This window comes from Maritimibacter sp. UBA3975, assembly GCF_002384975.1.
GTDB lineage: Bacteria > Pseudomonadota > Alphaproteobacteria > Rhodobacterales > Rhodobacteraceae > Maritimibacter.
The window spans coordinates 1-55,291 of record NZ_DGCP01000004.1; the positions used below are offsets into that span (position 1 = coordinate 1).

57 protein-coding genes (1 of these 57 cut by a window edge) are annotated in these 55,291 nt (G+C 64.5%); 30 read left to right on the forward strand and 27 right to left on the reverse strand.

The window, feature by feature from the left end:
• Positions 1-105 precede the first annotated feature (105 nt).
• Together B2585_RS03560 and B2585_RS03565 are read left to right on the forward strand one after the other, a co-directional pair.
• Positions 106-474 (forward strand): hypothetical protein, encoded by a 369-nt coding sequence (locus B2585_RS03560; protein WP_292020078.1) that lies wholly within the window; start codon positions 106-108, stop codon positions 472-474.
• An 8-nt stretch (positions 475-482) separates the two neighbouring features.
• Positions 483-1,262 carry a hypothetical protein gene (locus B2585_RS03565; protein ID WP_292020080.1) on the forward strand — a complete coding sequence of 260 codons (780 nt, stop codon included), beginning with the start codon at positions 483-485 and terminating at the stop codon, positions 1,260-1,262.
• A gap of 357 nt (positions 1,263-1,619) precedes the next feature.
• Here B2585_RS03565 and B2585_RS03570 read toward each other — a convergent pair whose 3' ends face one another.
• From B2585_RS03570 to B2585_RS03590, 5 genes are read right to left on the reverse strand one after another with little or no spacing between them, the layout of a single operon-like run.
• Positions 1,620-2,375, reverse strand: coding sequence for an SDR family NAD(P)-dependent oxidoreductase (locus B2585_RS03570; RefSeq protein WP_292020082.1), 756 nt, complete (start codon positions 2,373-2,375; stop codon positions 1,620-1,622).
• Positions 2,372-3,235: a TIM barrel protein gene (locus tag B2585_RS03575; RefSeq protein WP_292020084.1), complete on the reverse strand. Its 864-nt coding sequence runs from the start codon at positions 3,233-3,235 to the stop codon at positions 2,372-2,374. Before B2585_RS03575 ends, B2585_RS03570 begins: the two co-directional genes overlap by 4 nt.
• The gene (locus tag B2585_RS03580) at positions 3,232-4,383 is read right to left on the reverse strand and encodes an alpha-hydroxy acid oxidase (RefSeq protein ID WP_292020086.1); all 1,152 of its coding nucleotides are present in this window, start codon (positions 4,381-4,383) and stop codon (positions 3,232-3,234) included. Before B2585_RS03580 ends, B2585_RS03575 begins: the two co-directional genes overlap by 4 nt.
• Positions 4,383-5,360 (reverse strand): 2-hydroxyacid dehydrogenase, encoded by a 978-nt coding sequence (locus B2585_RS03585; RefSeq protein ID WP_292020088.1) that lies wholly within the window; start codon positions 5,358-5,360, stop codon positions 4,383-4,385. Before B2585_RS03585 ends, B2585_RS03580 begins: the two co-directional genes overlap by 1 nt.
• Positions 5,357-6,673 (reverse strand): Rieske 2Fe-2S domain-containing protein, encoded by a 1,317-nt coding sequence (locus B2585_RS03590; protein ID WP_292020090.1) that lies wholly within the window; start codon positions 6,671-6,673, stop codon positions 5,357-5,359. The genes B2585_RS03585 and B2585_RS03590 overlap by 4 nt, the downstream gene beginning before the upstream one ends.
• 273 nt (positions 6,674-6,946) lie before the next feature.
• Here B2585_RS03590 and B2585_RS03595 point away from each other — a divergent pair, with 273 nt between their 5' ends.
• The 5 genes from B2585_RS03595 (at position 6,947) to B2585_RS03615 (ending at position 11,203) form a co-directional block, all read left to right on the forward strand.
• A complete protein-coding gene (locus B2585_RS03595) occupies positions 6,947-8,170 on the forward strand; it encodes a Rieske 2Fe-2S domain-containing protein (protein WP_292020092.1) in 1,224 nt (407 codons plus the stop codon).
• A 63-nt stretch (positions 8,171-8,233) separates the two neighbouring features.
• Positions 8,234-9,226 (forward strand): PDR/VanB family oxidoreductase, encoded by a 993-nt coding sequence (locus tag B2585_RS03600; protein ID WP_292020094.1) that lies wholly within the window; start codon positions 8,234-8,236, stop codon positions 9,224-9,226.
• A 16-nt stretch (positions 9,227-9,242) separates the two neighbouring features.
• Positions 9,243-10,040 carry an SDR family NAD(P)-dependent oxidoreductase gene (locus B2585_RS03605; RefSeq protein ID WP_292020096.1) on the forward strand — a complete coding sequence of 266 codons (798 nt, stop codon included), beginning with the start codon at positions 9,243-9,245 and terminating at the stop codon, positions 10,038-10,040.
• Positions 10,037-10,963, forward strand: coding sequence for an alpha/beta hydrolase (locus tag B2585_RS03610; RefSeq protein WP_292020097.1), 927 nt, complete (start codon positions 10,037-10,039; stop codon positions 10,961-10,963). The genes B2585_RS03605 and B2585_RS03610 overlap by 4 nt, the downstream gene beginning before the upstream one ends.
• Before the next feature lie 15 nt (positions 10,964-10,978).
• Positions 10,979-11,203 carry a hypothetical protein gene (locus B2585_RS03615; protein ID WP_292020100.1) on the forward strand — a complete coding sequence of 75 codons (225 nt, stop codon included), beginning with the start codon at positions 10,979-10,981 and terminating at the stop codon, positions 11,201-11,203.
• 4 nt (positions 11,204-11,207) lie between these two features.
• On the opposite strand, the gene B2585_RS03620 is transcribed toward B2585_RS03615, so the two are convergent.
• Complete coding sequence (locus B2585_RS03620; protein ID WP_292020102.1) at positions 11,208-11,723, reverse strand: MarR family winged helix-turn-helix transcriptional regulator; 516 nt, start codon at positions 11,721-11,723, stop codon at positions 11,208-11,210.
• Positions 11,724-12,181: 458 nt separating this feature from the next.
• On the opposite strand from B2585_RS03620, the gene B2585_RS03625 reads away from it, so the two are divergent.
• The 5 genes from B2585_RS03625 (at position 12,182) to B2585_RS03645 (ending at position 16,716) form a co-directional block, all read left to right on the forward strand.
• Positions 12,182-13,279 (forward strand): ABC transporter substrate-binding protein, encoded by a 1,098-nt coding sequence (locus B2585_RS03625; RefSeq protein ID WP_292020260.1) that lies wholly within the window; start codon positions 12,182-12,184, stop codon positions 13,277-13,279.
• A 90-nt stretch (positions 13,280-13,369) separates the two neighbouring features.
• Complete coding sequence (locus tag B2585_RS03630; RefSeq protein ID WP_292020103.1) at positions 13,370-14,248, forward strand: branched-chain amino acid ABC transporter permease; 879 nt, start codon at positions 13,370-13,372, stop codon at positions 14,246-14,248.
• Positions 14,248-15,267: a branched-chain amino acid ABC transporter permease gene (locus B2585_RS03635; RefSeq protein WP_292020105.1), complete on the forward strand. Its 1,020-nt coding sequence runs from the start codon at positions 14,248-14,250 to the stop codon at positions 15,265-15,267. The genes B2585_RS03630 and B2585_RS03635 overlap by 1 nt, the downstream gene beginning before the upstream one ends.
• On the forward strand, positions 15,264-16,028 hold the full coding sequence (locus B2585_RS03640; protein ID WP_292020107.1) for an ABC transporter ATP-binding protein: 765 nt from the start codon (positions 15,264-15,266) through the stop codon (positions 16,026-16,028). Before B2585_RS03635 ends, B2585_RS03640 begins: the two co-directional genes overlap by 4 nt.
• A complete protein-coding gene (locus B2585_RS03645) occupies positions 16,021-16,716 on the forward strand; it encodes an ABC transporter ATP-binding protein (protein ID WP_292020109.1) in 696 nt (231 codons plus the stop codon). Before B2585_RS03640 ends, B2585_RS03645 begins: the two co-directional genes overlap by 8 nt.
• Here B2585_RS03645 and B2585_RS03650 read toward each other — a convergent pair.
• Positions 16,713-17,180, reverse strand: a complete 468-nt coding sequence (locus tag B2585_RS03650) for an Lrp/AsnC family transcriptional regulator (RefSeq protein WP_292020111.1) — start codon at positions 17,178-17,180, stop codon at positions 16,713-16,715. The genes B2585_RS03645 and B2585_RS03650 overlap by 4 nt on opposite strands.
• Before the next feature lie 134 nt (positions 17,181-17,314).
• Here B2585_RS03650 and B2585_RS03655 point away from each other — a divergent pair, with 134 nt between their 5' ends.
• Genes B2585_RS03655 through lpdA form a run of 5 tightly spaced genes read left to right on the forward strand, consistent with a single transcriptional unit; the run spans position 17,315 to position 22,416 of the window.
• Positions 17,315-17,554 (forward strand): hypothetical protein, encoded by a 240-nt coding sequence (locus B2585_RS03655; protein WP_292020113.1) that lies wholly within the window; start codon positions 17,315-17,317, stop codon positions 17,552-17,554.
• The gene (locus B2585_RS03660; protein WP_292020115.1) at positions 17,551-18,777 is read left to right on the forward strand and encodes a 3-methyl-2-oxobutanoate dehydrogenase (2-methylpropanoyl-transferring) subunit alpha; all 1,227 of its coding nucleotides are present in this window, start codon (positions 17,551-17,553) and stop codon (positions 18,775-18,777) included. The genes B2585_RS03655 and B2585_RS03660 overlap by 4 nt, the downstream gene beginning before the upstream one ends.
• A 1-nt stretch (position 18,778) precedes the next feature.
• Positions 18,779-19,792, forward strand: a complete 1,014-nt coding sequence (locus B2585_RS03665) for an alpha-ketoacid dehydrogenase subunit beta (protein ID WP_292020117.1) — start codon at positions 18,779-18,781, stop codon at positions 19,790-19,792.
• A 1-nt stretch (position 19,793) separates the two neighbouring features.
• A complete protein-coding gene (locus B2585_RS03670) occupies positions 19,794-21,038 on the forward strand; it encodes a dihydrolipoamide acetyltransferase family protein (protein WP_292020119.1) in 1,245 nt (414 codons plus the stop codon).
• 1 nt (position 21,039) lies between these two features.
• Positions 21,040-22,416 carry a dihydrolipoyl dehydrogenase gene (lpdA, locus tag B2585_RS03675; RefSeq protein WP_292020120.1) on the forward strand — a complete coding sequence of 459 codons (1,377 nt, stop codon included), beginning with the start codon at positions 21,040-21,042 and terminating at the stop codon, positions 22,414-22,416.
• Between the two features lie 66 nt (positions 22,417-22,482).
• Here lpdA and B2585_RS03680 read toward each other — a convergent pair whose 3' ends face one another.
• The gene (locus B2585_RS03680; RefSeq protein ID WP_292020123.1) at positions 22,483-23,817 is read right to left on the reverse strand and encodes a Rieske 2Fe-2S domain-containing protein; all 1,335 of its coding nucleotides are present in this window, start codon (positions 23,815-23,817) and stop codon (positions 22,483-22,485) included.
• A gap of 402 nt (positions 23,818-24,219) precedes the next feature.
• On the opposite strand from B2585_RS03680, the gene nirK reads away from it, so the two are divergent.
• A complete protein-coding gene (gene nirK, locus B2585_RS03685; protein WP_292020125.1) occupies positions 24,220-25,338 on the forward strand; it encodes a copper-containing nitrite reductase in 1,119 nt (372 codons plus the stop codon).
• 70 nt (positions 25,339-25,408) lie between these two features.
• Entirely contained in the window at positions 25,409-26,194 is a 786-nt protein-coding gene (locus tag B2585_RS03690; protein WP_292020126.1) for a formylglycine-generating enzyme family protein, read from the forward strand.
• A 4-nt stretch (positions 26,195-26,198) separates the two neighbouring features.
• Here B2585_RS03690 and B2585_RS03695 read toward each other — a convergent pair whose 3' ends face one another.
• From B2585_RS03695 to B2585_RS03725, 7 genes are read right to left on the reverse strand one after another with little or no spacing between them, the layout of a single operon-like run.
• Complete coding sequence (locus tag B2585_RS03695; protein ID WP_292020128.1) at positions 26,199-26,891, reverse strand: NnrU family protein; 693 nt, start codon at positions 26,889-26,891, stop codon at positions 26,199-26,201.
• Positions 26,888-27,109, reverse strand: a complete 222-nt coding sequence (locus tag B2585_RS03700; protein ID WP_292020131.1) for an NnrT protein — start codon at positions 27,107-27,109, stop codon at positions 26,888-26,890. The genes B2585_RS03695 and B2585_RS03700 overlap by 4 nt, the downstream gene beginning before the upstream one ends.
• On the reverse strand, positions 27,106-27,279 hold the full coding sequence (locus B2585_RS03705) for a hypothetical protein (RefSeq protein WP_292020133.1): 174 nt from the start codon (positions 27,277-27,279) through the stop codon (positions 27,106-27,108). The genes B2585_RS03700 and B2585_RS03705 overlap by 4 nt, the downstream gene beginning before the upstream one ends.
• 1 nt (position 27,280) lies before the next feature.
• Positions 27,281-29,155, reverse strand: coding sequence for a nitric oxide reductase activation protein NorD (locus B2585_RS03710; protein WP_292020135.1), 1,875 nt, complete (start codon positions 29,153-29,155; stop codon positions 27,281-27,283).
• Positions 29,156-29,160: 5 nt separating this feature from the next.
• Complete coding sequence (locus tag B2585_RS03715; protein ID WP_414674034.1) at positions 29,161-29,955, reverse strand: CbbQ/NirQ/NorQ/GpvN family protein; 795 nt, start codon at positions 29,953-29,955, stop codon at positions 29,161-29,163.
• 15 nt (positions 29,956-29,970) lie between these two features.
• Positions 29,971-31,317 (reverse strand): cbb3-type cytochrome c oxidase subunit I, encoded by a 1,347-nt coding sequence (locus B2585_RS03720; RefSeq protein WP_292020139.1) that lies wholly within the window; start codon positions 31,315-31,317, stop codon positions 29,971-29,973.
• A 21-nt stretch (positions 31,318-31,338) separates the two neighbouring features.
• Complete coding sequence (locus B2585_RS03725; protein ID WP_292020141.1) at positions 31,339-31,791, reverse strand: c-type cytochrome; 453 nt, start codon at positions 31,789-31,791, stop codon at positions 31,339-31,341.
• Between the two features lie 125 nt (positions 31,792-31,916).
• Between B2585_RS03725 and B2585_RS03730 the strand changes: the two genes are divergently transcribed.
• The gene (locus tag B2585_RS03730; protein WP_292020142.1) at positions 31,917-32,132 is read left to right on the forward strand and encodes a DUF1858 domain-containing protein; all 216 of its coding nucleotides are present in this window, start codon (positions 31,917-31,919) and stop codon (positions 32,130-32,132) included.
• Here the strand turns inward: B2585_RS03730 and B2585_RS03735 are convergent.
• Positions 32,129-32,821: a Crp/Fnr family transcriptional regulator gene (locus B2585_RS03735; RefSeq protein WP_292020145.1), complete on the reverse strand. Its 693-nt coding sequence runs from the start codon at positions 32,819-32,821 to the stop codon at positions 32,129-32,131. The two genes, B2585_RS03730 and B2585_RS03735, sit on opposite strands and share 4 nt — an antisense overlap.
• Positions 32,822-32,918: 97 nt before the next feature.
• On the opposite strand from B2585_RS03735, the gene B2585_RS03740 reads away from it, so the two are divergent.
• Complete coding sequence (locus B2585_RS03740) at positions 32,919-33,344, forward strand: pseudoazurin (RefSeq protein ID WP_292020147.1); 426 nt, start codon at positions 32,919-32,921, stop codon at positions 33,342-33,344.
• A gap of 75 nt (positions 33,345-33,419) precedes the next feature.
• Complete coding sequence (locus B2585_RS03745; RefSeq protein WP_292020149.1) at positions 33,420-34,613, forward strand: NnrS family protein; 1,194 nt, start codon at positions 33,420-33,422, stop codon at positions 34,611-34,613.
• A 26-nt stretch (positions 34,614-34,639) separates the two neighbouring features.
• On the opposite strand, the gene B2585_RS03750 is transcribed toward B2585_RS03745, so the two are convergent.
• The 4 genes from B2585_RS03750 to B2585_RS03765 form a co-directional block, all read right to left on the reverse strand.
• The gene (locus tag B2585_RS03750) at positions 34,640-36,991 is read right to left on the reverse strand and encodes a TRAP transporter permease (protein ID WP_292020151.1); all 2,352 of its coding nucleotides are present in this window, start codon (positions 36,989-36,991) and stop codon (positions 34,640-34,642) included.
• A gap of 113 nt (positions 36,992-37,104) precedes the next feature.
• A complete protein-coding gene (locus B2585_RS03755) occupies positions 37,105-38,175 on the reverse strand; it encodes a TAXI family TRAP transporter solute-binding subunit (RefSeq protein ID WP_292020154.1) in 1,071 nt (356 codons plus the stop codon).
• 31 nt (positions 38,176-38,206) lie between these two features.
• Positions 38,207-39,892 carry a sulfatase-like hydrolase/transferase gene (locus tag B2585_RS03760; RefSeq protein WP_292020156.1) on the reverse strand — a complete coding sequence of 562 codons (1,686 nt, stop codon included), beginning with the start codon at positions 39,890-39,892 and terminating at the stop codon, positions 38,207-38,209.
• A gap of 112 nt (positions 39,893-40,004) precedes the next feature.
• Entirely contained in the window at positions 40,005-40,916 is a 912-nt protein-coding gene (locus tag B2585_RS03765) for a LysR substrate-binding domain-containing protein (protein WP_292020158.1), read from the reverse strand.
• Between the two features lie 110 nt (positions 40,917-41,026).
• Between B2585_RS03765 and B2585_RS03770 the strand changes: the two genes are divergently transcribed.
• On the forward strand, positions 41,027-42,541 hold the full coding sequence (locus B2585_RS03770; protein ID WP_292020159.1) for a malonate--CoA ligase: 1,515 nt from the start codon (positions 41,027-41,029) through the stop codon (positions 42,539-42,541).
• Positions 42,542-42,550: 9 nt separating this feature from the next.
• Here B2585_RS03770 and B2585_RS03775 read toward each other — a convergent pair whose 3' ends face one another.
• The 5 genes from B2585_RS03775 to B2585_RS03795 are packed head-to-tail and all read right to left on the reverse strand — an operon-like array spanning position 42,551 to position 47,315.
• Positions 42,551-43,093 carry a helix-turn-helix transcriptional regulator gene (locus B2585_RS03775; RefSeq protein WP_292020161.1) on the reverse strand — a complete coding sequence of 181 codons (543 nt, stop codon included), beginning with the start codon at positions 43,091-43,093 and terminating at the stop codon, positions 42,551-42,553.
• An 18-nt stretch (positions 43,094-43,111) separates the two neighbouring features.
• Positions 43,112-44,347: a fumarylacetoacetase gene (gene fahA, locus B2585_RS03780; RefSeq protein ID WP_292020163.1), complete on the reverse strand. Its 1,236-nt coding sequence runs from the start codon at positions 44,345-44,347 to the stop codon at positions 43,112-43,114.
• 12 nt (positions 44,348-44,359) lie between these two features.
• On the reverse strand, positions 44,360-44,989 hold the full coding sequence (maiA, locus tag B2585_RS03785) for a maleylacetoacetate isomerase (RefSeq protein ID WP_292020165.1): 630 nt from the start codon (positions 44,987-44,989) through the stop codon (positions 44,360-44,362).
• On the reverse strand, positions 44,986-46,341 hold the full coding sequence (gene hmgA, locus B2585_RS03790; RefSeq protein ID WP_414674033.1) for a homogentisate 1,2-dioxygenase: 1,356 nt from the start codon (positions 46,339-46,341) through the stop codon (positions 44,986-44,988). Before hmgA ends, maiA begins: the two co-directional genes overlap by 4 nt.
• Before the next feature lie 23 nt (positions 46,342-46,364).
• Complete coding sequence (locus B2585_RS03795; RefSeq protein ID WP_292020167.1) at positions 46,365-47,315, reverse strand: MBL fold metallo-hydrolase; 951 nt, start codon at positions 47,313-47,315, stop codon at positions 46,365-46,367.
• A 186-nt stretch (positions 47,316-47,501) separates the two neighbouring features.
• Between B2585_RS03795 and B2585_RS03800 the strand changes: the two genes are divergently transcribed.
• From B2585_RS03800 to B2585_RS03815, 4 genes are all read left to right on the forward strand, one after another.
• Positions 47,502-47,933 carry a MarR family winged helix-turn-helix transcriptional regulator gene (locus B2585_RS03800; protein WP_292020169.1) on the forward strand — a complete coding sequence of 144 codons (432 nt, stop codon included), beginning with the start codon at positions 47,502-47,504 and terminating at the stop codon, positions 47,931-47,933.
• 156 nt (positions 47,934-48,089) lie between these two features.
• Positions 48,090-49,706 carry an FAD-dependent oxidoreductase gene (locus tag B2585_RS03805; protein ID WP_292020170.1) on the forward strand — a complete coding sequence of 539 codons (1,617 nt, stop codon included), beginning with the start codon at positions 48,090-48,092 and terminating at the stop codon, positions 49,704-49,706.
• A gap of 12 nt (positions 49,707-49,718) precedes the next feature.
• Positions 49,719-49,910 carry a DUF2783 domain-containing protein gene (locus B2585_RS03810; RefSeq protein ID WP_292020172.1) on the forward strand — a complete coding sequence of 64 codons (192 nt, stop codon included), beginning with the start codon at positions 49,719-49,721 and terminating at the stop codon, positions 49,908-49,910.
• A gap of 11 nt (positions 49,911-49,921) precedes the next feature.
• Positions 49,922-50,461, forward strand: a complete 540-nt coding sequence (locus B2585_RS03815; RefSeq protein WP_292020174.1) for a VOC family protein — start codon at positions 49,922-49,924, stop codon at positions 50,459-50,461.
• A gap of 19 nt (positions 50,462-50,480) precedes the next feature.
• On the opposite strand, the gene B2585_RS03820 is transcribed toward B2585_RS03815, so the two are convergent.
• Positions 50,481-51,332 (reverse strand): SMP-30/gluconolactonase/LRE family protein, encoded by an 852-nt coding sequence (locus B2585_RS03820; RefSeq protein ID WP_292020176.1) that lies wholly within the window; start codon positions 51,330-51,332, stop codon positions 50,481-50,483.
• Positions 51,333-51,427: 95 nt separating this feature from the next.
• Between B2585_RS03820 and B2585_RS03825 the strand changes: the two genes are divergently transcribed.
• A complete protein-coding gene (locus B2585_RS03825; RefSeq protein WP_292020178.1) occupies positions 51,428-51,904 on the forward strand; it encodes an RrF2 family transcriptional regulator in 477 nt (158 codons plus the stop codon).
• Positions 51,905-51,976: 72 nt separating this feature from the next.
• Here the strand turns inward: B2585_RS03825 and B2585_RS03830 are convergent, their stop codons facing one another.
• Positions 51,977-53,134 (reverse strand): S1C family serine protease, encoded by a 1,158-nt coding sequence (locus B2585_RS03830; RefSeq protein WP_292020179.1) that lies wholly within the window; start codon positions 53,132-53,134, stop codon positions 51,977-51,979.
• Positions 53,135-53,332: 198 nt separating this feature from the next.
• On the opposite strand from B2585_RS03830, the gene B2585_RS03835 reads away from it, so the two are divergent.
• Both B2585_RS03835 and B2585_RS03840 read left to right on the forward strand, forming a co-directional pair.
• Positions 53,333-54,004 (forward strand): response regulator transcription factor, encoded by a 672-nt coding sequence (locus B2585_RS03835; RefSeq protein WP_292020181.1) that lies wholly within the window; start codon positions 53,333-53,335, stop codon positions 54,002-54,004.
• Positions 53,997-55,291: the 5' portion of a sensor histidine kinase gene (locus B2585_RS03840; protein WP_292020183.1), read on the forward strand. It continues 43 nt past the right edge of the window; the window shows 1,295 of its 1,338 coding nt (coding positions 1-1,295); it begins with the start codon at positions 53,997-53,999; its stop codon lies off the right edge, out of view. The genes B2585_RS03835 and B2585_RS03840 overlap by 8 nt, the downstream gene beginning before the upstream one ends.

Consider the following 55,291-nt stretch of genomic DNA (forward strand, 5'->3'; position numbering starts at 1 on the left):
CATCTCCACTCCTTGGCGGTTACGATGAGCCAGAAACCCTCCATTACGAAATCAATTCAGATGTCCCAAGGGTGCTGACGGCAGACAAAGGATGATCTCATTGCCGTGTCGAGCGCAGCCTTGCTTTGCAAAAAGCTTAAAGGTTTTGCGTTCGAAAACGCCTACAAGCACCGAAGTGTTCTTGAGTTGGAATTGGAGGGACACAAAGTTATCCATTCAATCATGGACATGCTTTGGCCTGCCATCGTTAGCCGTGGCGACCCGCGGAAAGAGATCAAAGGACATCCCGGAACTCCTTTTGAGAAGTACGCCTACGGACGTATCTCGGAGAATTATCGGCGAGTTTTTGAAAGCCCAAACGAGGACCTGCCGTTGGGTTATCGCCGCTGTCAATTGCTCGCAGACATGATCTCTGGTATGACTGACGGCTTCGCACTAAGCTTTGAGCGGGAACTTAGAGAACTTCGCTGTTGAGGAGAGAGATGAAACCTGCGCTTGACCAGAAAGCTGCCAAGAAGCGCATCCGTCGCTTCTTCGATGAGCCGATGGCTGAGCGTCGGGCTGTTGGCTGCTTTATTAACGAAGTATCTGTTTGCGCAGATATTTTTGTATTTGGTGGAGCGCTCAGGGACATCTCCCTTCTTGGTGCTCCGAGCTTCGCCAGCGACGTAGATACGGTTGTTCAGGTGCATGATGTTGAAGCCTTCATGGACATCTTGGGTCGGTACGAAGCAGTGCAGAACAAGTTTGGCGGGCATCGTGTTCGTCTTGGAAGATGGAGCTTTGATATATGGGAGGTCTCGCGAACTTGGGCCTTTGCAGAGGGTGTTGTCGAAGCGCTCAGTCCGTTGTCCCTTCTCGAAACCACCTTCTTCAATTGGGACGCTATTCTATATGACTGGCGATCTGGTTCGCTTCACTACGGCCAGGACTATTTTTCTGATCTGTCTCAGAAGTATTTGGAACTCGTACTGGAAGACAACCCAAACGCCGTTGGCGCACTAGTCCGCACGCTGCGAACACTTTGCTTGACTGATGGAATTCAGACTGGGCCAAGGCTTTCTGCATTTGTTGTGAGTGGTCTTGAAGATATCTCCAATGAGGAGATTTTGTCCTATGAAGCAAATAGTTTTTCTCGCAAGCGGCTGTCTGAATCGTTGCTGTCAGACATGAGAGCCAGAGCTTGGGAGTGGGACCAGAGCAATGCATTTAGGTGGCTCCCCAGTCGGCAATTGTCTCTATTTGACAACTTCGCCAGCTAGCGGGCTTTTGGTCAGAGTGTTTGTCAATGCCGCTCTGCTTGAGCATCGATAGTTGTGGGTGGCTGACACGGGAGGCCCCCAAAAATCGGCATACAAACGGACCCACTTAGGCAGGTCATGAGCATCGAATTCTTCGGACACTAGATTTTGCATTCGCGGCGAAAGTCCGGAATGACGGGCTGCATCGCAGCGGGGGTGGAACCCGGTGATTGGCCGGTATGGGCCGGGAGCGACCGTTCGAAAATGGACGACGCAGAAAAAGGGTTCTTCGGCATCTTCATTCCGTCTTGGGCAGTAAACCACCGGCGTTGGGCTATGGTCAGATGATACCAACTGTATGTCAGGTGGAATAAGTGGCTAATGATAGACTGATCCACCGTCAGCCGCAATCACTTGTCCGGTGACAAACGATGCGTCGTCACTGGCGAGGAACAGGCCAACTCGAGAGACATCTTCTGGTTGGGCATCGCGCCTAAGGGCGCGAGTGTCGCGCGCAACGGAGCGGTAGACGGCGTCGAAATCGGTGTTTTCGAGGTTGCTCTGAGTCAGCGTGTACCCCGGTGATACCGCGTTCACGGTGATGTCGTCGGCGCCGAATTCGTTCGCGAGGGACCGGGTCATAGTGATTACCGCGCCCTTCGACGCAGTATAGGCGCAGAGGTTCGGCGCGCCTTTGAACGCGGTACCCGAGACGACGTTGACGATCCGGCCATAACGCCGCGCCCGCATGTGCGGTGAAACCGCCTGACAGCACAAAAGAACGCTCAGCGTGTTCACGTCGATCATACGGCGAAACTCGTCGACCATGACCTCTTCGAACGGCTTCAGCACCATGCCCCGCGAAATCGCGGCATTGTTGATGAGGATGTCCACTTGCCCGAAGGTCTCGATAGTGCGGGCGACCATGGCATCGACCTCGGCCTTTTCTGAGACGTCGGTGGTGGTGGCGATGGCTTGCGCTCCGGCGCCACGGGCCGCGTCGGCCCCGGCATCCGCATCCAGAATGTCGGCGGACACGATGTTCGCGCCGCCCTGCGCCAGCCGCGTCGCCAGGTCGAGTCCCAGTCCGGTGCCTGCGCCCGTGACGATCGCGGTTTTTCCTTCGAAGCTCATGATCCCGTCCTTTTGGCCTGTTTCAAATCGGTGTTGATGGCGTGGAGCCATTCTATGCCTGCCTCTTCGCTTGCGGCAGTCGGGTTTGCCCAGAGGTGTTCGAGTTCCACGAGACCCTCGAAACGCCGCGCGGCGAGCGCGTCCAGCACCGGGCGGATGCGAGCGTCGGCCTCTGGTTCGCACCGGCCTGGCTGTCCGGCGATCTGGACCGGACCGATGATGTCGGCGTCGCGGGTGAGCGGGGTCAACAGGTCTCCGTCTGTCGCGATCAGGTGTCCGGTGTCGTAGATCAGGCGCACGGCGGGGTGCCCAATCTGCCGGATCGCGCGGGCGGCCTGAGCAAAGCTCGTGAAGAGCTGGCCGGGGATCGCCGTGGGGTCGACGACTTCGACGTTCAGGGCCAGACCTGAGGCCGCTGCGCGATCCCCGAAGGCCGACAGTCGCGCGCCGAACGCCTCTTCCGCCTCCTCTTGACCCAAAGTGGTTGTTCCCGCGGGTACGATGGCAAGGTCGCGCGCGCCGATGCGTGCTGCGTCCGCAAATGCCAAGTCGCAGGCCTGGGCGAGGGCATCTTCTTCTGCCGGCGTTTGCGGAAACCATATGGGTCGGCGCAGATCAGGTAATCCGCCGATGCAGAGCGTGCCGGTGGCTAGGCCAGATGCCGCAATCCTGCTTGCGATCCGCAACTTGTCCGCTTCGGGCCGACATGAGAACCAAGGATCCTGGATGCCTGCGAACCCTTGCGCAGCGGCGAAGTCGATCTGGTCGACGGGGTCGCGCGACGGAGCTGCGTGTGCGAAAAGCGGCGTATCGAATCCCCGGAACCCGAGGTGGGGAGCGTAGCGCAAGGCAAAGCTCATCGTTTCGGTACCAAAACGTGTTCGCGGCCCAGGTCCGCCAGCGACGGCTCACCCAAGAGCATCATGGCATTTGTCATCTCGTCCCTCAGGAGTTCGATCGCCTTGTCGATTCCTGGCTCGCCCGCAGCCGCGAGGCCATAGGCCCACGCCCGACCGATCAGCACACCGGTTGCGCCAAGCGCGCGCGCCTTGAGGATGTCGGTGCCGCGCCGGATCCCGCTGTCGAGCAGCACGTCCATGTCGTCGCCCGCTGAAGCGACCATGTCGGGCAACGCGGCGATGGCTGAAAGCGATCCGTCCAACTGCCTGCCGCCGTGGTTCGAGACTGAAATGCCCTGCACGCCGATCCGGCGCGCGGCCTCGACATCATCGTGGTGCAAAAGCCCTTTGACGATCATCGGTCCGTCCCAAGCCGCACGCACGCGTGCCACGTCCTCCCACGTCGCAGATGGATCGAAAAGCGAAGACACGTGTTTGGCGATGCTCACGAACCCGTCGGCATGAGGATTGCCCTCGAAATTGCCGAACCGGAACCGGGCGCGGGTCGCCCGGGCGAGGAACGGCAGGTGCAGTGCGGTGTCGGCGAGCGTCGCCAGACGCGGGCGTATGGGAACGGTGAAAGCGTTGCGCACATCTCGCTCGCGCCGCCCCGCCACAGGCAAGTCGAGCGTCAGAACCAGCGCCAGATAGCCCGCGTCCTGTGCGCGGCGCACAAGCCCCATCATCCAGTCGCGATCCTTGAGGAAGTAGAGCTGGAACCAGTTCTCACCCTCCGGCACTGCGCGCGCGACATCTTCGATGGAGGCGATGGAGTTCGTCGACAGGCAAGCCGGAATGCCCGCGCGCGCGGCGGCACGGGCCGCCAGAACCTCGCCTTCCGGCCAGCACAGCCCGGCAAAGCCGATGGGGCTGAGCGCCATGGGAAGCGCGGTAGTGCGGCCCGCCATCTTTGCCGTCAGGTCGATGGACGAGACGTCCCGACCCACACGCGGGCGAAACCCATAGCGGTCGAAGTCCGCGCGGTTTTGACGGGCGGTCGTCTCATCGCCCGCCGCACCGTCGACGAAGTCGAACAGCGCGCGGGGCAGGGCGCGGCGGGCCCGGTTGCGCAGGTCGTCGATGTTCGAAACGGTGGAGAGATCGGGCATCAGACAGGCTCCGGCACGAGATTTGGAGGCGTCTCGCCGCGCGCGAGAGCGATGAACCCGTCACGCAGGATCGCGCCCATCCGCACCCGCGCCTCAACGGTCGAGCTTCCGATATGCGGCAGGAGAAATGCGTTTGGCAAATCCAGATAGCGCGGGTCGAAGTCAGGCTCGCGCGCAATCACGTCAAGTCCGGCACCCGCGATCTGCCCGCTGGACAGCGCCGCGATCAGCGCCGCGTCGTCTACCACCGTCCCCCGCGCGACATTCACGACGTAGCTGCCGGGCCGCATGGCGGCGAGGGTCTGTGCGTCCACTACGCCCTCGGTCGCGGCGCTGGCCGGGCAGGCGATGACCAAGACGTCGCAGGCCGCCGCGAGGCCCTGAAGCGTCGGGTGATAGGCCGCGCTGCGTTCATCCTCGGGCTTCAACCGCGAACGGTTGTGGTAGGCGATGGTCATGCCCATGCCCGACAGTCGCGCGGCGATCTCACGCCCGATCCGACCCATGCCGAAGATCCCCGCCGTGTGTCCCGCAAGCTCGTGGCCTAGAAGCTGACCTGGGGTCCAGCCAGTCCATGCGCCGGATCGCACAAGCGCGATGCTTTCCGTCGCCCGCCGCACCGCGCCAAGCGCAAGGAAGACTGCAATTTCCGCGACCGAGGCCGACAGCACGTCGGGCGTCGACAAAAGCGCGATCCCGCGTCGTGCAAGAGCAGCACGGTCGATGTGTTCGGTTCCGACCGAGTATGTGCCGATCGCAGCCAGAGCCGCAGGCAAGCGTGCGACCGTCGCACTGCCCAAAGGCGTTTCCACTGACACGATCAGCCCGTCTGCTGCATCCTTCGGCGTCACCTCGGACAACGGCTTGGCGGTCAGGTCCAGCCCATCGGTCAGGGCCGCCACCACCGGGTCCGGCAAGGTGCAGCACAAAAGGACGCGCGGGCAATCCCGCCCGCGCATCTGTTCGCGTCCGGTCATTCCGCAGGCACGCCCGACATGCGGTTCGGTTGTGCCTTTTTGTGACCAGGGACGAGGCTCTGCCACGGCTCACCGGCAGAGACGACTCCCGATGTGCCGACGATCCCGCCGTAATCCACTGCTGACCCCAGACCCATCGGTTCGCGCCCCTCATCAACCTGTTTCGCGATGGTCAGAAGTGTGCGGTAAAGCCGCTGGATGCCGATGTCCGCCGAAGACAGCCGCTCGCCTGAACGGTCCCGTAAAGGGCCGCTCGACACGACTACTGCGACGTCCTCCTCGATCAGACCCGGCAGACCGGAAAACGTCTTGCCCGCCCGCATCGCGTCACGGTCCTGCCCGAAGCGGTTGTGATGGCCCGCCGTCGCAGGTGTACCGAAGGTGCGGCGCGAAATGCCGTAGCTATCCAGATGGTGATCCGTGAGCCCGACGAATTCGAGCTGCTGTGAGCGCAGCGGTTCTTCGCCGATTGCCTTTTCGGTGTCCCAGAACACATGGATGAACAGCGACGTCGTATCGCTCACCGGAACCATCAGCGTCGCGATATCCCCGTTCGGGTTCAGGACGGTAAAGGGTGCAACGAAAGATGTGATCCGCACGTTGTGGCTGCCGTCGCTGTCGCCTTTGCGCAGGGCCGCGTAGTGAAACCCGAACTCGGTGTCCTCAGCGGCCAGCTCGGGGGCGAGGTCGTCGGCCATCTTGCCGACCTTGGCGGCGTAGTCGATCTGCACATCGCCCGCATGCGACAACCCGTCGGAATGAAGGAACCCCAGATGCGTCGTGTCGAGAAGCCCCTCCGTCACCTGCACATAGTTGCAGTCCTCGAAGTGAATCGTGGTCAGGAGGTGCGAGGCGGGCAGGTCCATCCACGGATACCGCTTGAACTCAGGCTTATCCTCGGGCGCGCCCATGTAGATCCAGATGATCCCGCCCGCTGCGACCGCAGGATATGACTTGATCTTGAACCGCGTCTTGAACTCGGGGTCTTTTACGTTGGGGGTGTCGAGCACCGCGCCGTCATGGGCGAATTTCCATCCGTGGTAGATGCAGCGCAGGCCGCAATCTTCGTTGCGGCCCAACGACAGCGACGCGCCCCGGTGGCAGCAGAACTCGTTCAGGATGCCGATGTTTCCTTCGGTATCGCGAAAGGCCACCAGCTTCTCTCCCATGATCTCGATTCGCACCGGATCGCCGTCGCACTCGCCCACCTCCGTCTCGAGCAGCGCGGGCACCCAGTAGCGCCGTAGCGCGCGCCCCATGGGCGTATCGACCCCGGTCAAACACATCCTCATGTTTTCGTCGTGTGTAAGCATGACTTCCTCCCGTTTGATAATCATCTTCCATGGAAGATATAAGAGATGTCAAGCGCGCTGAAAGAACGGATCGCTTCGCTGCTGCCTTGGAGAGCGCGGTAGCAGGGGGGAGTTGACGGGGCTGCCCGATGATGGTTATCTTCCATGGAAGATGAAGATCCGCGGCGACCGGAAACGGATGACTGCGGACCAGGAGGAGGAACTGGAATGCTGTCCCACGAGGAAAACGAAGCCCTGTGCCGCGTCGGTCGCGGAACACCTATGGGGAAAGTCATGCGCCGCTATTGGCATCCGATCGCTTTGTCCGAGGAACTGCCGGAGCCAAATTGCAAGCCGATCCGCGCGGAACTCTTGGGCGAGAAGCTCGTGGTGTTCCGGGACAGCGAAGGCACGGTCGGTGTGCTCCAAGAAAACTGCATGCACCGGGGTGCGTCGCTGGCGCTAGGCCGGGTCGAGGACGGTGGCGTGCGCTGTCTGTATCACGGCTGGAAATTCGCGGTCGATGGCACGATCCTCGACACCCCGAACAACCCCGATCCGCGTGTGAAGCAGCGGCTCAAGCAGCCCTGTTTCCCGGTTCGCGAGGAGGGCGGGTTGATCTGGACCGTGGTGGGCGCCAAGAAGGGCGAAGAACCGCCTTTCCGCCGCTATTCCTTCATGGATGCGCCCGCCGAGCATCGTTTGGCCTTGCGCATCAACGTGAAATGCAACTACCTGCAACTGTGGGAAGGCGGGGCCGATAGCTCTCACGTCGGGATTCTCCACGCCGAAAGTGCCTCGCCAGGTTGGCTGAACGACGAGCCGACGCGCGACAGCCGGGCCTCGAACCCCGCGAACCTCGCCGTGGTCGACAATGCACCGACGTTCGAGATCGAGAACACCGACTACGGGTTTCACTATGCCGCGATGCGCCGCGCGCCGAATGCGCAAGGCGAGCCTGAGGTGGTCAACGTCCGCGTTGTGCCGCTCATAATGCCCACGGGCCGGATCATTCCCGCGCCGAACTCGTTCTTGACGGTGTTCGAGACACCCGACAACGACGGCCAGACCTCGACCTTCATCGTGCAGCATGGCTATTCCAAGCCGGACCGCGAAGAGATGCTGGAACTGCTCGGCATGGACGATCCGGTGGTCTACGATCCCGAGACCTACAACCTAACCGTCGACTGGGGTGTGGGGCTGGGTCAGAAGCGCGATCAGATGGACGAACATTGGAGCGGCATGAAGGGCGTCGAACACGAAGACGCCGCGATGGCGCTGTCCATGGGTCAGATCTTTGACCGGACGCAGGAGCATCTGGTGGCTGCCGACGGGGCCGTGGTGCGCTTGCGCCGGTGTCTTCTCGACAGCATCAAGGCGGTCGAAGAGGGCGAAGAGCCGCTGGGCGCGAAGATGGAGGATCTCACGCAGGTAAGCGTGACCTCGGCCGCACCGCTTGATCGGCCATGGCAGGCTGTGGGGCCTCACTACGAAATCCCGCCGCAGGCCGCCGAGTAAGGCCGCGCCTGGCTGCGCATGTGGCCGGGCGTTAGAACGTTCTTTCCTCAAAAGGAGCCTGCGATGATGATGCAGCCTTCGCTCCCCGGTCAAGACGTGACCCTGCCGGTCGTTGTCCGTTCGATGACGCTCTTGGCCAAGGACACGCTCGCCGTCGAGTTCATGCCACAAGACGGTGTGACGCTGCCGCCCTTCGCGGCAGGGGCGCATGTCGATCTCTTACTGCCCAACGGTATCCGGCGGTCCTATTCGCTGTGCAATTCGCCCAGTGACACGGGGCGTTATGTCGTCGGCGTGAAAAAGGCGGACCCGAGCCGGGGCGCGTCGTCCTATATCCACGACACGTTGCGCGTGGGGCAGGTAATGAAAGTGTCGGCCCCCAAAAACAACTTTCCTCTCGACGAAACGGCGGCAAAGTCCGTGCTGATCGCCGGCGGAATCGGGATCACCCCGATGATGTCGATGATCGACCGGTTGGAGGCCGCCGGCGCCGACTGGACGCTTTACTTTTCCTGCCGCACCCGCGCGGACGCGGCGTTTCTCGACCGTCTGGACCTCTTGGACAAGGCGCACTGCGTGAACCTCAACTTCGACGGCGAGCCCGGCGGTGCGATATTGAACCTTGCCGAGATCATCGGCGCCGAGCAGGGGGAGGGCGTGCACTTCTACGCCTGCGGTCCTGCGCCGATGCTGGATGCATTCGAAGCCGCGACCGAGGGCCTGCCTGAGGGCCACGCCCATCTGGAACGGTTCGGGGGCGAGCCGCTTCCTGTCTCGGACGATGCGCTCGAAACGTTCGAGGTCGAGTGCGTGCAAAGCGGGCTTAGCCTTACTATTACCCCGGATACCACCATTCTGGACGCCCTTCTCGACAACGGTATCGACATTCCGTTTTCCTGCATGGATGGAGTTTGCGGGTCTTGCCGTGTCGGCGTGGTCGAGGGCACGCCGGACCACCGCGATATGGTGCTGTCAGACGGGGAACTATCTGCGAACAAGGTGATGATGGTCTGCTGTTCGGGCAGCCGCAGCCCGAAACTGGTGCTGGATATCTGAGGGAGGAGCAAGCGCAATGACGCTTGAGAACGTGCCGGGCATTTCCGGCAAATTTTACGTGGTGCTGGGCGCCGGCCAGGGGATCGGTCGCGCGACGGTGGAGGCGCTGGCGGCGGCGGGTGCGCGTGTCGCCTGCGTCGACCGGGACGACGACCTTGCACGGGCCGTGGCGGACTCCGTAGGCGGGCTGGCCCTGTCCGGTGACGTGACCCGGCGCGACGACATGGAGCGGATGTTTCAGGACGCTGCCGATTGGGCGGATGGCCGCCTTGGCGGGGTCGTGGACATCGTGGGTATCGCAGACGTCCGGTCAATCGCCGACATGGATGATGAGGGTTGGAATGAGCAGTTCGATCTCACCCTGCGCCATGCTTTCCTGACCGTGCAGATCGCGCCCCGCCACATGCCGGGCGGCGGCGCGCTCGCCTTCGTGAGTTCCATGTCGAGCACCCGGGCGGTCGAAAATCAGACCGTCTACGGCGCGTCCAAGGCCGCGCTAAATCAATTCGTCGCGGGCGCGGCGTGCGAGCTTGGGCCGAAGGGTATCCGTGTGAACGCCGTGTCGCCCGGCTTTGTGCGCACCCCGCGTCTCGTAGCGGCGCTTGGTGACGACTTCTGGGCCGAACTGAACGGCTATATCCCTGTGGGCCGCCCGTGCGAGCCCGCCGACATCGCCGGGCCACTCATGTTCCTGTGCTCGGATCTCGCCGCCTGTATCTCGGGCCAGACCCTGACCGTGGACGGCGGCACCAGCACGCAGGCCCACATGCCGAAAATCCCGCTTAGCCAAAAGGCTACGGGGGGAGCGTCATGAGCACGCCGACCGATCCCGCATTCCAAACCATCCTAGGCCACAGCCGCGGCAAGTCGGTCCTCGCCGACGGGGCCCTGCCCGATGTGCGCCAGATGATGGAGGACCGCGCCAAGTCCCGGCCCGGCCCCGATGTGGCGATCGTGCGCGACACGTCTCTGCCGGGCCCGGTGGGCGATATTCCGGTCCGGCTCTACGTGCCGAACCAGGCGCGCGGCGTCGTCCTCGCCTATCACGGGGGCGGCTGGATCACGGGCAGCCGCGACAGCTTTGACCCGGTCTGCCGCTTCATGGCGTTGGAGTCCGGCGCGGCCGTGGTCTCGGTCGATTACCGGCTCGCACCCGAGCATGTGTTCCCCGCCGCGATCGAAGACGCCTTCGCCGCGCTCGTAGCCGTGGACCGGGACCGCGCGGAGCTTGGCCTGCCTGAAGGCCCCGTCGTCGTGATGGGAGAATCCGCCGGTGCTAACCTCGCCCTCGTGGTGTCGCTAATGGCGCGGGATGCAGGCGGCCCGGAGATTGCGAAACAGGTGCTGGCCTATCCTGCGGTCGATGCGAGCGTCGAGCGGCCCTCAATGGACCTCTTCGCCGAGAACCACCTTCAGACCCGCCGCGACGTGAAACATGCGCTCGGCACCTATGCTTTGAACCACGGCGTCGATCCGTCGGACTGGCGTCTTTCGCCGCTCAAGGCCGAGACGTTCAAAGGTCTGCCGGCGGTTTTTTTGGTCTCGGCGGAATGCGATGCGATCCGCGACGATTCCGAGGCACTGACCCGTCGCCTGATGGCCGAAGGTGTCGGGGTGGTCCATGCGCGATACGCAGGCATGATCCACACCTTCGTCCAGATGCGTCCGGCAATTGAAGCGGCTATCGTCGCGCAGCGCCAGATGGCCGACGAAGTGCGCCGCGCCGTGCAAGCTTAACGAGAGGGGTATCCCGTGATAAGTTTCAACGACATCATCGACGAGGCCTGCCCGGCAGCAGTTCAGGCTGAACGCCAAGGGCGCCTGCCGACGCGAATGTTTGTTCATCCCGTGATATTCAACGGCATTTCGGAAATCCGGCGCGACGAAATAGCCAACGGGTTTCCTCTAATCCTTCTCGGCATGTTTCTGGAAGTCGACCCAGACCTTCCCCGTGATGGTTTCCGCTTCGAACGTTAGGCGTTCAGTCCGGTGCATTCTCCACCGGGGGTAGGCCTTCGATGTTCTCTAAATGGGCGAGAAGCTTGTAGAGGAAATCCATCCCCTGAGCGAGCTCATCCGGGCTCATGCTGTCGACCAAGCGGCCAAATGCGGTGTCGGGCGAACAGATCAGCCCGATCGCCTCGTCCGCCACGCGCCGTCCCTCGTCTGTGAGATAGATGATCCGGCCCCGTTTGTAGGCTGGGTCTACCTTGCGAGATACCAGCTTGCTGCGGATCAGGCGGTCCACCTGCTTAGTCACGGCGCCGGACGTGATGAACAGGGACTGGAACAGATCCGTCGGGCGCATCGCACCGTCCGGGCCGTTGCGACGAAGCGCCAGAAGGATGCGCAGGTCGCTCGGCCCGATGGAATATCCGGTCTGGCTAAGATCGCGGAACGCGGCCTCCATCGAGGTGTCGATCTGCTTGATCGCCGCTGCCACAATGAACGGGTTGAGGTTCAGGTCAGGGCGCTCCCGGCGCCACGCTTGAGTCATGTCATTCAATGTCCGTGCCAATCCCGCTTCTTTCCCTCCGCGACTGCATTCGCGCAGTCCTCCATTCGATTTCACGGGATCATAGTGTCCCGTTTGCGCCCGAACAACGCTTCTGGCGGATCGAGCGAAATTGCAGCCGCTTGCGACAGACCTACGTCTGGGGTCGACCGGGCTGCTTCGCAGACGCAGCATCATCATCCATGGAAGATATTCAAGAATCTTCTTGACCTGAAGGTGCATCCGTTTCATCTTCCATGGAAGGTCAGATGGTTTTGTTATAGGGTGGACACTTTCTGGTTCTGCCCGGGAGCGAGGAAAAAACTGGCCTGACAAAGATGCGTGACCGGGTTCCGGAGAGCCTCGGCAATAGCGCGAACAGGGAGGAAATCATGGTTACTCAAGGAAATCGTCTTGGGACGATAACGGTCGTGGCTGGCCTACTGATCAGTACGACGGCAATGGCCGACACGCTCAAGGTCGGGGTTGTCGGGCCAATGACAGGGCCGCTTGCGGTCATGGGCGAACAGTGGCGCCATGGCATCGAGACGTTCATGGAACTGAACGGCGACACTGCCGGCGACACCACCATCGAGGTGGTCTACCGCGACACAATGGGCAACCCGGCCAACGCCAAACAGATGGCGCAGGAGTTGATCGTGCGCGAACGTGTTCAGGCCTTGGTTGGCTTCGGCATCTCGCCGTCCGCCGCCGCCGCTGCGCCCGTCATCAACGAAGTGCAGATCCCGACATTTCTGCCACACGTGGCATCGCCCGCGCTGATGGAGGCCTCGCCTTATTTCGTGCGCCTAGGTCAGAACATCGCGACCAACGCTCAAGTTGCTGCAAAATGGGCGCGCGAGAACGGAATGGAAAGCGCCTACGTAGCAGTTGCCGATTACGCACCCGGCCATGACGTAGCCAACGCGTTCAAACCAGCTTTCGAGTCGGCAGGCGGTACAGTAACCGGGTCGGACAACGTCCCGCTGTCCACTGTCGATTTCTCTCCCTTCGCGGAACGGATCGCCGAAGCGCAGCCGGATATGGTCCAGCTGTTCATCCCGCCTGGGGCGCAAGCGGTATCGATGGTCAAGGCGCTGGCGGCGCGGGGAATGATGGAGGACACGCTGATCATGGGCCAAGGCGAAGCCGAAGACAGCGACATCCACCTTTTCGACGGAACGATCAAGGGTTTCCACTCCGCAATCTACTACTCGGAATCGCTTGATAACCCTGAGAACGCAGCATTCGTGGGCGGCCTTCAGGCGAAATTCGGTGAGGATGTCCTGCCAAGCACGTTCACGCTGGGCGCCTATGACGCCATGGCGCTGATCTATGCCGTCGCGGAAGAGATGGGTGCAGACTTCGACGGTGACGCCGTGATGGAGAAATTGTCGGGCTATTCCTGGGCCAGCCCGCGCGGCAAGATCACACTCGACGCCGAAAGCCGGGAACCGATCCAGGACTTCGTTATCCGGCGGGTCGAGGACGTGGACGGCCAGTTGCGCAATGTGGTCGTCGACACCATCCCGCAGGTCCACCCGATCTCGGGAAGCTGAACGCCCTCGTCATAACACAGTCCGCGGGGCATCATCGGATGTGCCGCGGACCTTCGCATTGACGGTCCGGACGAAACGGGGAGCACCTTCATGGCCAGCGCCGCCTCTTCTCTAACATTCATCCTGCTATATGGCGTGTCCTATGGACTTGTCCTGTTCATCATTTCCATCGGCCTCGTAATCACCATGGGCCTGATGCGGGTGATGAACCTCGCCCACGGCGCTTTTGCGGCCATCGGCGGCTATATCGCGGTGGGCGTGATGACCAACTTCGGGATACCATTCCCGCTGGCCGTGGTGGCTGCTGTGGCAGGTGTGGTCGCATTGTCAGTGGTGCTGGAGCGTCTGGTCTTCGTGAACCTTTATGGCGCACCCGAGCTGGATCAGGTGCTGATGACGATCGGCATCAACTTCATCGTCATCGGCGGGCTGACGATCTTCTTCGGGCCGAACGTCTACCCGATCAACCTGCCGGACTACCTGACTGGCAACGTCGACCTGGGTATCCGCAACTTCGAGATCTACCGGCTGTTTGTCATCGCCATGGGACTGATCGTCGTAGTCGGCCTTTGGATCATGTTTGAGAAGACCTCGTTCGGGGCCAAGCTGCGCGCCGCCGTGGACAACCCGTCGATGACCCGCGTGATCGGGATCAACGTGAACCGCGTGTTCATCATCGCCTTCGGGATCGGGAGCGGTCTGGCTGCCCTCGGCGGAGCCATCGGCGCAGGGATGCTGCCGCTCGAACCCTACTATCCGATGAAATACCTTGTCCTTGTGCTGGTCGTCGTGGCGCTGTCGGGGTTCGGCAATATGCGCGCCTCGCTCGCCGTTGCGGTGCTGGTCGGGATCGTCGATACCGCGGGCCGCTTCCTCGTCCCCAGCTTGGGCGGATTTATCATCTACATCGTCCTCGTCGTGCTCATGGTGCTGCGCCCCGAGGGTCTGTTCACGAAGAGGGCTGCCTGATGGACATGCCAAACGCACGCTTCCTCAACCGTCACCGCTTCTCGCTGTGGGAACTGGTGCCGCTGATCGTGGCCATCGGGTGTTTCTACCTTTTCCCCGGCTACCTTACGCTTGGCGCGGCGGTGCTGGTGATGGCGATTTTCGCGGTCTCGCTGGACCTCGTCATCGGCTATGCGGGCATCGTCACGCTCGGCCATTCCGTTTTCTTCGGGGTCGGGGCCTATGGTGCTGCGAAATTGTCCATGGCCGGGATCGACGCGCCGATCGCGGCCGCCCTGATCGCAGGGGCCATGGCGGCGGTGCTCGCCGTTCTCACCGGGCCATTCGTCCTGCGCCTCAAACACCTGCCGCTCATCATGGTCACGGTCGCCATTGCGGCCATCGCACACGAGGCTGCGAATAAGATGTCATGGCTCACGGGTGGGCACGACGGTTTGCCGAACCTTACGTTCGAGCCGGTGCTGGGCCTGTTCAAATGGTCGATCTGGGGCACGACGAGCTATCTCTACGTCCTCGCCTGGCTCGTCCTGCTGGTCATCGTCTCGCGCATCGTCGTTTCGTCGTCCTTCGGCATGGCCCTGCAGGGCATTCGCCAGAACGAACTCAGGATGCGCGTGATGGGCGCGCCAGTGCTGAAGCAACAGGTGATCATCTACACCTACAGCGCTTTTCTGGCCGGCATAGCTGGCGCGCTTTATGCGCAGACCAACAATTTCGTCTCGCTTGAAACGCTGACGGTGGACCTTGGCGTCTTCGCGCTTGCGATGATCGTGCTCGGCGGCCTCGGGCGCATCTACGGCGCTATCATTGGGGCAGCCGTCTATATGATCGTGCAATACCTCGCCCAGCAGTGGGATCCGTATTTCTGGATGCTGGCCATCGGGGTTCTCCTGGTGCTCGTTGTTCGGTTCGGCAAGGGCGGTCTGCTCGGCATCGCTGAAAAGGCATGGCTCCGGGTGCGCCCCGCACGCCCGGCCTATGACCCCGCCACAAGCGAAAAACTGGAGCCGGGCGAATGACCTACATGCTCGAAGCACGCGACTTGCACAAATATTTCGGCGCGCTTCACGTCACCAACGGCGTGAACCTGAAACTGGCACCCGGCGCGCGCCATGCCCTAATCGGGCCAAACGGTGCGGGCAAGACCACGCTCGTCGGCCAATTGTCCGGCGTAATTGCGCCCACCTCGGGTCAGGTGTTCATCGGGGGCGAGGACGTGACGCGCCTTGCCCCCGCGAAACGCACCCGTACGGGGCTGGTGCGTACGTTCCAGATCTCGAACCTGTTCACCGATATGACGGTTCTCGAAAACGTCTATCTCGCCGTCAGCCAGAACCGCCGCATGGGGGTGAACCCGTTCCGTGCGGCGGGCCGCGATAAAGGCAGCATCGACCGCGCCATGGACCTCATTCGAAAGGTCCGGCTCGAGCCGCACGCGGATCGGCTGGTCTCGGAACTCGCCTACGGCCAACAGCGCCTGATCGAGATCGCCATCGCGCTCGCACTCGACCCGAAGATCCTGTTGCTGGACGAACCGGCGGCGGGCATTCCCACTGGGGAACTTGACCTGCTTCTACGGGTGATCGAAGAACTCGACCCGTCCCTCGCGCTCCTGATCATCGAACACGATATGGAGCTTGTGCGCCGGGTCGCGACCGACGTGACCGTCCTAGTGCACGGCACCGTCCTGATCGACGGCCCGCTGCGCGACGTCATGTCTTCGGACGAGGTCAAGCGCGTCTATCTAGGCGGCGGCGAAGTGGAGGCCCAGAATGCTTGAAGTGCGCAATCTGACTGGGGGCTGGGGTCCGACCGTGGTGGTTGAGGATCTGTCCCTTGACCTCGCTAAGGGTGAAACGCTCGCCATCATCGGGCGCAACGGCGTGGGAAAATCGACCCTACTCGAACTTCTCAGCGGTCGGGCACGGCGGCTCGGCGGATCGGTTCGTCTGGGCGAAACCGACCTTGCAGCGGCCAAATTGCACCGGCGTGTCGCGCACGGGATAGGCCACGTCCCCCAGGAGCGGGAGGTGTTCAAGAGTCTGACGGTGGACGAGCATCTACTGATTTCGCGGCGCCCCGGGGTCTGGACTCGCGAAAAGGTGCTCGACCTGTTCCCTGGCCTTGCCGCGCGGATCGGGAGCCTTGGCGGACAACTGTCGGGCGGCGAACAACAGATGCTCGCTATCGCCCGGGCGCTGGTCGGCAACCCCCAAGTGCTGCTTATGGACGAGCCATCCGAGGGGCTTGCCCCAGTCGTCATCGAGCAACTTGTCCGGGCGATGCGTGCGTTGACGGTAGATAATTCGCTCGGCATCCTGCTGGTCGAACAACGCATCGACATCGCACGCGATCTGGCCGACCGTTTTGTCGTGATGGACCGGGGCGCGATCGTGCACCGAGGCCAGATCGAAGAACTCGACCGCACTGACAATCTTGCCGAACTCGTCGGCCTGACCGACGCCTAGTCCGGCACGAACGCCTGCTGGCTTTTCAGACGGCGGAGCACGAAGCTCGACCGGGAATGGCGTATGCCTTTGACCTGGTAGAGCTTCGAGCGCAGGAATTCCTCATACCCCCGGGTGCCGTCCACGGCGACCTTGATCATGTAGTCGTAGTCTCCCGTGGTCAGATACACTTCGAGCACTTCGGGAATGTCAGCCAGCGCCTTCCCGAATTCCTCGAGCGTTTCGTCGTCGTGCCGGTCCAGCGTGACCTCGACAATGGCCAGCTCGCGCAGGCCAAGCTGTTCCATATCCACCTGCGCAGCATAGCCGCCGATGAACCCGTCAGCCTCAAGCCGCCGCACCCTTTGCCAGCACGGGCTTGCCGACAATCCGACCCGGTCGGCCAATTCAGCTGTGGTCAGTCGACCGTTCTTAAGCAGGTGTCGCAGGATCGCGCGGTCTTTGGGGTCTAGGTCGCGGGGCATCGGCTTCATCCATGGAAGACATGATTCTGTCGGAAAGAGTAATGACAGAATGATCATTCGTGAAAAGCAGTCAATCGCGGAAGATCAAAAGCATTTTCTGCCGGATTGTAGATATCTTCCTCCTAGGAGGAGATATGCGAAAACAAATCTATTTCACTACGATCGAAGGTTACGCAGGCCTTATCCGTCCACTCGACCACGCGCGGCGCATGGGGTTCGACCTGATTGCCGTTGCGGCAGAGCAGCAGGGTGCCGCCTTGGACGTGAAACTGACGGTCGCGGGCCTAAACGAGGCGGCGGTGGCGACGCTCGCCGCGCGAATCGACGGCGGCCTTGGCTGCGCGATTATCACGCCGTCCGAGGTGGCCGCATGACCGATCCGCTTCGCCTCCACGTTCCCGAACCCACCTTGCGCCCCGGCGACAGTCCCGACTTCTCCGGGGTGCCGATCCCCAAGGCGGGCAGCGTGCGTCGCCCTCCAATCGATTCCGACCCCGAGGACATCCGCGACCTTGCCTTTACCATAATCCGCGTCATGGACCGCAAAGGGCTCGCGGTCGGCGACTGGGCGCCCGACGTGGATGACGACGAACTCCGCGCTGGCCTGCGCCACATGATGCTGCTTCGGGAATACGACGCCCGGATGCTCACGGCGCAGCGGCAGGGCAAGACCAGTTTTTACATGCAGCACTTAGGCGAAGAGGCGATTTCCTGCGGCTTCCGGCGGGAGCTTGTGGCGGGCGACATGAACTTTCCGACGTACCGTCAGGCGGGGCTTCTGATCGCGGACGATTACCCGATGCTACTCATGATGAACCAAGTCTACTCGAACGAGGGCGACACGGTTCATGGGCGGCAATTGCCCGTGTTCTATTCATCTAAGGATCACGGGTTCTTCTCTATTTCCGGCAATCTCGCCACGCAGTATCCGCAGGCCGTGGGGTGGGCCATGGCGTCGGCCATCAAGGGCGCGACCAATATCGCGGCGGCATGGATCGGTGACGGCTCGACAGCCGAGAACGATTTTCACGCGGGGCTTGTGTTCGCCTCGACCTACAAGGCGCCTGTGGTTCTGAACATCGTGAACAACCAGTGGGCTATCTCGACCTTCCAAGGCATCGCGCGGGGCGGATCCGGCACCTTTGCCGCGCGCGGTCACGGTTTCGGTATTCCGGCGCTTCGGGTGGACGGAAACGACTACCTCGCCGTACGTGCGGTCGCCCGCTGGGCCGCCGAGCGCGCGAGGTCGAACCTTGGCCCGACCCTGATCGAATACGTCACCTACCGTGTCGCCGGTCATTCAACGTCGGACGATCCGTCGGCATACCGTCCCGAGGAGGAAGGCAGCGCATGGCCGTTGGGCGACCCGATCCTGCGCTTGCGTGACCACCTGATCGCGCGCGAGGCATGGAGCGAGGAGCGCCATACCCAGGCTGAGGCCGAGATCCGGGCCGAGGTCATCGCGACCCAAAAAAAGGCCGAGGCCATCGGCACGCTCACCTCGGGTCGCCTGCCGTCGCCCGCGCATATGTTTGAGGACGTGTTCGAGACGCCGACGCCGCACCTCATCCGCCAGCGTCACGAGATGGGGGTTTGACATGGCGCATATGACAATGATTGAAGCGATCCGCGAAGCGCACGACATCGCCATGGCCCGCGACGACCGCGTGGTCGTGTTCGGCGAGGATGTGGGCTTTTTCGGCGGCGTCTTTCGCTGCACGGCGGGACTGCAGAAGAAATTCGGCGCGACCCGGTGCTTCGACACCCCGATCAGCGAGCTGGGCATCGTCGGCACCGCGATCGGCATGGCGGCCAACGATATACGGCCCGTGGTCGAGATCCAGTTCGCGGATTACATGTACCCCGCTTATGACCAGCTCGTGTCCGAGGCGGCTCGCCTGCGCTACCGTTCGGCGGGGGAGTTCACTTGCCCCATGGTGGTCCGCATGCCCACGGGCGGTGGCATCTTCGGCGCACAGACCCACAGCCAAAGCCCGGAGGCGCTGTTTACACATGTCGCTGGGCTGAAGACCGTTGTGCCTTCGACACCAGCGGATGCCAAGGGCCTGCTGCTCGCTGCTATCGAAGACCCGGACCCAGTGATCTTTTTGGAACCCAAGCGTATCTACAACGGCCCGTTCGACGGTCACCACGACCGCCCTTTGGTCGGCTGGAAGAAACACGAACTTGGCGACGTGCCAGAGGGCCATACGCCCGTGCCGTTGGGTAAGGCAATGCTTCGGTCGCACGGCGAGGATCTGACGATCGTGACCTACGGAACCATGGTTCACGTCGCGCTGGGTGTCGTCACTGACGCGGGGCTGTCGGCGGATGTCATCGACCTGCGCACGCTCGTCCCGCTCGACATCGATTCCGTGGTCGCCTCGGTCAAGCGCACCGGGCGATGTCTTGTCCTGCACGAAGCGACGCTGACAAGCGGTTTCGGCGCGGAGCTAACCGCGCAGGTGCAGGAGGAATGCTTTTATCACCTAGAGGCGCCGGTGAAGCGCGTGGCGGGCTGGGACACGCCGTACCCGCACGCGGGTGAATGGGACTATTTCCCCGGCCCCGAGCGGGTCTTGCGGAACATTGAAGCGCTGCTGGAGGCCTGAGATGGGAGAACACATTGTCAAATTGCCGGACATCGGCGAGGGCGTCACCGAGGCGGAACTGACGGAATGGTCCGTGGCTGTGGGCGACGTGGTGCAGGAGGATGACGTGCTCGCCGTCGTCATGACCGACAAGGCCGCCGTCGAAATCCCCGCGCCGGTCGCAGGAACGGTCGCGCGTCTTGGGTGCGAGGTCGGCGATACGCTGGCGGTCGGATCGGCTCTGGTGGCTTTGGCGACGCAGGGAGATGTTGTCGCCAACCAAAAGCCCGAACTGAAAGTCGAAAAAGAACTAGAACAAGACACCGACCGGGACGCACTGTCAGATAGGACCAAAACGCCGGAACCGGTACCGCAGCACGAACAAAAAAGCGCGCCCAAAACGCCGCCGCTCAGCCACGGCACGCGACCCGCCGCCGCGCCGTGGGTCCGGCAACGCGCCCGCGAAATGGGGATTGCGCTCGAAGATGTTACAGGCTCGGGTCCGGGTGGCCGCATCCTCTATGACGATCTCGAAGACCACTTGGCCGCACCCCAGACCCAGACCCCGCGCAAGACCGGAGTGACCGACCTCAAGGTCACGGGCCTGCGCCGTGTCATCGCGGGCCGGATGCAGACGGCCAAGTCCGAAGCACCGCACTTCTCGATCATCGAAGAGGTCGACGTCACCGAACTCGAAGCCACCCGCAAGGCGCTCAATGACACGGGCCGTGGCAAGCTGACCGTCATTCCCTTTATCGGGCTCGCTATCGTCATAGCGGTAAACGAACAGCCGGGCCTCAACGCGCACTACCTCTCAGACGAGGGGATCATCCGGCAGCATGAGGCCGTCCATATCGGTGTCGCGACCCAGACCGACCGTGGCCTCATGGTCCCCGTCCTCCATCATGCAGAGGCGATGACCCCGTGGGACATGGCCGACCGTTTGCGTGACGTGAGCGGTGCCGCGCGGGACGGAACGATTGCCAAGGGCGATCTGGAAGGCTCCACCATCACCATCTCGTCTCTCGGTCCACTGGGCGCGATTGCGACGACGCCGATCCTGAACCTGCCGGAGGTCGCCGTGGTCGGCGTCAACAAGATGGCCGTGCGGCCGATATGGGACGGTCGGGATTTCGTGCCGCGCACGATGATGAACCTCTCCGGGTCCTTCGATCACCGTGTGGTCGATGGCTGGGACGCAGCGGTATTCATCGCCCGGCTGAAGCAGCTTCTCGAAACCCCAGCGCTTTTGTTCATCGGAGACTGACATGGCCGACATGACCTGCGATTTTCTCGTGATCGGTGGCGGGCCGGGTGGCTACGTCGCCGCGATCCGCGCCGGGCAACTGGGCCTTAAGACCGTGCTTATCGAGAAAGACGTGGTCGGCGGCACTTGCCTCAACTTCGGCTGCATTCCGTCCAAGGCGCTGATCCACGCGGCCGAGAAATTCGACGCCGCCGTGTCCTTTGCGGGCGACAACGCGCTCGGAATCCAAAGCACCGCGCCCAGCATCGACTACGCCAAGACCGTCGGCTGGAAAGACGGCGTGGTCGACACTCTGACGGGCGGTGTGCGGGGCCTGCTCAAACGCGCGAAGGTCGAGGTGGTGAACGGCATCGCGCAGTTCATCGACGGGAAGGCGGTGCAAGTCGACACTGGCGCACGGATCACGGCCAAGACCATCGTGATCGCCACTGGATCGACGCCCGTTGACCTCCCCTCGCTTCCCTTCGGCGGCGATGTGCTCTCCTCCACCGAGGCGCTCGCGCTGACCCACGTGCCGCCGTCGCTCGCCGTGGTCGGTGGTGGCTACATCGGGCTGGAAATCGGGACAGCATTCGCCAAGTTGGGGGCGCGTGTGACGGTGGTCGAGGCGGGGCCATCGCTCCTCCCTCAGTATGACGCCGAACTGGTTGGGCCCGTGGGCAAGCGGCTGCGCGCGCTGGGGGTGACCATTCACCTTAGCGCCCGTGCGACGGGTCATGAAAACGGCCGCCTTCGGATTAAGACGCCGGACGGCATGGCGCAGATCGACGCGGACAAGGTGCTCGTCGCTGTTGGCCGCAAGCCTTACACGGGCGGTCTTGGGCTGGACCGTCTCGCGCTTCCCACGGACGGTGGGTTCATCACGGCAAACGACCGTTGCGAAACGCCGATGCGCGGCGTCTTCGCCATCGGTGACGTGTCCCCCGGCCCGATGCTCGCCCACCGCGCCATGGCCGAGGGTGAGATGGTCGCCGAGATCGCCGCCGGGCACGCCCGCGTCTGGGACAAACAGGCGATGCCCGCGACCTGCTTCACGGACCCCGAGATTGTGACCGTCGGCTTGTCGCCGCAGGACGCGAAAGCGCGGTTCGGGGAGACCAAGATCGGACGTTTTCCGTTTATCGCGAACGGGCGCGCGCTTGCGACCGAAGGGACTGAAGGCATGGTCCGCGTCGTTGCGCGCGGCCAGGACAATCGTATCGTCGGCATTCAGGCGGTGGGGCAGGGGATCTCGGAATTGTCCTCGGCCTTTTCCATCGCGCTCGACATGGGCGCCCGGCTTGAAGACTTGGCCGCTATCGTCCAGTCGCACCCGACCCGTTCCGAAGGTTTCGCCGAAGCTGCGTTGCAGGCCTTGGGTCGCGCGATTCACATCTAAGTCCAGGGCCCCCACGCAAAAAGGCCGGCGAAACTGTCGCCGGCCTTTCTACCTTTCACACCGTCATCAGTGAACCTGTTCCGGCGTGCCGCGTCCCAGCTTCACCGAGCGGTAGCGTCGAGTGATGGTGTGGGACGGGACGAGCTGCCGCCAATCCTCGTCCTCCAGCACGGTACCGTTGCGCCCGATGATCTTGGTCTGATCAGCATGAACCCCCTGCGGCTCTTGATCGTTCTCTATCGCCTGAGCTGCCGAGATAAGCGAGCGATACAGGCGGGAAACGGCCATATCGACAGGGGCGAGGATTTCCTTCGACCGATCCTTGATTGCACCCGGCGAGATGTTCACCGCGCTGTCTTCCTGCGTGAAGCTGTGGAAGCCCGAGAACGACCCGGCCTGAATTCGCGAACGGTCCTGCTTGTAGCGATTGCGCAGCGACGGGCGGTCGTCGTCGTTGAACGTCTCGTAGGTCATGTTGTAGTTCGCCAGCGCCTCGGGATCGAGACCGACGTGCTTGAGCATGTTGGACTTCAGTGGCTCCTTCCCCATCTCGCGCTCGGCGTGCCACCAGACGTGGAAGTGGATGCACTGCTCGTCGTTGATCGGAACCACGCACATAAACAGGTCTTCGTTCGGGTTCGCAATGAAGCAAGGGAGCGAAAAGGCCGTAACGCGCACGTGCACCTCGCCCTTGCCCGACACGTTCTCGCCCCTGCGAAGTGCGGCGTAGTGGAAGCCGAAATCGGTGTCGTCCACTTCGATGGTGGGGGCCGCGTCAAAGGTCATCTCTGCGGCCGCCGAGAAATTCAGGTTCTCAAGCTGGCCAGAGGCGATGAGGCCATCGGCGTGCAGGATGTTCAGGTGCGAACTATCAACCAAGGCCTCCAGCGCCTGCACGTAATTGCACTGGTTCAGCGCATAGGCGTTGTTGCGGTGATCGTCGTCCGCATCAAACCACGGGAAATGCGGGAAATCAGGCTGAAGCAGCTTCGGCCCGAGGTAGGACCAGACAAGCCCGCCCGCTTCGCGCACCGGAAACGCTTCGGCCTTGAAGCGATTCTTGAAATCCGGGTCGTTCACGTTGGGGGTTTCCAGCACGGTCCCGTCGGGCGCGAATTTCCAGCCGTGATAAAGGCAGCGAATGCCGTCACCCTCGCATCGACCGATTGCAAGCGAAGACCGGCGGTGCGGGCAAAACTGGTCGAGCACGCCAAGCTGCCCGTCGGCATTGCGCCAGACGACAAGCTTCTGGCCGAGGATTTCCAACGGAAAAGGCGGGCTGTCCGGTGTCGGGATGTCCGACGTCTGACAGATCGGTATCCAGTAGCGCCGGAACGCCTCGCCCATCGGGGTGCCGGGGCCGACCCGGCACATCATTTCGTTCTGTTCATGTGAAAGCATTGGTGATCCTCCCTTATCTTCCATGGAAGATAAAGTTGATGCTTATGTGCGTCAACATTGGATGTGGGCCTTTGTGGGCGGCTTGGCCCAAGTGTAGGAGCATCTTGGAGAGCACCTAAGCATGCCCAAACCAAGTATCCTTTAGATCCTCCTAGGCCCTCCGGGAGGTTATCATCTTGGCAGTAACCTTCCCTACCTGAGACAGGTTCGAATTGGTCTACCACCCCAGCCAGCCACTCCTGAAAATCTCGTCCTTACTGAACAGGCCCGCAGCGGTCCGGGCATGCCCGGAACCCGGCTCACCGACGGCAATCCGCCGGAACCTTGCGTTTTCGCAACGTCCCGCTCCGGGCGTCGCGGTACCTTTGGGACATAAGCATTGAGACCCAAAGGAGTAAGAAGATGCTGACCCGTAGAGCCGCCCTTTTCGGAGCCGCAGGTGTCGCCGCCGCGCCTCTGATCGCCACTGCCGCCAAAGCGGAAGAAGCCATGACCCCGGTGGCGGCCCCCGCCGATCTGTCCAGCCTGAAGCGCATCAAGCGCAAGCTGGTGGCCCCGCCCTTCGTGCATGAGCACGAGCAGATCGCGCCGGGCAAACCGCGCATCGTCGAATTCGAGATGCCGATCGTCGAAAAGGAAATTCAGGTCGCCGACGACGCCTGGCTTCAGGGCATGACCTTCAACGGGTCGATCCCCGGCCCGCTCATGGTCGTCCACCAGGACGATTACGTCGAGCTGACGCTCATCAACCCGGCCGAGAACCTCATGCCGCACAACATCGATTTCCACGCCGCGACCGGCGCGTTGGGCGGTGGGGCGCTGACGCTGGTGAGCCCCGGTGAGAAGACCGTGCTCCGTTTCCGCGCGACGCGCCCGGGCACCTTCGTCTACCACTGCGCCCCCGGCGGCCCCATGATCCCGTGGCACGTCGTCTCCGGCATGGTCGGCGCGATCATGGTCCTGCCGCGCAACGGCCTGTCCGATCACAAGGGCAATCCGGTCAGCTACGACAAGGTATTCTACATCGGTGAAAACGAGTTCTACATCCCGAAGGACGAAAACGGGAACTACAAGCGCTTTGCCGACGTGGCCGACAGCTATCCGGACACCGAGGAAATGATGAACGGCCTGATCCCGAGCCACGTCGTCTTCAACGGATCTGTCGGTGCGCTGACGGGCGAGAACGCGATGACCGCCAAGGTGGGCGAGCGGGTGCTGATCGTCCACAGCCAGGGCAACCGGGATTCCCGGCCGCACCTCATCGGCGGTCACGGCGACCTCGTTTGGGAAGCGGGCAAGTTCAACAACGTGCCCGACCGCGATCTGGAAACCTGGTTCATCCGGGGCGGGTCCGCGGGTGCCGCGCTCTACGAGTTCCTGCAACCGGGCATCTACGCCTATGTGAACCACAACCTGATCGAGGCGGTGAACCTCGGCGCCACGGCCCACTTCAAGGTCGAAGGTGACTGGAACAATGACCTGATGGAACAGGTCGTCGCCCCGACCCAGATCGTCGGTTGATCTTCTCACCACTCACGGGAAACGGGGCGGCCGCTGACGTGGCCGCCCCTTTGCGTTTCGGAGAATGACCATGACACCTCTGACGACATTGCCGGCGCTCCTCCTTGCCGGTTTCTTCGGCCTCTTCGCCGGGGATGACCCGGTGATCGACGCCCCCGAGACGGTGGCGATCCCCGCAGGCGAGATCGCGTTTCGCCCGTTCGGGAGCTTCAGCTATCAGGGCAAGACCCACACGCCCGCGTCGGTGGCGATGCGGGTCGATGGCTTCGAGATCATGAAATACCAGGTCTCGCGCGCGGATTCCGCGGCCTGCGTGGCGGACGGTGTGTGCAACCCGGACATCATGCGCGAGGGCAGCCAGCCGCAGACCCATGTGAATTTCGACGAGGCGCGGACCTATGCCGCGTGGCTTTCGGACCGGACGGGCCAGCCGTGGCGACTGCCGAGCGAGCCGGAGTGGCAGCGTGCCGCGGCCGAACGCTACGGCGACGCGACGCCGGAGGAAGATGTCTACCTCGATCCCGGCGAACGCATGCTGGCGCAATACGAACGCGGCATCCTCTTGCGCGGCTCGGCCAGCTCGGCCCTGCGCCCCGCCGGGGGCTTCGGCGTGAACTCGATGGGCGTGGCGGACGTGTCCGGCAATGTCTGGGAATGGACCACGGGCTGCATGGACAACGGCACGCTCGACGCGGCGGGCCGCGTGATCTCGAGCGAACCCTATTGCACCGTGCGGGTGGCGGGCGGTCGCCACCGCGCCGCGATCATCGAATTCGTGCGTGACCCGCAGGTCGGCGGGTGCGCCGTCGGCCTGCCGCCGGACTACCTTGGCTTTCGGCTGGTGCGCGGAGACTGATCGTTCAGGGAAGCGGCGAGACGCCGATCACGGCGCCATGACTGCCCAGAAGCACCGCCCAGACCGCAAGTCCGATGGCGGCCCGCTTGATCAGGCGGCCGCCATTTTCCCTGCGCCACGCCGGTTGCGTGAGAGGGGCGAGGGACAGAACGGCGCTCGCTTCAAAAAAAGCGCAGGCTGCGTCGGGGCCGAGCGCCCGCCGTGCCCGTGCATCGAAAACGGGAATGGCTCCCAGGGCGAGGGCCGCGAAGATCGCGAACAGGATGACATGCGCCAGATCCCCGTTCGCGACAAGGTGCGCGCTGGCCCAGAGCGCGAGCGCCAGAAAAAGCGGATGACGTGACAGTGCGGCGACCCCGGGACGCTCCGGATCGAACACCGCGCCGCGCTTGCCCCCGAGCGTGTGGGGCTGCGCGATCCCGAACCCGGCGGCAACCAGCACGGCGGCCAGAGGCATCGCCACGTTCGGCACCCAGCGCATCCACGGGAGCTGGGGCCAGAGTTCGACAAACGGCGCACGCCCGGCCGCGACGATCACCCAGATCAGAACCGCGACGGACACGAGCCCGTAGACCGAGAAATAGGTCCTCCGCCCGACCCGCGCGATCAGCCGCTCCCGCAGCCCCCCGATGCGCGGGACGAAGTGACTCCCCACGAATGCCGCAAGCGCGAGGGCGTATTCGGCCCAGCCCATCACGCCTCAGCCCGCGCGATGAGCGCGCGGATGTGGCGTGCGAAGGCCCATGTGACCGGCAGTCCCAGGAACATGCCCCAGGCCACGGCCTCTTGGGGCGTCAGGACGCGCCAGCCCAGCCAGCTTCCGATCAGAGAGGCGAAGAACAGGTTCACCGCCACCGCCCCCGCGCCGAAAGGGTAGAGCGCCACGTTGAGTTTCACGAAACCCCGCGCGGTCATCTGCGGCGCACCAGCATGTGAACGGCGATGAGCGAGGCGACCAGCGTGATTGACGCGACGAGGAACCAGAACTCCGCGACCTCGGTCTGGGCTTGCGGCACGGGTCGCTCGAAACTGGCGGCGAACAAGGGCGCGGGCAGGGTGGCGGCGAGTGCGATCAGGCGTTTCATGTCAGGTCTCCTGTGTGAGGGTTTGATAGATGTCGGGCAGGGCGCGTGGCAACCGGTCGGCATGGGGCAGGAGGGTAAAGCCCGCGCGCCCGAAGATTCGCGCGAACCAGTCCTGCCCATCCGCGTCGATGATGACCCCGTGGACCGCCTGGCCGAGGGCGTGCGCCTCGCGCACCGCCATGCGGCTGTCCTCGATGCCATGCTGGCCTTCGTAATGGTCCAGATCGTTGGGCTTGCCGTCGGTGAGGACAAGCAACAGGCGCCGGGTCGCGCCTTCCTGTGCAAGCTGGGCCGAGGCATGGCGGATGGCGGCCCCGAGCCGGGTGTAGTGGCCGGGGCGGAAACCGCCGATCCGGGCGGTGACATCCGCCCCCATCGGCTCGTCGAAATCCTTGGCCTTGGACAGGAAAACCCGGTCGCGGCGCAGGGACGAAAACCCCCAGATGCCAAGCCGGTCGCCCGCCGTGTCGATACCGGCGCCGAGGGCTGCCAGAGCCTCCCGCGCAACGTCGATCACCGAACGGTCGCCCAGATGCGCCTCGGTCGAGCGCGAGCAATCCATCAGGATCGCCACTGAAAGGTCACGCGCCATCGGGCGCGCGGACTGCCAGATGCGGTCGCTGCCTTCGCGGCCCGCGACGATATCCGCCCGGCTCGCGACGAGGGCGTCGAGATCGAGGTCGTCCCCGTCGAGTTGCCGGGGCAGGATCACCCGGCGCGGGTTGAGGGGCGCGAACTGCCGTTTGACGCGCGCGACAAGGCGCGGGTCGGGCCGGTAGCCCTCGGCAGGCACCGCCGGCGCTTCAAGCACGCGGGCATGGTCGGGCATGTAGGCCCCCGTGCGCCGGTTCCATTCCGGGTAGGTGAACGTGCCCGCCAGCCGCTCGTGATCGGCGTCCTGCGGCGACAGGTCGAGCGACAGGCGCAGCCGCGTCGCCGCGCGTTTCGAATTCTGGGACAGCGTGATCTCGTCCTGATCGTCGGCGGCCTTCTGGGCGTTCTCGTCGTCGTCATCCTCGACCATGCGGTTGAGGTTCAGGCTCTCGGCCCAGGACAGGATCGCCTCGAACCGGTGGACGATGAAACTGTCGCGCCGGTCGGCCTGATCGCGGTCCTCGCGTTTGCCCGCCTTGCGGCCTTTCATTTCGGGCGCCGGGTCGCCGGGCTCGGCGTCGTCGTTCGCGGCACCCTTGCCGGGCGCGCGGTGGGTCAGGCGCAGCCAGATCGGCACCGGCGCGAAGCCGCGATAGCCACGGGGCGCGGGACAATCGAGGCACTCTTCCTCGCTCAACCGACCCGAAAGCTGGTCGAGGATAAGCTGCTCGACCCCGGCTTCGCACTGGGGCAGCCCGGCGCGCGCGCGGGTCGTGATAAGGTGATCGCACATCGCACCATAGGGCGCGCGCAGGCCCGGGCAGGCGGCATAGGCCCGGTCGGCGGCAATCGCGATGGCCCCGATCTCGGCCCGGTCCGCCGCGAGCGGGTCGGTCAACCGCGGGGGCAGGTCGACGAAGGCGGCAAGGGCGGCCAGCCACAGATAGGCGGCGCGGTTCAGCCGCGCATCGGGAAAGACGTCCATGACCGGCGGCAGGGCGAGCCGGTCGCCGTCGAACCCCGCGACGTGTTCGTGAATTCGGGGCGCGCCGATCCGCCGGGCCCCCGTGATCCGATGGGCCGACGGGGTGGCGGGGGCCGGGCCGATCTCGACCCCTTGCCCCCCGCCAAGCGCGCGGTAGAGCGCGGCGACGCTGGCGCGCACCGCCTCCAGTTCCACCGCGCAGCCGGCATGGGTCGCGTCAGCTTCGGACCGCGTCACCATGCCGTGCCACAGCGTGCCGACAGCCTCTTCGGGTTCGAGGAAATCGAGCATCTTCATCGTCGTCACCCGTATACGCTGGCGGTGAGGTCGCGCAGCGCCTGCTGCACGTCCGGTTCATCCGAAAGGGGTTCGACGATGGCCGCCTCGATGGCGTCCTCGCTGCGCATCCCCTTGGCGATCAGCGTGCCGGCATAGATCAAAAGACGGGTGGAGACCCCTTCCTCAAGGTCCATGCCGGATAGCTTGCGGATATGCCCGGCCAGCCGCACCAGCGCACCGGCGCGGCCCTCGTCGAGGCCCGCCTCGGCCGCGACGACCGACGTTTCCAGCTCCGGCGCCGGGAAGTCGAAGCCGAGCGACAGGAACCGTTGCCGGGTCGAGGGCTTCAACTTCTTCAGCACGTTCTGGTAGCCGGGGTTGTAGCTGGCGACGAGCATGAAGCTCTCGGGCGCCACCAGTTCCTCACCAGTCCGGTCGATGACCAGCCGCCGACGGTCGTCGGTCAGCGGGTGCAGCACCACGGTCACGTCCTTGCGCGCCTCCACCACCTCGTCGAGGTAGCAGATGCCCCCCTCGCGCACCGCGCGGGTGAGCGGCCCGTCGACCCAGACGGTCTCACCCCCCTTGATGAGGTAACGCCCGATCAGGTCCGCCGCCGACAGGTCGTCGTGGCAGGCCACGGTGTGAAGCGGCAGGCCGAGACGCGCGGCCATATGCTCCACGAACCGCGTTTTGCCGCAGCCGGTCGGCCCCTTCAGAAGAAGGGGCAAACCGTTTTGTTGGGCCATCTCGAACACCGCGCACTCATTCGACTGCGGGCTGTAGAACGGCAGGCGCTCGGGGTTTTCAGGTGTCATGTCCAGGGTCATGGGTCACTCCGCCGGTTGGGCCACAACGGGGCCGGGTTTGATGACTTCACGCCGCACGACCACCATCGAGTAGATGAAGAGCAGCGCGCCCAGCACCACCGCCACGCCCGAGCCGAAGCGCATGACGTAGAACAGGTCGAGCTGGTCCTGCACGTCCATGTAGTAGTCACCCAGGATGCGTTGCATGTGCGTCTGGATCGTGCCCGCGAAGGTCAGCGTGAAGGTCATGAAGGCCATGCCGCCGGTCATCAGCCAGAAGGACGCCATGTTGAGCACCTGGTTGTAGGGCGCCCGCTTGCGAAGCTGCGGCATCGCATAGGTGAACATCCCGAGGTTCAGGGCGACATAGGCGCCGTAGAAGGCAAGGTGCCCGTGGGCCGCCGTGATCTGCGTGCCGTGGGTGTAGTAGTTCACCCCGTGCAGCGTGTGCAGGAAGCCCCAGACGCCCGCGCCGAAGAAGGCGACAGTGGACGAGCCGAGCGACCACAGAAGGGCTGCCTTGTTCGGGTGGTTCTTGCGGCCCTTCCAGACCATCACGAAGGCGAAGGTCATCATGGCGAAGAACGGGATAACCTCGAGTGTCGAGAAGACGGACCCGATCCACTGCCAGTAGCCCGGCGTGCCGATCCAGTAGAAGTGGTGGCCGGTGCCGAGGATGCCCGAGAACAGCGCCAGCGCGACGATGACGTAGAGCCATTTCTCGATCACCTCGCGGTCCACGCCCGTGAGTTTCAGCATCAGGAAGCCGAGGATCGCGGCCATCACCAGTTCCCAGGTCGCCTCGACCCAGAGGTGAACGACCATCCACCAGTACATCTTGTCCAGCGACAGGTTGTCGGGGTTGATGAAGGCAAAGACCCACAGCAGGCACAAAAGCCAAAGGCCCATCAGCAGGATGTTGGTGATCGCTGTCTTTCGGCCCGCAAGCGCCGTGAGCGAGATATTCACGAGGAAGATCACCGCAGCGACAAGGATGCCGAACTTGACCCAGAGCGGTTGTTCGAGGAACTCACGCCCGCCGTGGATCCCCACGAGGTAGGAGCCCACCGCGCCCAGCGTGCCCACCAGAAGGATGATGAGCTGGATATAGGCGAGCTTGGTCGAGAAAAGCTCGCGTTCGGCCTCTTCCGGCACGAGGTAATAGGCCGCGCCGAAGAAGCCCAGCAGCAGCCAGACGATCAGCGCGTTGGTGTGGATCATGCGCACGATATTGAACGGCAGGATCTCCGACAGCGTGTTGGGCGCCACATAGATCCAGCCTGCGAGAAGCCCGCCCAGTACCTGGATGGCGAACAGGGCGAGTGCGGCGAGGAAGTAGTACTTCGCCACGGATTGCGATTTGTATTTCATGATGTGTCTCCTGTCCCTCGGTCAGCCCGCGTCGTTCGGCGGCCAGTTCTGGGTGTTGGTCTGATCGGCCCACCGCAGGAATTCCGCGAGGCCGCGCATCTCTTCCTCGGTGATCTCGAAATGCGGCATCTGGCGGCGTCCCTCGATTCCCGAGGGCTGCGCCTCCATCCATCCGTTCAGGATCTCATAGGCTCCCTCGGGGTCGTCGATGACGCCCCAGCGGGTCATCACGTTGCCGACTTCCGGGGCGAAATAGGCGCCCTCGCCGTGCAGCGTGTGACAGTTGATGCAGGAGTGGCGCTCCCACACATGCTTGCCCAGAACCACCTCTTCGGTGATGGGCGCGCCGGCGGTCGACTCCTTGACGATGAAGCGATGGCTCTGCGCCGTAAGGGCCACGAACACCACGACGAAGAAGATACTCCCCCCGTAGAAGACGTTCCTGGCCCGTGATTTCGTGAGTATGTCTGACATGTCACGGTCCCGTTTGTTTGTGTCGATGGGCGAGACCTAGCGGCACCGACGCGCGCGCATGTTGTGCAAACGCAAAGAACGGGACGATTGGATCGCGCAGTCTGCGGGGGGAAAGGAGCCGATCCATGCCCAGACGTCCCCGCTTCGACGACCCCGACCTGCCCTTGTCGACCCTGTTCGGCGAATGGCCCGACATGGTGCAGGTATTTCTGGACAAGCAGATGCTGTGCCCCGGTTGCCCGGTGGCGCCGTTCCACGCGATCACAGATGCCTGCGAGGAATACGACCTGGAGGAGGAGGTGTTCCGGGGCGAGCTGCGCCGGGTCGCCCGGGTGCCCTAGCCCTGGACGCCGCTCAGAAGGACCAGCTCATGCGGCTTGGTCACCACGATCCGCTTGCGCCGGGAGGCGACGACGCCGTCCTTCTCCCACGCTGACAACAACCGGCTCACGGTATGAAGCGTCGTGCCGGTCATGTCCGAGATGTTCTGCCGCGTGATCGGAAACCCGATCTCGACCCCGCCCTCGGTGCGCCGCCCGCTCTGGTTCATCATACGCAGCACCGCGCAGGCCACCCGCTTCTCCACCGCCTGCGTCGCCATTTCGGTCAGCGTCGTCTGGATCTCGCCCAGCCGCCGCCCCAGCGTCTTGTAGCTTTCGGTCGCGAAGCCCGGATAGGTCGTGAACTCGGTCCACAGCGACATGGGCCACGACAGCGCGATCGATTCCGCCGCCGCGATCGACGTCGCCGGATAGGTGTCGCGCTCCAGCGCCTTGGCGATGCCGAAAAGCTGGCCGGGCGAAATGTGCAGCACGATGATCTCTTCGCCACCCTCGGTGGAGCGGATCACACGCAGGTATCCGTCGAGCAAAAGGTAGAATCGATCCGCCTCATGCCCTTCGCGAAAGATCGCCGTGCCTTCGTCATACCGCCGCGACACCGCCTGATCGAGGATCGTGCGAATCTGGCTCCGCTCCAACTGGCTGAAGGGCGGCAGGTCGGACAAAAGGCTTTCGTCGAGCTTTGGCAATTTCGGTCCGTGAGTTTGTCGAAGAGCAACGTTCGGGCGGAGGTCTTAGCGCAAAACAGGGTCAGACGAAACAACAGAGCTGAAAAAGGACCATCCGATGAAAACCCTGCTCATGACCGCCGCCCTGACCCTCGCCGCATTCGGCGCACAGGCTGAAACCTTCGAAGTGAAGATGCTGAACAAGGGCGAGGCCGGTTCGATGGTCTTCGAACCCGCCTTCGTCGAGGCCGCCCCCGGCGACGTGATCCGCTTCGTTCCCACCGACAAGGGGCACAACGTCGAAAGCATCGACGGGATGCTCCCCGACGGTGTCGAGAGCTTCAAGACCAAGTTCAACGAGGCGTTCGAGCTGACCGTCGATGCCGAAGGCGTCTACGGCGTGAAATGCACCCCGCACTTCGGCATGGGCATGGTCGCGCTCATCAAGGTTGGTGAGCCGGTGAACCTCGACGCCGCGGCAGAGGCCAAACAGGCCGGCAAGGCCAAGGCCCGCATGGCCGACCTGCTCGCACAGGTTCAGTGACGTCCCGTCCCTTCGTCACTGTCACTGAAAGGGCGGCGCCACCAGCGTCGCCCTTTCGATTGAAAGGAAAGCTCCATGACCGCGCGAAATCCCTATTCCGGTCCCGCCGTGCTCTCGGCGGGCTTCCGTCCCTTCTTTCTGCTTGCGACGATGTTCGGCGCGCTCGCCATCGCGCTCTGGCTCGCGATGCGGGAGGGTGCCCTTTCGCTGTCGTCGGTCCTGTCGCCGGTCGACTGGCACGTTCATGAGATGATCTTCGGCTACGGCGCAGCGGTGGTTGCCGGGTTTCTCTTTACCGCCGTGCCCAACTGGACCGGGCGTCTGCCCACGCGCGGCGCACCGCTCGCCGTGCTGAGCCTCGTCTGGATCGCGGGCCGCCTCGCCTGTGCGGGCTTTCTGGGCGTCGGGCCGTGGGGCGTGCTCATGGTCGACCAGCTGTTCCTCCTTCTCGTCGGCGCGATGATCGCGCGCGAAATCATTGCCGGGCGCAACTGGCGAAACCTCAAGGTCCTGCTGCCCGTCACCGCCTTCTGGGGGGCGAACGTCGCCTTCCATGTCGAGGTGCTTCAAACCGGATTTGCCGCCACCACCCAAAGGCTCGGCATCGCGATCCTGATCTTTCTCATCATGCTGATCGGCGGGCGGATCATCCCGAGCTTCACGCGCAACTGGCTCGTGAAACGGTCGCGTGACCGCCTGCCTGCGCCGTTCGACCGCTTCGACGGTTTCGCGATCGCGACCGGCGTTGCCGCGCTCCTGTTCTGGGTCGCGCAGGTCTCCGGCCCCACGTCCGCACTGCTCTTTGCACTCGCCGCCGGGCTTCAGGCCGCCCGGCTCTGGCGTTGGCGCGGCTTGCAGACATGGCGCTCGCCGCTGCTCCTGATGCTGCACCTGTCCTATGCGTTCATCCCGGCCGGGTTTGCCGTCGCCGCGCTCGCAGCCTTGGGTCACACCAACGCCGCCGCCTCGGCGCACCTGCTGGGGGCGGGAGCCGTCGGGACGATGACCCTGGCCGTCATGATCCGGGCGACCCTCGGCCATACGGGGCGCGGGCTCGAAGCCGGACCGGTTGGCGTGGCGGCCTTCCTGGCTCTGATGCTTGCGGCCGTGTCCCGGTTGCTGGCAGAAGCCGCGCCTGCGCTCTACGAGCCCTTCGTGGTGATCGCCGGAATGGCCTGGATCATCGGCTTCCTGCTGGCATTCGGCCGCATCGCGATCCCGGTCTGCCGGCCCAGAAAGGCCCCCGGCGTCCCGTCACGCGCCCCCTGATCCGGGGGCGCGCAGACGGTCAGGGCTCAGGCACTCGCCGGTTTGCGCTTCGCGACCCCGTAATGCAGCGCAATGAGCCCGAGTGACAGCGCGGCGGCGATCCAGTGGATCTCCGGCGCGCGCAGCAGGATGGCGACGGCGAGCGCGAGCCGCGCCAGCACCTCCCACCGCGTCAGCCGGCGGGCGTCGAACCGGGTCAGCGCACTCGCGACGAGGTAGAGCGCCAGCACCAGACGCGCGAGCAGCAGTCCCAGTGCCGGCCAGTCCACGCCCGGCCCGTACCCTTCGAGGAACACGTTGGCGCCCGATGTGGCGAAGGGGTCCATCTTGGCCGCGTCGATGAGCAGAAGCTCGGGATAGAACGCGAAGATGAAGGGCAGGATGAACATGACGATCCCCGCCCCGACGGCCGCGAATCCCGTCTTCATCGGATCGGCCTTGGTAATCGACGCCGCCGCGAAGGCGGCCACCGCGACAGGTGGCGTGATGGCCGACGCGACGGCGAAGAAGAAGATGAACATATGCGCCGTGAAGGTCGCGATTCCCAGCCCGATCACAAGCGGCCCCATCAGAAGCGCCACGTTCACATAGGCCGGCACCGTCGGCATCCCCATCCCTAGCAGGATTGACAGGAGCATCGTCACGAACAGCGCGGCGAACAGGAACACACCGCCGTCCTGAAGCTCCGGCCCGAACAGGCGCAGCACGCTTGTCACATCCCGCGCGATGAACCCGGACAGCCCCGTGAAATTCAGGCAGAAGTCGATTACCGAGACCGACAGGAACATGAGGTAGAGCGTCGAGATCAGGATACCCGCGTCCGCCAGCGCGCCGAACATCTGGGTCGGGCGCGCCCGGAACTTGGGGTCGAGGAAGAACAGGCAGACCAGCAGGATCACCGCCCACCAGCCCGCCGACCCCGCGTCGCCCGCGCTGTTCTGAACCATCTTGAAGAAGAACGGCAGGTCGGGCGCACGGCAGGCATCGCCGGTCACGATGGTCTCGATCCCCATGAACGCCGCGAGCGGACCGCAGCCGATGGCCTCTTTCGGTGTCACCAGCAGGAACAGGATCAGCAGGATCGGCGCGAAGATCATCACGAGGTTGAGGTAATCCTGACGGTCCAGAAGCATGTCAGGGGTCTTCTCGCCCACCGCCTCGATCCCCTGTTTGCGGGCCTGAAAGACGACGGTCAGGAACAGGACCCCGAAATAGGCCGCCGCCGGGATGATCGCGGCGATGATGACCTCGCGATATGGCGTGACGGTCATGGCGGCCAGCACGAAAGCGGCGACACCCATGACCGGCGGCATGATCTGCCCGCCGGAGGAGGCCGCGGCCTCCACCCCGCCCGCGAAGGTCCGGTTGAACCCGCGCTTGAGCATCATCGGAATGGTCAGCACCCCGGTCGAAAGCACGTTGGTCACCGGCCCGCCCGAGATCGTGCCGAACAGCGCGGAAGAAACGATGGCGGCATGGGCCGGCCCGCCGCGCAAGCGCCGGGTCCACAGGAACGCCACCTTGATGAGCGACTGACCCCCGGCGGAAATGCCGAAAAGCGAGCCGAGCACGATATAGGGAAAGACCGAGGACAGAAGGATGCCCATGAACCGACCCAGAAGCCCCTGTGAGGTGTTGGTCAGCACGTCCTCGACATTCGGCCGTCCGTCCATCAGTTCGCGTGGCTCGCCCCCCAGCTTCGTGATGGCGTATTTGTTCATGCCTTCGGAACCGAAAACGTACCAGATCGCCACGGTGATGAGCGTGTAGGCGGCGATGAGCATGGCGACGGCCACCAGCGGAAAGCCCCAGACCCGCACGTTATAGGCGAGAAAGACCGCAATCGCTGCACCGACAATGGCGAAGATCCACGCGCCCGTGGTTCTGATGCAGGCCGGGTCGTCCACCGTCGTCGGCTCCGGCATCCCGTACAGCTCGGCGAACTCCTTTTCCTCCTGAAGCGCCCGCGCGATCAGCTCGGCCCGCTCCCCGGTGAACTGGTCGATAAGGCAGATGGAGTCGATCTCGATCACATAGGTCAGCGACACCATGATCGCCATCGTGACCAGCGCGACATCCATGAAGATCGCAAAGGCGCGCCGCACCGGCCCCTTCTCGCGGTCCTTCATGTAGAAAGAATGTTTGAGCGCGACGATCAGCATCATCAGCACGAACGCGATGGGGTAGAGGAATTCATAGGGGAACTTGCGGATGACGATATCCGGGTCGCCGGTAAGATTGGCGACGGCCTCGTCCAGTCCGGGGATCGACGGGATCGTATTGATCAGTCCGATGAAGACGAGTACCAGCCCGAGCGCCTGGGCAATCGGCAGGAAACGGTTCACGGGCGGCGGGGCAGGGGTGTCATTCGCGCTCATGGATCTCTCCGGGGTGTGGGGGCTGCGTCTCCGGTCAGGGCGGGGCCGCTGCGGCCCCGCCCCCGTTCGCGGAGTGGTGGTGTCCGGGCGAAAGCGCCGCCCGGACCGTCGGTTTATTCAGGTTTCGCGCAGTCCGGCACGTCGTATCCGGCCTCTTCCCACGCGGCCACGGCACCGGGGTGGTACTTGAGCGTCAGGCCACCGCAGAAACCGGTCGTCTTCTGGTCGAGCACGTCGAAGTTGACCGTGCCGCCATACGGCGCGCGCTGCTTGAGCTCGTCGAGCGAGGCGATGTAGGTCGCCGTCAGCGCCTTGACCGTGTCGAAGTCCAGCCCGGCCCGCACCATCGTGGCGAAGGGTACGCCCGGCGAGCGGAACACGTTGTCCTCCGAGATCAGGTTGACGCCCTGATCTTCGCCATAGCCAAGGTTCTCGCCCGGGATCACGACCGGCGCGTTGCCGGGGGCCGAGAAGAACCGCTGCATCGCCTCACCCTCGAAGATGTCTTTCGGGACCGAGATGATGTTCACGTCGCCGGTGGAGAGCATCGTGACCACACGGTCGGAGGGCGAGGTGATCGGCACCATGACCGCATCGGCCGAGCCGTCGACGAGGACCGAAGGCAGCTCGCCCCAGTTGGTCTGGTAGCCCTTGTAATCCTCTCCGTCCTTGAAGCCGCCGGAGCCGAATGTGATCGTCTGGCGTCCGACAGTGAGGGCCGCGCCGCGCGGCGGGCCGTTCCAGACGGTCTTGCCGGCAAGATCCTGATAGCTCTGGATGCCCGACGAGACCGGGGTGATCAGGCCATAGGCCCCGGCGTTGTAGGGTGCGATGGCCTGCACGTTGGCGGCCAACGCTGCGCCGTCCTCGCCAATGGCCGAGAACGGACCCCGGCCCGCTTCCAGCAGGAAGTAAAGGATCGTGGGCGCCGTCACCATGTCGGACTTGCCCTCGGCCACGTTGACGATCGAGTTCGTCGCGGTCTGGCCTTCCTGCACCTGGATGTCGGCCACGCCTTCGCGGGCCGCCACGTCGGCGAGGTGGATCATCATCAGGTGCGGCGAGTTGCCGGGCGACGACGTCTCGCCGGTCAGGTTGGCCTGCGCGCTGGCCGCGTTCGCCGCGAGCATCAGCGCGCCCGCGGACGCCGCGGCGAATGCCGCCTTTCGGAACATATTGGTCATTGGTTTCCTCCCTGTTGACCTTGGTGCCGGGTCAGGCCCGGCGGAATTGCGGGTTTCGCATGTCGGGAACCTTCCGGTTCCGGTACTTGGCCGTGAACTCCTCGGGCATGTCATCCTCCGTGACCACGCCGATGAGCACGCCCTTCTGCGCGGCGCCCTTGGTGCGGGCGGCGCGAATGGTGTCGTTGGTGATGGTGGTGCGGGCAGCGGGGCGCGACGCCCAGTCGAACAGGCGGTCGTACATCTGGTCGATGATCTCCGCATGGGCATTGCCCGCGCCCAGATCGTTGATCTCGCCCGGATCGTCCTTGAGGTTAAACAGCATCGGGCGATGGCCGCTTTCGAAATGCACCATCTTCCAGGCCTTGTCGGCGACCATGAACATCCGCCCGTCCTTCGGGTCGATGTCCAGCCGGTCGCACAGCGGGCTGGACGAGAAATCGTATTCGCAGATGACATAGTCGCGCTCGGGCGCGGCGCCGCCCCGCAGCATCGGCAGGAGCGACTGCCCCTCCAGAACGTGATCGAGCGCACGCGCATCCCCGCCCGCGACGTCCACGAAGGTCGGCAACAGGTCGATGCACTCCACCAGCGCGTCAGTCGACGTGCCGCGCGTCGCGTCCGCCTCGGACGCGGGGTCGTAGACGATCATCGGCACCTTCACGCTCGCGTCGTGGAAAAAGGTCTTCTCCCCCATCCAGTGATCGCCCATAAAATCGCCGTGGTCCGAGGTCACGACGATCATCGTGTCCTCCATCCGCCCCGATTTTTCGAGGTAATCGAACAGCACGCCCATCTGGTCGTCGCATTGCTTGATCAGGCCCATGTAGGCCCGCAGCACCTTCTCACGCACGTCATCGCGCGAGAACGCTTTGCCGACCGGCGAGTTCTGGAACCCCTTGAAGACCGGGTGATCGGTGTCGCGCTCGGCCTCGCTGCGCACGGGGTCGATGAAGTGCTCGGGGCCGTACATGCTCGCATAGGGTTCCGGCACGATATAGGGCCAGTGCGGCTTGATATAGGACAGGTGACAGCACCACGGCTTGTCCCCCTGCGCCTCGATGAACTCGATGCCCCGGCGGGTCAGATAGGGCGTCTCGCTGTCGTCTTCCGCGATGTTCGCGGGCAGGTCCGAGTTTTCGAGGAACCAGCCCGACAGCACGTTGCCCTCGTCGTCGCGGGCGGAGTTGGCATAGTCGTGCCACGGGTTGTCGCTGTCATAGCCCTTGGCGCGCAGGTACTCGTTGTACTGGCGCGCGCCGCCCTCGTCATACAGCCCGTCCGGCCCCTCCGGCCGCATCCCGTCGTCGCGTTCGTAGACGTCGAATCCGCACTCCGACACCCGCGCCCCGATCACGCTGTCAGGCTCCAGCCCGAGCCGGCGCATCCCCTCGGCATCGGCGGCCATGTGCGTCTTGCCGATCAGGTAGCAGCCCATCCCGAGGTCGCGCAGATGGTCGCCCATCGTCAGCTCGCCCACCTTGAGCGGCGTGTTGTTCCAGCTTGCGCCGTGGCTGTGAACATACCGTCCCGTATAGGTCGACATCCGGCTCGGCCCGCACAGCGGCGACTGGATGATCGCCCGGTCGAAGCGCACGCCCTTGGCGGCAAGCCGGTCGAGATTGGGCGTGTGCAAATGCGGGTGCCCGTAGCAGCTCAGGTAGTCCCAGCGCAGCTGATCGAACATGATGAATAGGATATTTCTCGGTTCACCCATTCTGCCTATCTTCCCTGTTCCTGCGATTCCGGCCTTGTAGAGTAAGGTTGTACCGCAATTCTGGCGCGCGACGTAATAGAACGTGGCGCGAAAATATACCTGATCTGATATATCAGGTGAATTGCTGCGACGCGGCGCGAACGTGATCGGCCAGCAGCGCCGCCTCGGGCGACAGGGCCCGGTCCCGGAAAAAGGTCAGCCCGACCGAGGACACGAGCTCCTCCCCCCGGATGCCAAGATCGACCAGTTGCCCCAACGCAAGCTCGCGCCGCAAAGCGCCGCGTGGAACCACGCCGACCGAGCGGTGCTGCGCGAGGTAGGACCGCGTGAACTCGAACGACACGGTCTCGATCTGCCGTGGATAGGCGCTGATGCCCCGGGCGGCGAGGAACTTGTCCATCTCCCGCCGGATGATGGTCCCGGCCAGCGGGACGATCATCTGCTCGGCCTCGAAGTCCTGCACGGTGAGCGGCCCCTCGACCGAGGCGAAGGGGTGGTCGGGGCGTGTGACGAAAATGATGTCCTCGGCATAAAGATGCTCGAACGTGACGCCTTGCAGGTGTTCGAGCGACAGGAGCCGTCCAAGGATGAAATCCAGCTCCCCACGCGCAAGTCGCGCGATCAGCTCCGAGACATCGGCCCAGTGAACCTCCACGCCGATCTCCGGCGCGCTCTCCTTGAATGTCGCGACCGCATCGACAGATACCGTGCGTGTCACGTTTGGCAGCACGCCCAAGGCGACCTTCGCGCCCGCCTCCCCGGTCTGGGCCGCCGCCGCGCCGGTTTCGATCTGGGTGAGCGCGATGTCGAAATGGCGCACCAGCCGTGCCCCTGCATCGGTCAGCGCGACCCCGCGCCCTGTGCGGTCGAACAGGGGGTTTCCGATGATCTCCTCGATCTCGGCCAGCGTGCGCGACACGGCGGGTTGCGAGGAGTTGAGCTGACGCGCGGCATGGGTCACGGACCCTGCGCGGGCAACGGCGAGAAAGCACCGGATATGGCGCATGCGAATGCGACTGTACACGCCGGACCCTCCCGCGAAACGTCCGACCACAGTAACCGGGGCGCGCGGCGATTGGCAATCGCGCGGGGGCGTGATCAACTGCCGCCGAATTGCCGTGAGAGGAGACCGCCATGACCAACCCGCTCTACGACCGGATGCTCGCCGGGCTGAAGGATCAGGACCGCACCTTCCTCACGCTGGCCGACGGCAGCACCCTGTCCGGCGCGGCCTTCCACGCGCTCGCGGCACGGCAGGCGGGCGCGCTGGCCGAGGCGGGCCTCGAACCCGGCGACCGGGTGGCGGTGCAGGTCGCCAAGTCGCCCGAGGCACTGGCGATCTATGCCGCCTGCGTCATGTCCGGCGTCGTGCTCCTGCCGCTCAACACCGCCTATACGGCGGCGGAACTGGAGTATTTCATCAACGACGCAAAGGCGGGCGCGGTGATCTGCGACCCGGCGGCACAGGCCGAAGTGTCGCGCATCGTCGGGGCGAACGGCGCGCAGGTCATGACACTCGACAAGACCGGGCAGGGCAGCTTCCGCACGGCGTGGGAGGCGCAGCCGGATACCTTCGCGCCCGTGGCCCGCAAGGCCGACGACCTCGCCGCGCTGCTCTATACCTCCGGCACGACCGGGCGTTCGAAGGGCGCGATGCTCAGCCAGACGAACCTGATTTCCAATGCCGAGACGCTCGTGGACCTCTGGCGTTTCGGCCCGGACGACGTGCTGCTCCACATGCTGCCGATCTTCCACACCCACGGGCTGTTCGTCGCGACCAACGTGATCCTCGCCGCCGGGGCCTCGATGATCTTCCTGCCCGCCTTCGACACCGCCGAGGCGCTGCGCCTGCTGCCGCAGTCCACCTCGATGATGGGCGTGCCGACCTTCTACACCCGTCTGCTGGGCGATCCCGCCTTCGGGCGCGACCATGTGGCCAACATGCGGGTCTTCATCTCCGGCTCCGCACCGCTTCTGGCTGAAACCCATGTGGCGTTCGAAGAGCGCACCGGCCACCGCATCCTGGAACGCTACGGGATGACCGAGACCAACATGAACACCTCGAACCCCTACGACGGCGAGCGTCGGGCAGGCACGGTGGGCTTCCCGCTCCCGGACGTGGAGCTCAAGATCACCGATCCGGAAAGCAGCGCGACGCTCCCGCAGGGCGAAGTGGGGATCATCGAGGTGCGCGGCCCGAACGTCTTTCAGGGCTACTGGAACATGCCCGAAAAAACCGCCGAGGAACTGCGCGACGACGGGTTCTTCATCACCGGCGATCTGGGCCAGATGGACCCGGACGGCTATATCCAGATCGTCGGGCGGCAGAAGGATCTCATCATCACCGGCGGCCTCAACGTCTATCCGAAAGAGATCGAGATGGTGCTCGACGACATGCCCGGCGTGCTGGAAAGCGCGGTGATCGGCGTGCCGCACCCGGATTTCGGCGAGGCGGTCGTGGGCGTGCTGGTCGCGGACGGGGATGGCCCTGACATGGAGGCCGTTCAGACCGCCGCCGCCGCGCAACTCGCGAAGTTCAAGCAGCCCAAGGCCCTGCGCCTCCTGCCGGAATTGCCGCGCAACACGATGGGCAAGGTTCAGAAACAGAAACTGCGCGCCGACTTCGCGGACCTCTTCTCCGGCTCCTGAAACGGCGCGTCAGGGCATCCCCGCCAGTCGGGCGACAAGGTCTGTGGCGTTTTTCGCCCCCATCTTGCGGAACAGGTTGAGCTTGTGGGTCTCCACCGTGCGGTGCGAAATGTCGATCTCGCGCGCGATCTCCTTGGACGACAGCCCCTCGGCCAGGAACCGCGCCACCTGCATCTCCCGCGGCGAAAGCTGCCCGGTGGGGCGCAGGTCGGCGAGGTCCGAGAACGTCCAGACACACCGCGCGAACGGGTCGGCGAGGTCGAGCGCCTGACCCCGCACCCGGCTCCAGAACAGCGAGCCGCCCCGCCGCTTCATGATCCGCTCGTCCGAGTAGCGGCCCGTCCCGGCCATCTTTTCCGGCCCGGAATGACCCATCCGCTCGAACTCCGTCATCGACGGGTAGAAGGCGGAGAGGGATTGCCCCACGGCCTCCGCAACGCTCGTCTCGAACATTTCCGCGAACCGCGGATTGGCCCAGCGGATGACCCGATCCTCGGTAAAGATCACGCCGATGGGCGCGTGTTCGTAGGCGAGAGCCGCGAAGTCGTCCATGAGGCTCCTGTGGGCAGGTTACAGCGGGCGGGCCGGCTTAATCTGCCCCACGCAGTCGCCGAAGCCAACCTGGAACCCGGCCCCCCTGGCCGCACCCTTGAGCGTGAGCGTATCGCCGTCCTCGATGAACTTGCGCGTCTCTCCGCCCTCCAGCGTGATCGGCTCCTTCCCGCCCCAGCTCAGTTCGAGCAGCGACCCGCGGCTTTCCTTGGTCGGGCCGGAAATCGTGCCGGAGCCCAGAAGGTCGCCCACCCGCATCGGGCAGCCCGAGGTGGTGTGGTGGGCCAACTGCTGCGCGGCGGAGTAGTACATGACGTTGAGGTTCGTGTTCGTCAGCACCGTCTCGGCCCCGCCTTCGGGCCGGATCGTCACCGACAGGTCGATGTCGTAAAGCATCGGCCCCGGCTCCGTCAGATAATCCAGAAGCGGCTTCTCGCGCTCGGGCGTCGAGGTGCGGAAGGGTTCCAGCGCTGCGGCGGTCACGATCCACGGGCTGATCGTCGTGGCCGTCGCCTTGGCCTGAAACGGCCCCAGCGGCATGTATTCCCAGGCCTGGATATCCCGCGCGGACCAGTCGTTCAGAAGGACATAGCCGAAGATGTTCTCGAATGCCTCGGCCACGCTGATCGGCCCGTTGGACGGCGTGCCGACGACGGCCCCCATCTCAAGCTCGATATCGAAGCGTTGCGACGGTCCGAAGCGGGGCATCTCGTCATCCGGCCCCTTGAGCTGACCGTTCGGGCGGATCACCTCGGTCCCCGACAGCACGACGGACGAGGCGCGGCCGTTGTAGCCAATGGGGATGTGCAGCCAGTTCGGCGGCAGCGCGTTTTCCGGCCCCCGGAACATGGTGCCCACGTTGAACGCGTGGTGCTTGCCCGCATAGAAATCGGTGTATTCCGACACGGCGAAGGGCATGTGCAGCTCCGCCTCCGCCAGCGGGACGAGGTAGGTCGCGAGGCTCTCATCCCCGCCGTCGCCCAGCATGTCGGTCAGCGTCTCACGCAGCTTGCTCCAGTTGGCCTTGCCCGAACCCATGAAAGCGTTCCAGCTTCCGGTCTGAAGCGTGCCGTCGAAGGACAGCTTGCCGTCCGCCTCCATCGCGGCGAGGTCGAGGACCTGATCCCCGATGGCCGTGCCACAGCGCGGCGCACCGCCGCCGGTGGAAAAGACGCCATAGGGCAGGTTGTTGAGCGGAAAGGGGGTCTCGGCGCTGTTGGCGCTCTCGACCCAGGAACGAAGTAGCTTGGTCATGGTTTGTCCTTGTCAGGTTGCGTCCGGCTGCGCCTCGGGGCGCGCCGCGTCAAAGGCGGGATGGGCGAGGCAGGCCGCCTCGATCTCGGTCAGCCGGGTGAAGGGGGTCAGGTCCGTGCCCCAGCGCCGTGCGTTGTAAAGCTGCGGGACGAGGCAGATGTCGGCCAGCCCCGGCGCGTCACCAAAGGCGAAGGGCGTGTCGGGGCGGATAAGGCTCTGGAACGCGGCGAACCCCTCGCTCATCCAGTGGTTCATCCAGTCCACTGTGTCGTCCGGGCTGTGCCCCATCGTCTTGAGTTGCCCCACCACGCGCAGGTTGTTCACCGGGTGAATATCCGTCGCGATCCCGAGCGCGGCGGCACGCACATGCGCCCGCTCCGCGGGGTCGGCCGGCAGGAGCGCAGGCTCGGGGTGCGTTTCCTCAAGCCATTCCAGAATGGCCATCGACTGCGTCAGCGTCACGCCCTCGTCGGTGACGAGCGTAGGCACCCCGAGACCGGGGTTCACCTTGGCGTAATCCGACGCCCGCTGTTCTCCGGCGACGAGGTTGACCGGGACCGGCTCATAACCGATCCCCTTCAGGTTCAGGGCGATCCGCACCCGGTAAGAGGTCGTGGACCGCCAGTAGGTGTAGAGCTTCATTTGAGCCCCGGCGTGCCGTCGAACTTCTTCTCGAGATCGTCCCAGCAGTCGATGTAATCGTCCTGCAACGGCGCTTCCTGCCCGGCGAAACGGGTCAGGTGCTGCGGGAACCGCGTCTCGAACATGAAGGACATGGTGTTTTCGAGTTTCGTCGGCCCGAGGTTCGAATTCGACGCCCCCTCGAACGCCTGCTTGTCCGGCCCGTGCGGCAGCATCATGTTGTGAAGGCTCATGCCCCCCGGCACGAAGCCCTGCGGTTTCGCGTCGTACTGGCCGTGGATGTTGCCCATCAGCTCGGACATGATGTTCTTGTGATACCACGGCGGGCGGAAGGTGTTCTCGGCCACCATCCAACGGTCGCGGAATAGCACGAAATCAATATTCGCGGTGCCCGGAACGCCGGATGGCGCGGTCAGAACGGTGAAGATCGACGGGTCGGGGTGGTCGAACAGGATCGCGCCGACCGGGCAATAGGTGGTCAGGTCGTACTTGTAGGGCGCGTAATTGCCGTGCCACGCCACCACGTCGAGCGGTGACTGGCCGATATTCGTCTCGTGGAACTGCCCGCACCACTTGATCGTGAGCGTCGAGGGCACCTCGCGGTCCTCATAGGCCGCCACCGGCGCCTTGAAGTCGCGCGGGTTGGCGAGCGCATTGGCCCCGATGGGGCCGCGCGCCGGAAGCTCGAACTTCTGACCGTAGTTTTCGCACACGAAGCCACGGCACGGCCCCTCCAGCACCTCGACGCGGTAGACGAGGCCACGGGGCAGAATGGCGATCTCCTGCGGCGCCACGTCGATCACGCCCAGCTCGGTCGCAAAGCGCAGCTTGCCCTCCTGCGGGACGACGAGCATCTCGCTGTCGGCGGAGTAGAAGTATTCGTCCACCATCGACTGCGTGACCAGATAGACATGCGCAGCCATGCCGACCTGCGTGTTCACATCGCCCGCCGTGGTCATCGTGCGCATACCCGTAAGCCACGTCAGGTCCTGCCCGTCATTCTCGACCGGGTCCCAGCGGTACTGGCCAAGGCTCACCACGTCCGGGTCCACGTTCGGCGCGGATTTCCAATAGGGCAGGTCGATCTTCGTGTAGCGCGTCGAATGTTTCACGCTGGGCCGGATGCGATAGGTCCACGTCCGTTCCGGCGGGTGCGCGGTGAACGCGGTGCCCGACAGCTGCTCGCCATAAAGCCCATAGTTGCACTTCTGCGGCGAGTTCATCCCCTGCGGCAGCGCGCCCGGCAGGGCCTCGGTCTCGAAGTCGTTGCCGAAACCGGGCATGTAACCTTCGTGCGTTCCGGTGGTCCCGGACGCGCGGATCATGCCTTTGGGTAGATCATGAGTCGTCATGGGTCTCTCCTTTCTCGCGGGCCTCAGCCCTGAAGGGCGTTCCACATCTCCTGGTCGCGCTCGGCCGTCCAGACACGCGGGGTGTCGATGCCGCGGGCCTCGTCAAAAGCGCGGGCCACGTTGAACGGCAGGCAGTGCTCGTAGATCGCGTAGTCGGCGAACTTGGGGTCGCATTCCGCCCGGATCGCGTCCCACGCGTCCTTGAGCGTGCCGCCCTGCGCCGCCACTTTCACCGCCGGCTTGTAGGTCGACGAGACGAAATCGGCGGTGTTGTCGAGCGCCGCGTTGACCATTTTCGACCCGACGAGCGCATCGCCGCGTCCCGGTGCGATGGCAGCGAGGTCATAGGACCGGATCGCATCCAGAGTGGCGGGCCAGTCGCGCAAATGCCCGTCGCCACAGTAGCAGGCGGAGTGGTATTCGACGATATCACCCGTGAACATCACGTTCTGATCGGGGACATAGATCACCGCGTCGCCCGCCGTATGGGCGCGGCCCAGATGCATGATCTCGACCTTCCGGTTGCCCAGATACACCGTCATCTTGTCGTTGAACGTCGTGGTCGGCCAGGTCAGGCCGGGGATTTCCTCGTGACCCTGGAACAGGCGCGGGAACCGGCCGAACTCGCTGTCCCAGTCCTCCTGCCCGCGCTCGACCACCTGCGCGCGGGTGGTGTCGGTCATGATGATCTCGCGCGCACCATAGGCGGACGCGCCGAGCACGCGCACGGCGTGATAATGGGTGAGCACGAGGTGGCTGATCGGCTTGTCCGTGACCGAGCGCACGCACTCGATCACCTTGCGCGCGAGACGCGGGGTCGCCTGCGCCTCCACGATCATCACGCTCTCGTCGCCGATGATGACGCCGGTGTTCGGGTCGCCCTCGGCGGTGAAGGCATAAAGACCCTCGCCAACCTCGGTGAAGCTCACCTTCTTCTCTTCCATGTCGCCTTGCGATGCGAATGCCTTGGCCATCGGTATCCTTTCCGCGCCCGCGGGCGCTTGTCACACGTTTGCCCCGATGTATTGTTGCAGATGCAACGATGTCAAGGATTCGATCCCGGATGCGCGGCCCGTCGCCTTGATGTGCATCATGGGGCCGGCGCGCGCGCGCCGTTAGTTTCAGTTGAAACGAACCGGCAAAGCGACAATACCGCCCTCATGACCATGGACACCTTCTTTCCCTACCAGCTCGCCGTCGCCGCCGCAGCCCTCTCCGGCGAGATCGAGGATGTCTACCGCCGCGAGGGTGGCCTCTCGCGTGAGGAATGGCGGTTGCTGTTCCTGCTGGCGGATGTGGAGGCGCTCACCTCCAAGGAGCTGTCGCGCCGCTCCTCGCTCGACAAGGTGCAGATCAGCCGGGCCGCGCACCGGCTGGAGGAGAAGGGTCTCATCTCCGGCCAACGCTCCACGCAGGACCGCCGCCTGCGCGACTACGCCTGCACCGATGCGGGCCGCGCCCATTTCCACGCGCTGTTTCCACGGGTTCAGGCGCGGGCGGAGGAGGTGATGGGCCGCATGGACCCCGCCGACCGGGCCGCGCTGACGCAGGGCGTCGACGGCTTGATTCGCGCCTCGCAGGGCACAGACTGACCGACGCTGACAGCCGCCACACCCAATCTCACAAGGGTTTGAAGGCCCCTCGCGGATTTATCGTTGCATTTGCAATGATATTGCCCCATTCAAGTGGCCAAGGACGGGCCTGCCCACACGGGACGACGGGGCCGGGCGCAATTCGGGAGGAGCACCATGTTCGACGATCGCTATTCGCTGGCGCACAAGATCTACCCCTATGAAAAGCACGCCGATCAGGACAAGGCCGAGGCGGTGCGCCATCCGGTCGTCGTCGTGGGCGGCGGTCCCATCGGCGTGGCGACCGCGCTCGACCTCGGGATGCAGGACATTCCGGTGGTGGTGCTCGACGACCACGAGGGCATCGGCATGGGCAGCCGCGCGATCTGCTTCGCCAAGCGCTGCCTCGAGGTCGCCGACCGCTACGGCTGCGGCGAACCGATGCTTGAGAAGGGCGTCGTGTGGAACCTCGGCAAGGTCTTCCACAAGGAAGGCAAGATCTACGAGTTCAACCTGCTCCCCGAAGAGGGCCACAAATACCCGGCCTTCATCAACCTCCAGCAGCCCTATTTCGAACGCTTCATGGTCGACCGCCTCCGCGCGCTTCAGGCCGAGGGCAAGCCGATCGAGATCCGCGGCAAGAACCGCGTCGACAATATCGAGGTCAAGGATGACCACGTCGTGCTCGACGTGATGACGCCGGACGGACCCTACAAGATCGAGGCCGACTGGCTCGTCGCAGCCGACGGGGCCAACTCGCCGACCCGCGACATGCTGGGCCTCGACTTCACCGGCAAGGTCTTTCAGGACAGCTTCCTCATCGCCGACATCAGGATGAAGAACGTCGAATTCCCGACCGAGCGCTGGTTCTGGTTCGACCCGACCCACGGCTCCGGCGCGTCCACCCTGCTCCACAAACAGCCCGACGATGTCTGGCGCATCGACTTCCAGATCGGCTGGGACGTGGACCGCAAGGAAGAGATGAAGGAAGAGAACATCCGCCGCCGCCTCGACGCCATGCTGGGCGACGTGGAATACGAAATGGTCTGGTCCTCGATCTACACCTTCCAGTGCAAGCGGATGGAAACATTCCGCCACGGTCCCGTGCTCTTCGCCGGCGACGCCGCGCACCAGGTCTCCCCCTTCGGCGCACGCGGCGCCAACTCCGGGATGCAGGACGTCGACAACCTCGGCTGGAAACTCGGGATGGTCCTGAAAGGGCAGGCGCCGGTCGCGCTGCTCGACAGCTATTCCGAAGAACGGGTCCACGGCGCGGACGAGAACATCCTGAACTCGACCCGCTCCACCGACTTCATCACGCCCAAGACGGAAATCTCCAAGACCTTCCGCGATGCCGTCCTGACGCTCGCCGCCAAGCACGCCTTTGCCCGCCCGCTGGTGAACTCCGGCCGCCTGTCGGTGCCCTGTGTCTATGACGGGCTGTCGCTCAACGGCCCGGACCAGCTTCCGGGCGGACCCGAGCGCACCCGCGTGGGCGCGCCGATGGTGGATGCGCCGCTGGGCAACGACTGGCTGCTCGGCCAGGTTGGGGGGCACTTCACGCTCCTCACCATAGACGCCGACGCGCCCGAAAGCCTCGACGTAGACGGGGTGGACGTCACGCGCCTCGCGCTCAGCGCCGAGGGCAACCCGGAACTCGCCGAACGCTACCTCGGTGATGCCAAGGCCGCCGTCTACCTCATCCGCCCCGACCAGCATGTCGCTGCGCGGTGGGAGCGGTTCGATACCGCCTCGGTGCGCCGCGCCGTCAACATCGCCACTGCCCGCGCCTGAGGAGGAGAGAGCATGAGCACCCTGAACACCGACCCGAACATCACGGCCCCGGACGACTTCTACGCCACGCTTCTGGCCGCCCATGAGGGCAAGTCGAAGGAAGAGAGCGACGCGATCAACGCCCGCCTCGTCCTGATCCTCGCCAACCAGATCGGCGACACGGACACTTTGAACGCGGCCATCGCACTGGCCGCCGAGGGCTGAGGAGACACCCCATGAAAATCGAGAAAATCCATCACGTCGCCTACCGCTGCAAGGATGCCAAGGAAACGGTCGAGTGGTACGGCAAGATGCTGAACATGGACTTCGTGCTCGCCATCGCCGAGGACCACGTCCCCTCCACACACGAACCCGACCCCTACATGCACCTGTTCCTCGACGCGGGGAACGGAAACGTGCTCGCCTTCTTCGAACTGCCCACCAAGCCCGAAATGGGGCGTGACCCGAACACCCCCGCCTGGGTGCAGCACATCGCCTTCAAGGTGGCCGACCGCGACGAACTCATCGCGTTCAAGGACCATCTCGAGGCGAACGGGGTCGAGGTTCTGGGGGTCACCGACCACTCGATCTTCCACTCGATCTACTTCTTCGATCCCAACGGGCACCGCGTCGAACTCGCCTGCCCGGACCCGGAGGAGGAGGCGATGCTCGCCAAGCTCGACGCGGTCAAATGGGACATGCTCGAGGAATGGTCGCGCACCAAGAAAGCGCCGCAGCACGCCGACTGGCTCCACGCGAAAGAGCTGGCGAAATAAGCGCGGGCTGGGCCGGGCGTCACAGGATGACGCGCGGCTCCGGCACCCCGGCCACCCCGGCGGGCGCGGTGTAAAGCACGCCCTGCGCCGCATCGGGGGCGTCCAGCCCCGTGCGGGCGGTCGTGACGAACAGCGTGGTCAGGTCATCACCCCCGAAAGCGGGGCAGGACGTCCGCCGCGCGGGCACGGCGATGGCACGGTCGAACGATCCGTCCGGCAGGTATCGCGCCACGCGCCCCATGTTCCACTGCGCGTTCCACAGTGCCCCCTCGCTGTCCACGACCGACCCGTCGGGCAGGGGCCTGTCGCCCGACAGATCGACGAATACCTCCGCCGCGCCTGCGGGCCAGCCGTCCGCATCCAGCGCCACGCGCAGAATGCGCCGCGTGGGCGTGTCGGTGTAGTAGGCGACCGAGCCGTCCGGCGCGAAACAGATCGAATTCGCCACGGTGATGTCGGCGGCGATCCGGCGCAGCTCGCCCCGGTAATACCGATAGATCGCCCCGGCCTCCGATTCGAAATTCTTGCCCATCGTCCCGATCCAGAATCCCCCCATCGGGTCCGCGCGACCGTCGTTCGACCGGGTCACGGGGTCCTCGGCATCGAGGTCCAGCACCTTCGATCGGGCTCCCGAGGTGACGTCAAAGGTGAATAGCTGTGTCTCAGATGCCACAAAAAGCCGATGCATATCGACCCACCCGGCGGCCGAGACAGCCTCGTCAAACGCCCATTCGAGCGGCGCATCATCCTCGCGGGACAAGAGCTTCTGACCAATAATATCGAACCAGAACAATTGCTTGCGTTCCGGGTGCCAAAGCGGCCCTTCGCCCAGCGTGCAGGGCCGCGCATCGTGAACCGTCGCTTCGATCATCGAATTATCCTCCCGGCCAAAACCTCTATCTGATCTATGTCAATTTGCCAGCTGAACCGATTGGTTACATTACGTCAGATCTCAGGGAGGAACCCATGCGTCTGACACTCAGAACAAATCTTGCCGCGCGCGTACTGATGTATTGCGGCGTCAATCAAGAGCAGACGGTGCGCTCCTCGGAAATCGCCAAGGCCTGCAACGCCTCCGGCAATCACCTCAGCCAGGTGATCCACAAGCTTCAGCAGTACGGATATGTCCAGACGCGGCGCGGTCGCGGGGGCGGTCTCAGCCTCGCGCGGGCGCCGGGGGCCATCTCCATCGGCGCGCTGTTTCGCGACTTCGAGGCGGACGTGCCCTTCGCGGAATGCTTCGACGCGGCGAACAACAACTGCCCGCTCTTCGACAATTGCCGCCTGAACAGCTACATGAAAAAGGCGCTCGATGCCTTCTACACCGAGCTCGACCAGGTGACCTTGCAGGATCTGGTAGAGGGCAACTGCGGCCTTTCCGAACTGCTCTCCATCGCGCCGGTCGCCGCCGCGAACTGCGGCCAGACTGCCCGCGCCTCCTGACCCCCTGAAACGAAAAAGACCGCCGGGGGGGGACACCCGGCGGCCTCCTTCAGGAGCGAGAAACCAGGGAGATCAAGCCGGTTCCTCGTCGCTCCTTTCCGCGAGCGTGACGTTGAACGTCTGCTCGTCGCCTCTGCGCAGAACCTTCAGTTCCACATCCGCCCCCGGCGCGTCGCCGGCGATGGCGCGGGTCAGGTCGCGCGGACCGTCGATGGCGGTGCCGTTCACGGCGATGACGATATCGCCCTTGCGCAGCCCGGCCTTCTCGGCCGGCGTGCCGTCCATGACGCCGTCGATCAGCGTGCCGTTGGCATCCTCGAGACCGAGCGCCGAGACGACGTCCTCGCTCACCGGTGCGATCTGAACGCCAAGCCAGCCGCGGCTCACCTCGCCGTCATCCGACAGGTCGTCCACGATCTGCCTCACCATGTCCGACGGCACGGCAAAGCCGAGGCCGATGGAGCCACCGGTGGGAGAGATGATGGCGGTGTTCATCCCGATCACCTCGCCCGAGGCGTTGACCAGCGGACCGCCCGAGTTGCCCCGGTTGATCGCCGCGTCGGTCTGGATGAAGTTGTCGAACGGCCCCGCGCGCAGGTCACGGCCAATGGCCGAAACGATGCCCGTGGTCACGGTATTGCCGAGACCGAAGGGGTTGCCCATCGCGATCACGTTCTCGCCGACCTGGATGCCTTCGGACGCGCCGAAGCTCAGGGCGGGCAGGTCCGTGCCGTCGACCTTGAGAAGCGCCACGTCGGTCGCCTCGTCGACACCGACCACTTCGGCGACCATCTCGCGCCCGTCGTCCAGGGTCACGTTGACCTCGTCGGCATTGCGCACGACATGGGCGTTGGTCACGATGCGCCCGTCCTCGGAGATGATGAAGCCGGTGCCGGCCCCGCGTGCCTCGCGTTCGGGCATCTGCCTGCCCTGCTGACCGGGGCGCTGGCCTTCCGGCATCTCGAAGCCGAAGCGTTCGGCGAATTCCTCAAGCGGGGTGCCTTCGAACATGTCCGAATTGGCCGGCTGTGCGCTCGTACGCTTGGTGACCTCGATGGTCACGACGGCGGGCGCCACCTGCTTGACCAGGTCGACGTAACCACCCTCGACAGGGGTGGCGGCGAAGGCCGGGTGGGTCACGGAGTTGATCGCGGTCATGCCACCCCCCGCGACGAGCGCGGTGACGGCGAGTGCCGGGGCGATGCGACCGATGAAAGTCTTGTCAGCCATAAAGTGTCCTTTCCTCGTGCAGACTGGTGTGCTGCGGATGAGGCCAAGATGGACACCGGGTATTGCAGATGCCCGACGACAACATTGCAAACGCGTAATCTTCGTCACGCCGCCGTGAGAGGGACTTCTCGCGACCTCAGGAACCTGCAAGACCCGTGACGGATTATTATGTTAAGGATCAGTAACCAGCAGCGACCCATGAAAATACTCGTAGTCGAAGACGACACCACCACAGCCGATTTCATCACCCGCGGGTTCACCGAGGAGGGGCATTCCGTCGATTGCCTGCCCGACGGACGGGCCGCGCTGGGTCAGGCGATGTCCGGGAGCTATGACGTGCTGGTCGTGGACCGGATGCTGCCGGAACTTGACGGGCTGTCGCTGGTCAAGGCGCTGCGCGCGGCGCGTGTGGTGACCCCTGCGATCTTTCTGACCTCGGTGGGCGGTGTCGATGACCGGATCGAAGGGCTGCGTGCCGGGGCCGACGACTACCTCGTCAAACCCTTCGCCTTCGGCGAACTCTCGGCCCGCGTGAGCGCGCTCACCCGCCGCCCGCCGATGGCCGCCGAAGAAAGCGTGCTGCGCGTGGGCGACCTCGAGATGGACCTGATGCGGCGCGAGGTGACGCGGGGCGGGCAGAAGATCGACCTCCTGCCGCGCGAATTCGCGCTGCTGGAGCACCTCATGCGGCGCAAGGGGCGGGTGCAGACCCGGACCATGCTGCTGGAAAACGTCTGGGACATCCATTTCGACCCCGGTACCAACGTGGTCGAGACGCATATCAGCCGCCTGCGCGCCAAGGTGGACAAGCCCTTCGCGCGCGAGCTGATCCGCACCGTGCGCGGCGCCGGATATCGCATAGATGACTGAGCGTCGCCGCGCCCGGCTCGTCCGCTCCGCGCCCGTGCGCCAGGCGGTGCTGCTGGTCACGGTCGTGGCGCTGGTGAACCTCGCCTCGCTGGGCGTGGCCTGGCTCACGCTCAGGGCCAATACGCTCGACGAACTCAACGCCGATCTCGCGCGCGATATGGCGAGCCTCGACATCTCCGCCTCGCCCGGGGCTTTGCGCACCCTTGTCGCGGCACGGGCGCGGGTGACGGACCCGACCGATACGGTTTTCGTCTTCATCGGCAACGACGGGCGCATCACCGGCAATGCCCGCGCCGTGGTGGAGGGGCGCGACGTTGGCTTCACCGCGATGAGCGCGGAGCGGCGGCTGTCGGACGAGGGCTATCTGGACGATGTGCGCCGCCTCTCGGGCGGGGTGCTGATCGTGGCCAAGAGCCTCGAGCCGGTGGCGCGGCTTGGCGACACCTTCTTCGTCCTCCTCGTGATCTCGACCCTGCCCACGGTGCTGATCGCGCTGGGCATCGGTGCCCTGATCGCCCGCGCGTCAGCGCGCCGGGTGGAGCGGATCGAGGCGGTGCTGGAGCGCATCGCCGGCGGCGACCTCGCTGCCCGGTCCGGTGAAACGGGGGAGGGGGACGACCTGTCGCGCATCGGCGCGCGGGTGAACCGGATGGCCGAGAAACAGCAGGCCGCGACCGAGACGCTGCGGCAGGTGACGACCGACATCGCGCACGACCTGCGCACACCGCTCCAGCGGATCGGCGTGACCTTGCAGGATCTCGAAGCGCGGCTGCCCGAGGGCGAAACCCGCGACCTGGCCGGCGCGGCAGCCGAGGAGGCCGACCGCGCCGTGTCGGTGTTCCGCGCGCTCCTGCAAATCGCCCAGATCGAGGGCGGCACGTCCCGCGAACGTCTCCGTCCCGTCGACCTCGCCGCCATCGCGACGCGCATCGCCGAACTCTACGAGCCGTCGGCGGAGGACCGGGGCGACAGCTTCGTCGTCGAGGTGCCGGACGCGCCCGTGGACGTGACAGGGGACCCGGACCTGATCGGTCAGGCGCTCGCCAACCTTATCGAGAACGCCCTGCGTCACACCCCGCCGGGCGGCGACATCCGCGTGGCGGTGACACCGGACGGTGCGCTGATCGTGGCCGACAGCGGGCCGGGGATTCCCGAAGGCGAGCGCGACAAGGTGCTGCGCCGCCTCTACCGCCTCGAACGGTCGCGCACGACGGCGGGCAACGGCCTCGGCCTCGCCCTCGTCGCCGCCATCGCCGACAGCCACCGCGCCACGCTCGACCTCGGCGA

Bases quoted from the DNA above. Each gene is read 5' to 3' on its own strand.
- B2585_RS03600 (WP_292020094.1), top strand. From the start codon at position 8,234: ATGATGATGCAGCCTTCGCTCCCCGGTCAAGACGTGACCCTGCCGGTC.
- B2585_RS03645 (WP_292020109.1), top strand. From the start codon at position 16,021: ATGCTTGAAGTGCGCAATCTGACTGGGGGCTGGGGTCCGACCGTGGTG.
- B2585_RS03700 (WP_292020131.1), bottom strand. From the start codon at position 27,109: ATGACCGCGCGGGGTTTCGTGAAACTCAACGTGGCGCTCTACCCTTTC.
- B2585_RS03770 (WP_292020159.1), top strand. From the start codon at position 41,027: ATGACCAACCCGCTCTACGACCGGATGCTCGCCGGGCTGAAGGATCAG.
- B2585_RS03655 (WP_292020113.1), top strand. From the start codon at position 17,315: ATGCGAAAACAAATCTATTTCACTACGATCGAAGGTTACGCAGGCCTT.
- B2585_RS03745 (WP_292020149.1), top strand. From the start codon at position 33,420: ATGACCGCGCGAAATCCCTATTCCGGTCCCGCCGTGCTCTCGGCGGGC.
- B2585_RS03795 (WP_292020167.1), bottom strand. From the start codon at position 47,315: ATGGCCAAGGCATTCGCATCGCAAGGCGACATGGAAGAGAAGAAGGTG.
- B2585_RS03760 (WP_292020156.1), bottom strand. From the start codon at position 39,892: ATGGGTGAACCGAGAAATATCCTATTCATCATGTTCGATCAGCTGCGC.
- B2585_RS03820 (WP_292020176.1), bottom strand. From the start codon at position 51,332: ATGATCGAAGCGACGGTTCACGATGCGCGGCCCTGCACGCTGGGCGAA.
- B2585_RS03620 (WP_292020102.1), bottom strand. From the start codon at position 11,723: ATGACTCAAGCGTGGCGCCGGGAGCGCCCTGACCTGAACCTCAACCCG.
- B2585_RS03825 (WP_292020178.1), top strand. From the start codon at position 51,428: ATGCGTCTGACACTCAGAACAAATCTTGCCGCGCGCGTACTGATGTAT.
- B2585_RS03670 (WP_292020119.1), top strand. From the start codon at position 19,794: ATGGGAGAACACATTGTCAAATTGCCGGACATCGGCGAGGGCGTCACC.
- lpdA (WP_292020120.1), top strand. From the start codon at position 21,040: ATGGCCGACATGACCTGCGATTTTCTCGTGATCGGTGGCGGGCCGGGT.
- B2585_RS03660 (WP_292020115.1), top strand. From the start codon at position 17,551: ATGACCGATCCGCTTCGCCTCCACGTTCCCGAACCCACCTTGCGCCCC.
- B2585_RS03570 (WP_292020082.1), bottom strand. From the start codon at position 2,375: ATGAGCTTCGAAGGAAAAACCGCGATCGTCACGGGCGCAGGCACCGGA.
- B2585_RS03830 (WP_292020179.1), bottom strand. From the start codon at position 53,134: ATGGCTGACAAGACTTTCATCGGTCGCATCGCCCCGGCACTCGCCGTC.
- B2585_RS03835 (WP_292020181.1), top strand. From the start codon at position 53,333: ATGAAAATACTCGTAGTCGAAGACGACACCACCACAGCCGATTTCATC.
- B2585_RS03710 (WP_292020135.1), bottom strand. From the start codon at position 29,155: ATGAAGATGCTCGATTTCCTCGAACCCGAAGAGGCTGTCGGCACGCTG.
- B2585_RS03705 (WP_292020133.1), bottom strand. From the start codon at position 27,279: ATGAAACGCCTGATCGCACTCGCCGCCACCCTGCCCGCGCCCTTGTTC.
- fahA (WP_292020163.1), bottom strand. From the start codon at position 44,347: ATGACCAAGCTACTTCGTTCCTGGGTCGAGAGCGCCAACAGCGCCGAG.
- B2585_RS03755 (WP_292020154.1), bottom strand. From the start codon at position 38,175: ATGACCAATATGTTCCGAAAGGCGGCATTCGCCGCGGCGTCCGCGGGC.
- B2585_RS03585 (WP_292020088.1), bottom strand. From the start codon at position 5,360: ATGACCGGACGCGAACAGATGCGCGGGCGGGATTGCCCGCGCGTCCTT.
- B2585_RS03580 (WP_292020086.1), bottom strand. From the start codon at position 4,383: ATGCCCGATCTCTCCACCGTTTCGAACATCGACGACCTGCGCAACCGG.
- B2585_RS03805 (WP_292020170.1), top strand. From the start codon at position 48,090: ATGTTCGACGATCGCTATTCGCTGGCGCACAAGATCTACCCCTATGAA.
- B2585_RS03650 (WP_292020111.1), bottom strand. From the start codon at position 17,180: ATGCCCCGCGACCTAGACCCCAAAGACCGCGCGATCCTGCGACACCTG.
- B2585_RS03810 (WP_292020172.1), top strand. From the start codon at position 49,719: ATGAGCACCCTGAACACCGACCCGAACATCACGGCCCCGGACGACTTC.
- B2585_RS03590 (WP_292020090.1), bottom strand. From the start codon at position 6,673: ATGCTTACACACGACGAAAACATGAGGATGTGTTTGACCGGGGTCGAT.
- B2585_RS03640 (WP_292020107.1), top strand. From the start codon at position 15,264: ATGACCTACATGCTCGAAGCACGCGACTTGCACAAATATTTCGGCGCG.
- B2585_RS03605 (WP_292020096.1), top strand. From the start codon at position 9,243: ATGACGCTTGAGAACGTGCCGGGCATTTCCGGCAAATTTTACGTGGTG.
- B2585_RS03800 (WP_292020169.1), top strand. From the start codon at position 47,502: ATGACCATGGACACCTTCTTTCCCTACCAGCTCGCCGTCGCCGCCGCA.
- hmgA (WP_414674033.1), bottom strand. From the start codon at position 46,341: ATGACGACTCATGATCTACCCAAAGGCATGATCCGCGCGTCCGGGACC.
- B2585_RS03730 (WP_292020142.1), top strand. From the start codon at position 31,917: ATGCCCAGACGTCCCCGCTTCGACGACCCCGACCTGCCCTTGTCGACC.
- B2585_RS03610 (WP_292020097.1), top strand. From the start codon at position 10,037: ATGAGCACGCCGACCGATCCCGCATTCCAAACCATCCTAGGCCACAGC.
- B2585_RS03635 (WP_292020105.1), top strand. From the start codon at position 14,248: ATGGACATGCCAAACGCACGCTTCCTCAACCGTCACCGCTTCTCGCTG.
- B2585_RS03575 (WP_292020084.1), bottom strand. From the start codon at position 3,235: ATGAGCTTTGCCTTGCGCTACGCTCCCCACCTCGGGTTCCGGGGATTC.
- B2585_RS03740 (WP_292020147.1), top strand. From the start codon at position 32,919: ATGAAAACCCTGCTCATGACCGCCGCCCTGACCCTCGCCGCATTCGGC.
- B2585_RS03630 (WP_292020103.1), top strand. From the start codon at position 13,370: ATGGCCAGCGCCGCCTCTTCTCTAACATTCATCCTGCTATATGGCGTG.
- B2585_RS03690 (WP_292020126.1), top strand. From the start codon at position 25,409: ATGACACCTCTGACGACATTGCCGGCGCTCCTCCTTGCCGGTTTCTTC.
- B2585_RS03665 (WP_292020117.1), top strand. From the start codon at position 18,779: ATGGCGCATATGACAATGATTGAAGCGATCCGCGAAGCGCACGACATC.
- B2585_RS03720 (WP_292020139.1), bottom strand. From the start codon at position 31,317: ATGAAATACAAATCGCAATCCGTGGCGAAGTACTACTTCCTCGCCGCA.
- B2585_RS03725 (WP_292020141.1), bottom strand. From the start codon at position 31,791: ATGTCAGACATACTCACGAAATCACGGGCCAGGAACGTCTTCTACGGG.
- B2585_RS03565 (WP_292020080.1), top strand. From the start codon at position 483: ATGAAACCTGCGCTTGACCAGAAAGCTGCCAAGAAGCGCATCCGTCGC.
- B2585_RS03680 (WP_292020123.1), bottom strand. From the start codon at position 23,817: ATGCTTTCACATGAACAGAACGAAATGATGTGCCGGGTCGGCCCCGGC.
- B2585_RS03815 (WP_292020174.1), top strand. From the start codon at position 49,922: ATGAAAATCGAGAAAATCCATCACGTCGCCTACCGCTGCAAGGATGCC.
- B2585_RS03750 (WP_292020151.1), bottom strand. From the start codon at position 36,991: ATGAGCGCGAATGACACCCCTGCCCCGCCGCCCGTGAACCGTTTCCTG.
- nirK (WP_292020125.1), top strand. From the start codon at position 24,220: ATGCTGACCCGTAGAGCCGCCCTTTTCGGAGCCGCAGGTGTCGCCGCC.
- maiA (WP_292020165.1), bottom strand. From the start codon at position 44,989: ATGAAGCTCTACACCTACTGGCGGTCCACGACCTCTTACCGGGTGCGG.
- B2585_RS03775 (WP_292020161.1), bottom strand. From the start codon at position 43,093: ATGGACGACTTCGCGGCTCTCGCCTACGAACACGCGCCCATCGGCGTG.
- B2585_RS03715 (WP_414674034.1), bottom strand. From the start codon at position 29,955: ATGACACCTGAAAACCCCGAGCGCCTGCCGTTCTACAGCCCGCAGTCG.
- B2585_RS03595 (WP_292020092.1), top strand. From the start codon at position 6,947: ATGCGCCGCTATTGGCATCCGATCGCTTTGTCCGAGGAACTGCCGGAG.
- B2585_RS03625 (WP_292020260.1), top strand. From the start codon at position 12,182: ATGGCCGACACGCTCAAGGTCGGGGTTGTCGGGCCAATGACAGGGCCG.